Source organism: Ramlibacter sp. P4_H7 (genome assembly GCF_056400765.1).
Genome location: NZ_JBFUKP010000027.1, coordinates 1 through 49,520, shown reverse-complemented (window position 1 = coordinate 49,520; position 49,520 = coordinate 1). Strand labels below are relative to the sequence as shown.

General features: G+C 68.9%; 52 protein-coding genes. 22 read left to right on the top strand and 30 right to left on the bottom strand.

Going from position 1 to position 49,520, the window contains the following annotated elements; genetic code table 11:
* On the top strand, positions 1-3,166 hold a 3,166-nt coding region (locus AC1DSA_RS24435; protein WP_477893535.1), incomplete at its 5' end, for a hybrid sensor histidine kinase/response regulator.
* A gap of 30 nt (positions 3,167-3,196) precedes the next feature.
* Here the strand turns inward: AC1DSA_RS24435 and infA are convergent.
* From infA to gshA, 3 genes are all read right to left on the bottom strand, one after another.
* Positions 3,197-3,460, bottom strand: coding sequence for a translation initiation factor IF-1 (infA, locus tag AC1DSA_RS24430; protein WP_477893533.1), 264 nt, complete (start codon positions 3,458-3,460; stop codon positions 3,197-3,199).
* A 386-nt stretch (positions 3,461-3,846) separates the two neighbouring features.
* Complete coding sequence (locus AC1DSA_RS24425; RefSeq protein ID WP_477893531.1) at positions 3,847-4,434, bottom strand: hypothetical protein; 588 nt, start codon at positions 4,432-4,434, stop codon at positions 3,847-3,849.
* 121 nt (positions 4,435-4,555) lie between these two features.
* Entirely contained in the window at positions 4,556-6,109 is a 1,554-nt protein-coding gene (gene gshA, locus AC1DSA_RS24420) for a glutamate--cysteine ligase (RefSeq protein ID WP_477893529.1), read from the bottom strand.
* Positions 6,110-6,306: 197 nt separating this feature from the next.
* On the opposite strand from gshA, the gene AC1DSA_RS24415 reads away from it, so the two are divergent.
* Positions 6,307-6,624, top strand: a complete 318-nt coding sequence (locus tag AC1DSA_RS24415; RefSeq protein WP_477893527.1) for a hypothetical protein — start codon at positions 6,307-6,309, stop codon at positions 6,622-6,624.
* Positions 6,625-6,637: 13 nt separating this feature from the next.
* Complete coding sequence (locus AC1DSA_RS24410) at positions 6,638-7,111, top strand: SRPBCC family protein (RefSeq protein WP_477893525.1); 474 nt, start codon at positions 6,638-6,640, stop codon at positions 7,109-7,111.
* 4 nt (positions 7,112-7,115) lie between these two features.
* On the opposite strand, the gene AC1DSA_RS24405 is transcribed toward AC1DSA_RS24410, so the two are convergent.
* The 3 genes from AC1DSA_RS24405 to AC1DSA_RS24395 all read right to left on the bottom strand — a co-directional run bounded on the left by AC1DSA_RS24405 (position 7,116) and on the right by AC1DSA_RS24395 (position 10,122).
* A complete protein-coding gene (locus tag AC1DSA_RS24405) occupies positions 7,116-8,708 on the bottom strand; it encodes a 4-hydroxyphenylacetate 3-hydroxylase family protein (protein WP_477893523.1) in 1,593 nt (530 codons plus the stop codon).
* A gap of 63 nt (positions 8,709-8,771) precedes the next feature.
* A complete protein-coding gene (locus tag AC1DSA_RS24400) occupies positions 8,772-9,374 on the bottom strand; it encodes a YidB family protein (protein ID WP_477893521.1) in 603 nt (200 codons plus the stop codon).
* Between the two features lie 85 nt (positions 9,375-9,459).
* Complete coding sequence (locus AC1DSA_RS24395; RefSeq protein ID WP_477893519.1) at positions 9,460-10,122, bottom strand: alpha/beta hydrolase; 663 nt, start codon at positions 10,120-10,122, stop codon at positions 9,460-9,462.
* A 136-nt stretch (positions 10,123-10,258) separates the two neighbouring features.
* Between AC1DSA_RS24395 and AC1DSA_RS24390 the strand changes: the two genes are divergently transcribed.
* Complete coding sequence (locus AC1DSA_RS24390) at positions 10,259-10,642, top strand: HPF/RaiA family ribosome-associated protein (RefSeq protein ID WP_477893517.1); 384 nt, start codon at positions 10,259-10,261, stop codon at positions 10,640-10,642.
* Positions 10,643-10,697: 55 nt separating this feature from the next.
* On the opposite strand, the gene AC1DSA_RS24385 is transcribed toward AC1DSA_RS24390, so the two are convergent.
* Positions 10,698-11,750: a serine hydrolase domain-containing protein gene (locus AC1DSA_RS24385; protein ID WP_477893515.1), complete on the bottom strand. Its 1,053-nt coding sequence runs from the start codon at positions 11,748-11,750 to the stop codon at positions 10,698-10,700.
* Positions 11,751-11,792: 42 nt separating this feature from the next.
* Between AC1DSA_RS24385 and AC1DSA_RS24380 the strand changes: the two genes are divergently transcribed.
* From AC1DSA_RS24380 to AC1DSA_RS24370, 3 genes are all read left to right on the top strand, one after another.
* Entirely contained in the window at positions 11,793-12,662 is an 870-nt protein-coding gene (locus tag AC1DSA_RS24380) for an NUDIX hydrolase (protein ID WP_477893513.1), read from the top strand.
* A 363-nt stretch (positions 12,663-13,025) separates the two neighbouring features.
* Positions 13,026-13,169: a hypothetical protein gene (locus AC1DSA_RS24375; protein ID WP_477893511.1), complete on the top strand. Its 144-nt coding sequence runs from the start codon at positions 13,026-13,028 to the stop codon at positions 13,167-13,169.
* Between the two features lie 9 nt (positions 13,170-13,178).
* Positions 13,179-13,691: a DUF4864 domain-containing protein gene (locus AC1DSA_RS24370; protein WP_477893509.1), complete on the top strand. Its 513-nt coding sequence runs from the start codon at positions 13,179-13,181 to the stop codon at positions 13,689-13,691.
* 66 nt (positions 13,692-13,757) lie between these two features.
* On the opposite strand, the gene AC1DSA_RS24365 is transcribed toward AC1DSA_RS24370, so the two are convergent.
* The 5 genes from AC1DSA_RS24365 to AC1DSA_RS24345 form a co-directional block, all read right to left on the bottom strand.
* A complete protein-coding gene (locus tag AC1DSA_RS24365) occupies positions 13,758-14,105 on the bottom strand; it encodes a proteophosphoglycan ppg4 (RefSeq protein ID WP_477893507.1) in 348 nt (115 codons plus the stop codon).
* A 130-nt stretch (positions 14,106-14,235) separates the two neighbouring features.
* Positions 14,236-14,505, bottom strand: a complete 270-nt coding sequence (locus tag AC1DSA_RS24360; protein ID WP_477893505.1) for a hypothetical protein — start codon at positions 14,503-14,505, stop codon at positions 14,236-14,238.
* A 300-nt stretch (positions 14,506-14,805) separates the two neighbouring features.
* Positions 14,806-15,822, bottom strand: coding sequence for a hypothetical protein (locus tag AC1DSA_RS24355; protein WP_477893503.1), 1,017 nt, complete (start codon positions 15,820-15,822; stop codon positions 14,806-14,808).
* A gap of 100 nt (positions 15,823-15,922) precedes the next feature.
* Complete coding sequence (locus tag AC1DSA_RS24350; protein WP_477893501.1) at positions 15,923-16,093, bottom strand: hypothetical protein; 171 nt, start codon at positions 16,091-16,093, stop codon at positions 15,923-15,925.
* Between the two features lie 116 nt (positions 16,094-16,209).
* A complete protein-coding gene (locus AC1DSA_RS24345; RefSeq protein ID WP_477893499.1) occupies positions 16,210-17,127 on the bottom strand; it encodes a DUF808 domain-containing protein in 918 nt (305 codons plus the stop codon).
* Positions 17,128-17,168: 41 nt separating this feature from the next.
* Here AC1DSA_RS24345 and AC1DSA_RS24340 point away from each other — a divergent pair, with 41 nt between their 5' ends.
* Positions 17,169-17,447, top strand: a complete 279-nt coding sequence (locus AC1DSA_RS24340; RefSeq protein ID WP_477893497.1) for a 2Fe-2S iron-sulfur cluster-binding protein — start codon at positions 17,169-17,171, stop codon at positions 17,445-17,447.
* 9 nt (positions 17,448-17,456) lie between these two features.
* Here AC1DSA_RS24340 and AC1DSA_RS24335 read toward each other — a convergent pair whose 3' ends face one another.
* The gene (locus AC1DSA_RS24335; protein WP_477893495.1) at positions 17,457-17,645 is read right to left on the bottom strand and encodes a hypothetical protein; all 189 of its coding nucleotides are present in this window, start codon (positions 17,643-17,645) and stop codon (positions 17,457-17,459) included.
* Between the two features lie 117 nt (positions 17,646-17,762).
* Here AC1DSA_RS24335 and AC1DSA_RS24330 point away from each other — a divergent pair, with 117 nt between their 5' ends.
* The 3 genes from AC1DSA_RS24330 to AC1DSA_RS24320 are packed head-to-tail and all read left to right on the top strand — an operon-like array spanning position 17,763 to position 20,289.
* Entirely contained in the window at positions 17,763-18,527 is a 765-nt protein-coding gene (locus tag AC1DSA_RS24330) for a c-type cytochrome (RefSeq protein WP_477893493.1), read from the top strand.
* Complete coding sequence (locus AC1DSA_RS24325; RefSeq protein WP_477893491.1) at positions 18,524-19,801, top strand: c-type cytochrome; 1,278 nt, start codon at positions 18,524-18,526, stop codon at positions 19,799-19,801. The genes AC1DSA_RS24330 and AC1DSA_RS24325 overlap by 4 nt, the downstream gene beginning before the upstream one ends.
* 11 nt (positions 19,802-19,812) lie before the next feature.
* On the top strand, positions 19,813-20,289 hold the full coding sequence (locus AC1DSA_RS24320; RefSeq protein WP_477893489.1) for a protein-tyrosine phosphatase family protein: 477 nt from the start codon (positions 19,813-19,815) through the stop codon (positions 20,287-20,289).
* A gap of 6 nt (positions 20,290-20,295) precedes the next feature.
* Here the strand turns inward: AC1DSA_RS24320 and AC1DSA_RS24315 are convergent, their stop codons facing one another.
* The 8 genes from AC1DSA_RS24315 to AC1DSA_RS24280 form a co-directional block, all read right to left on the bottom strand.
* A complete protein-coding gene (locus AC1DSA_RS24315; protein WP_477893487.1) occupies positions 20,296-21,279 on the bottom strand; it encodes a response regulator in 984 nt (327 codons plus the stop codon).
* 14 nt (positions 21,280-21,293) lie between these two features.
* The gene (locus AC1DSA_RS24310) at positions 21,294-23,084 is read right to left on the bottom strand and encodes a sensor histidine kinase (RefSeq protein ID WP_477893485.1); all 1,791 of its coding nucleotides are present in this window, start codon (positions 23,082-23,084) and stop codon (positions 21,294-21,296) included.
* Between the two features lie 156 nt (positions 23,085-23,240).
* Positions 23,241-23,483 carry a F0F1 ATP synthase subunit C gene (gene atpE / locus AC1DSA_RS24305; protein WP_477893484.1) on the bottom strand — a complete coding sequence of 81 codons (243 nt, stop codon included), beginning with the start codon at positions 23,481-23,483 and terminating at the stop codon, positions 23,241-23,243.
* A 46-nt stretch (positions 23,484-23,529) separates the two neighbouring features.
* Positions 23,530-24,015 (bottom strand): 2-amino-4-hydroxy-6-hydroxymethyldihydropteridine diphosphokinase, encoded by a 486-nt coding sequence (gene folK / locus AC1DSA_RS24300; protein ID WP_477893483.1) that lies wholly within the window; start codon positions 24,013-24,015, stop codon positions 23,530-23,532.
* 10 nt (positions 24,016-24,025) lie between these two features.
* Positions 24,026-25,594 carry a polynucleotide adenylyltransferase PcnB gene (gene pcnB / locus AC1DSA_RS24295; RefSeq protein ID WP_477893482.1) on the bottom strand — a complete coding sequence of 523 codons (1,569 nt, stop codon included), beginning with the start codon at positions 25,592-25,594 and terminating at the stop codon, positions 24,026-24,028.
* On the bottom strand, positions 25,591-26,271 hold the full coding sequence (locus AC1DSA_RS24290) for an HAD family hydrolase (protein WP_477893481.1): 681 nt from the start codon (positions 26,269-26,271) through the stop codon (positions 25,591-25,593). Before AC1DSA_RS24290 ends, pcnB begins: the two co-directional genes overlap by 4 nt.
* A complete protein-coding gene (gene hda, locus AC1DSA_RS24285; protein ID WP_477893480.1) occupies positions 26,268-26,942 on the bottom strand; it encodes a DnaA regulatory inactivator Hda in 675 nt (224 codons plus the stop codon). The genes AC1DSA_RS24290 and hda overlap by 4 nt, the downstream gene beginning before the upstream one ends.
* A 10-nt stretch (positions 26,943-26,952) precedes the next feature.
* The gene (locus tag AC1DSA_RS24280; RefSeq protein ID WP_477893479.1) at positions 26,953-28,023 is read right to left on the bottom strand and encodes an AI-2E family transporter; all 1,071 of its coding nucleotides are present in this window, start codon (positions 28,021-28,023) and stop codon (positions 26,953-26,955) included.
* A gap of 94 nt (positions 28,024-28,117) precedes the next feature.
* Between AC1DSA_RS24280 and purM the strand changes: the two genes are divergently transcribed.
* The 3 genes from purM to AC1DSA_RS24265 all read left to right on the top strand — a co-directional run bounded on the left by purM (position 28,118) and on the right by AC1DSA_RS24265 (position 31,225).
* Complete coding sequence (gene purM / locus AC1DSA_RS24275; protein WP_477893478.1) at positions 28,118-29,152, top strand: phosphoribosylformylglycinamidine cyclo-ligase; 1,035 nt, start codon at positions 28,118-28,120, stop codon at positions 29,150-29,152.
* Between the two features lie 8 nt (positions 29,153-29,160).
* The gene (locus tag AC1DSA_RS24270) at positions 29,161-30,348 is read left to right on the top strand and encodes an MFS transporter (RefSeq protein WP_477893477.1); all 1,188 of its coding nucleotides are present in this window, start codon (positions 29,161-29,163) and stop codon (positions 30,346-30,348) included.
* Positions 30,349-30,469: 121 nt separating this feature from the next.
* On the top strand, positions 30,470-31,225 hold the full coding sequence (locus AC1DSA_RS24265; RefSeq protein ID WP_477893476.1) for a nucleotide-binding protein: 756 nt from the start codon (positions 30,470-30,472) through the stop codon (positions 31,223-31,225).
* Here AC1DSA_RS24265 and AC1DSA_RS24260 read toward each other — a convergent pair whose 3' ends face one another.
* Entirely contained in the window at positions 31,226-32,080 is an 855-nt protein-coding gene (locus tag AC1DSA_RS24260) for a SirB1 family protein (protein WP_477893475.1), read from the bottom strand.
* A 66-nt stretch (positions 32,081-32,146) separates the two neighbouring features.
* Positions 32,147-33,712: a murein biosynthesis integral membrane protein MurJ gene (murJ, locus tag AC1DSA_RS24255; RefSeq protein WP_477893474.1), complete on the bottom strand. Its 1,566-nt coding sequence runs from the start codon at positions 33,710-33,712 to the stop codon at positions 32,147-32,149.
* Positions 33,713-33,828: 116 nt separating this feature from the next.
* Between murJ and rpsT the strand changes: the two genes are divergently transcribed.
* Positions 33,829-34,131, top strand: coding sequence for a 30S ribosomal protein S20 (gene rpsT / locus AC1DSA_RS24250; protein ID WP_477893473.1), 303 nt, complete (start codon positions 33,829-33,831; stop codon positions 34,129-34,131).
* Between the two features lie 100 nt (positions 34,132-34,231).
* On the opposite strand, the gene AC1DSA_RS24245 is transcribed toward rpsT, so the two are convergent.
* Positions 34,232-34,552 (bottom strand): DUF3579 domain-containing protein, encoded by a 321-nt coding sequence (locus AC1DSA_RS24245; RefSeq protein ID WP_477893472.1) that lies wholly within the window; start codon positions 34,550-34,552, stop codon positions 34,232-34,234.
* A 275-nt stretch (positions 34,553-34,827) separates the two neighbouring features.
* Between AC1DSA_RS24245 and AC1DSA_RS24240 the strand changes: the two genes are divergently transcribed.
* Together AC1DSA_RS24240 and argF are read left to right on the top strand one after the other, a co-directional pair.
* Positions 34,828-36,021, top strand: a complete 1,194-nt coding sequence (locus AC1DSA_RS24240; protein ID WP_477893471.1) for an acetylornithine/succinylornithine family transaminase — start codon at positions 34,828-34,830, stop codon at positions 36,019-36,021.
* A gap of 4 nt (positions 36,022-36,025) precedes the next feature.
* Positions 36,026-36,946: an ornithine carbamoyltransferase gene (gene argF, locus AC1DSA_RS24235; RefSeq protein WP_477893470.1), complete on the top strand. Its 921-nt coding sequence runs from the start codon at positions 36,026-36,028 to the stop codon at positions 36,944-36,946.
* A 4-nt stretch (positions 36,947-36,950) separates the two neighbouring features.
* Here argF and AC1DSA_RS24230 read toward each other — a convergent pair whose 3' ends face one another.
* On the bottom strand, positions 36,951-37,355 hold the full coding sequence (locus AC1DSA_RS24230; RefSeq protein WP_477893469.1) for a hypothetical protein: 405 nt from the start codon (positions 37,353-37,355) through the stop codon (positions 36,951-36,953).
* 85 nt (positions 37,356-37,440) lie between these two features.
* Here AC1DSA_RS24230 and AC1DSA_RS24225 point away from each other — a divergent pair, with 85 nt between their 5' ends.
* The 4 genes from AC1DSA_RS24225 to kynA all read left to right on the top strand — a co-directional run bounded on the left by AC1DSA_RS24225 (position 37,441) and on the right by kynA (position 40,585).
* Positions 37,441-37,776: a YkgJ family cysteine cluster protein gene (locus AC1DSA_RS24225; RefSeq protein ID WP_477893468.1), complete on the top strand. Its 336-nt coding sequence runs from the start codon at positions 37,441-37,443 to the stop codon at positions 37,774-37,776.
* A gap of 72 nt (positions 37,777-37,848) precedes the next feature.
* Positions 37,849-38,478, top strand: a complete 630-nt coding sequence (gene kynB / locus AC1DSA_RS24220) for an arylformamidase (RefSeq protein WP_477893467.1) — start codon at positions 37,849-37,851, stop codon at positions 38,476-38,478.
* Entirely contained in the window at positions 38,475-39,737 is a 1,263-nt protein-coding gene (gene kynU / locus AC1DSA_RS24215) for a kynureninase (RefSeq protein WP_477893466.1), read from the top strand. The genes kynB and kynU overlap by 4 nt, the downstream gene beginning before the upstream one ends.
* A gap of 2 nt (positions 39,738-39,739) precedes the next feature.
* Entirely contained in the window at positions 39,740-40,585 is an 846-nt protein-coding gene (kynA, locus tag AC1DSA_RS24210) for a tryptophan 2,3-dioxygenase (protein WP_477893465.1), read from the top strand.
* A gap of 4 nt (positions 40,586-40,589) precedes the next feature.
* On the opposite strand, the gene AC1DSA_RS24205 is transcribed toward kynA, so the two are convergent.
* The 4 genes from AC1DSA_RS24205 to serC are packed head-to-tail and all read right to left on the bottom strand — an operon-like array spanning position 40,590 to position 46,982.
* Positions 40,590-41,768 carry an FAD-dependent oxidoreductase gene (locus tag AC1DSA_RS24205; RefSeq protein WP_477893464.1) on the bottom strand — a complete coding sequence of 393 codons (1,179 nt, stop codon included), beginning with the start codon at positions 41,766-41,768 and terminating at the stop codon, positions 40,590-40,592.
* Positions 41,765-44,656 (bottom strand): aconitate hydratase, encoded by a 2,892-nt coding sequence (locus AC1DSA_RS24200; protein ID WP_477893463.1) that lies wholly within the window; start codon positions 44,654-44,656, stop codon positions 41,765-41,767. Before AC1DSA_RS24200 ends, AC1DSA_RS24205 begins: the two co-directional genes overlap by 4 nt.
* A 60-nt stretch (positions 44,657-44,716) precedes the next feature.
* Positions 44,717-45,907 carry a phosphoglycerate dehydrogenase gene (locus AC1DSA_RS24195; RefSeq protein WP_477893462.1) on the bottom strand — a complete coding sequence of 397 codons (1,191 nt, stop codon included), beginning with the start codon at positions 45,905-45,907 and terminating at the stop codon, positions 44,717-44,719.
* Positions 45,900-46,982, bottom strand: coding sequence for a 3-phosphoserine/phosphohydroxythreonine transaminase (gene serC / locus AC1DSA_RS24190; RefSeq protein WP_477893461.1), 1,083 nt, complete (start codon positions 46,980-46,982; stop codon positions 45,900-45,902). The genes AC1DSA_RS24195 and serC overlap by 8 nt, the downstream gene beginning before the upstream one ends.
* A gap of 151 nt (positions 46,983-47,133) precedes the next feature.
* Between serC and AC1DSA_RS24185 the strand changes: the two genes are divergently transcribed.
* Complete coding sequence (locus AC1DSA_RS24185) at positions 47,134-47,958, top strand: helix-turn-helix domain-containing protein (RefSeq protein ID WP_477893460.1); 825 nt, start codon at positions 47,134-47,136, stop codon at positions 47,956-47,958.
* On the opposite strand, the gene sbmA is transcribed toward AC1DSA_RS24185, so the two are convergent.
* On the bottom strand, positions 47,959-48,975 hold the full coding sequence (gene sbmA / locus AC1DSA_RS24180; RefSeq protein WP_477893459.1) for a peptide antibiotic transporter SbmA: 1,017 nt from the start codon (positions 48,973-48,975) through the stop codon (positions 47,959-47,961).
* Positions 48,976-49,520: the final 545 nt, after the last annotated feature.

The following is a 49,520-nucleotide window of genomic DNA, read 5'->3' as shown; positions in this document are numbered from 1 at the left end:
TCCCCGCGGCGCGCCGGCCGCGGCACGCGGGCGCGGCGCCTGGCGCAGGCTGCTGGTGCTGGTCGCCGGCAGCCTGCTGGCGCTGACGGCCTTCGCATCGCACTCCGAGGCCGAAGCAGAAGGGGGCGTGCTCGACCTGATGGCGCCAGGCGCCACGAGCAACATCCATGCGCTACGCGGCGAATGGCGTTTCGCCTGGCAACGCTTCAGCGACCCCTTGGGCACCGAGACGCTGCCCGCGTTCGCAACGGTGCCCGGCTCCTGGAACGACATCAGCGCCGACGGCAAGCCGTCCGGGCCGGATGGCTTCGGCAGCTACAGCCTGGAAGTACGGTGCCCCGTGGGTGAGCGGCTGGCGCTGTCCGTTCCCGCGCAGCGCACCGCCATGCGCCTGTTCGTCAACGGCAAGCTCGCCGTGTCCCAGGGCGATCCCGGCGCTTCCGCAGCGGAGGCACGGCCGGCGATCGGCCGGCGCGCGGCGCTGACCGACCCCTTCGCGTGCCCTCTGCGAATCACGGTCCACGTGTCAAACTACTCGCACCGCTCGGGCGGCTTCGTGCGCGAACCCATGGTCGGTCCGATCGACGAACTCGCGCCCGTCTCCAAGCAGCGGCTCGCTCTCGACACCATCCTGCTGGGCGCCTACCTCGTCCTCGGTATCGCCCCGCTGTTCTTCTACCTGGCCCGCCGCAAACACAGGACGCCGGTGCTGTTCGGCCTGTTCTGCCTGGCGCAGGCCGTGTACGCCGACATGACCGGGGAACGCCTGCTGCTGCAGCTGAGCGGGGGCGAAACGGCCTGGGACCTGTACCTCAAGCTGGAATACGCCGCCTGGTTCTGCTCGATGGCGCTGTTCACGCTCCTGCTGGACACCATCTTCCCGCGGGCCATGCATGCCCGCGTGGTGCGCGCAGGCACGGCGGCCTGTGTCGTCGGCATCCTGGTGGTGGCGGTGACCCCGGCACGCGTGTTCAGCCACATCGTGTTCTTCGGCCAGGGCCTGGGCGTGGCGCTCGGGGTGTACATCACGTTCGCGATGGCCCGCGCGGCCTACCAGCGCCGCGACGACACGATGGTGGCCCTGGCGGGCATGGCCTTCCTGCTGCTGGCCGTGGTGACGAGCGTGCTGCAGTCCTATGCGGGAGTCACGCAGCCGGGCGTCACCGCCCTGGGCCTCTTCGGCTTCGTGCTGACGCCGGCGATCGTGCTGCTGCGGCGGACGGCGCGCGCGCTCAATGTGGAGGAGCAGCGCGGCGCAGAGCAGCGCGAGAAGATGGACCTGCTGGTCCGCGCCACCCACGCGGGCATCCTGGACTGGGACTACTCACGCAACCTCACGCGCTATTCGCCGCGGCTGCTGGAGATCATGGGCTATCCGCCGGACACCGACACCACGGGGTGGCGCCTGTTCTTCGAGCACGTCCATCCGGCCGACCGCGCGATCGTGCAGGACGCCTTCATGGGCCAACTGCGCGACCGATCGCTGCGCGGCGGGGAAACGCGGCACAACCCGCACGAGTACCGGCTGCAGCGCCGGGACGGCAGCCCGGTCTGGGTGCACGCGGAGGCGATCAGCCTGCGCGCCGACGACGGCCGCACGCTGCGCTACATCTGCTCCTTCCTCGACATCACCGACCATCGCGCAGTGGCCGAGGGCCTGCAGCGGCAGAACGCGGCGCTGGCGGAGAACACGCGGCTGCGCGAGGACGTGGAGCGCATGTCGCGGCACGACCTGAAAACGCCGCTGAACAGCATCATCGGCGTGGCCCGGCTGCTGCAGGAAGACGCCGGCATGGCCGCCGAGCACCGCAAGCTGCTGGCCATCGCGGAGCGCGCCGGCTACCGCATGCTGGAGATGGTCAACCTGTCGCTGGACCTCTCGCGCATGGAGCTGGGCACCTACGATTTCCGGCCGCAGGCCGTGAACCTCGTGGAGGTGATTTCGCGCGTGCTCGTCGACCTGCAGGGGCTCGCGCAGTCGGCCCAGGTCCGCTTGCGCGTGCAGCCGGAGCTTGGCGAACCGCTGTATGCGCGCGCCGAGGAACTCCTGTGCTACTCGATCCTCGGCAACCTGGTGAAGAACGCGATCGAAGCCACGCCGCAGGGCGGCACGGTGGACATCGCGCTGGAGCCCGGGGAGGCGCTGCGTGTCCGGGTGGGCAACCCGGGCCGGGTTCCGGACGGGCTGGCCCGCCGCTTCTTCGACAAGTACGTCACCGCCGGCAAGAACGGCGGCACGGGACTGGGCACCTACTCCGCGCGCATGATGGCGCGGGTGCAGGCCGGCGAACTGGAGATGCGCACCGGCGACGCGGGCACGGTGCTCACGCTCACCTTGCGGGCCCTGGATTCGGAACAGCCGCCGCCGGAACGCCACCCCGCCGAAGTGTTCGCGCCGCGGGTGGCGCTGGGCGCCGCGGACTTCGCGCCGCGCCGCCTGCTGCTGGTGGACGACGACGAATACAACCGCCTGCTGCTGATGCGCTTCCTGCCCACGCCCCCATTCACGGTGGACACGGCCGGCAATGGCCTGGCGGCGATCGAGGCAGCCGCCCGGCACTGGCCGGACATCGTGCTGATCGACCAGGAGATGCCCGTGATGAACGGCCTGGAAACCGTGGCCTGGCTGCGCCAGCGCGAACGGCGCGAAGGCCGGCCGGGCTGCCTCATCGTGATGATGTCCTCCAACGACGACGCGCATTCGATCCGGCGCGGCCTGGAGGCGGGCAGCAACCGCTACCTCACCAAGCCGTTCACGCGCGAAGCCTTGCTCGCGCTCCTGCGCGAACTCGATGGCGGCGCCGCGGCGACGCCGCAGCAGCTGCCTCTTGCCCCGGACGTGCCACGCCCCGGCGAACATCCGGTGCCCGCACGCCCCGACGCGCCGGTCACGGTGGATCCCGGCCTGCTGCAGGAGGTCCCGGCCTTCCTGGATTCGCGCCGCCGGATGGTCGAGGCCATGATGGCCGCGCTGGCAGGGGACAACCGCGTGCAGCTGCGGACCGTCGCGCACCGCGCGGCCGGCGGCCTGGCCCTGTTCGGGTTCCAGTGGGCGGCCTGGCAAAGCCGCGGGATCTCGGCGCGCGCGGCGGAAGGGGATGCGGGGACGCTGCGGGAAGACATCGAGCGGCTCCGCGAGCACCTGCAGTCGGTGCAGGTGGAATGAACAAGGGCGGCCGAAGCCGCCCTGCTGCCATCAACGGCGGCGGTGCTGCGGCGGCGCGCCGGTGGTGCCGCGGTTGGGCAGGTGGCGGAACATGATCCGCCCCTTGGTGAGGTCGTAGGGGGACAGTTCCAGGCTCACCAGATCCCCGGCGATGATGCGAATGTGGTTCTTGCGCATCTTGCCGCCGGTATAGGCCACCAGTTCGTGACCGTTGTCCAGGATCACGCGGTACCGCGAGTCCGGCAGGATTTCGGCCACGCGGCCGTTCATTTCGATCAGTTCTTCCTTCGCCATGCAGGTCCTTCTGGCACAACCGGCGCCCGCTTTCGCGGGCGGTTTCGCCGACCCTGTTCCGCAGGGCGGCGCCAACCGGTGGATACAAACCGGCCAAGCGGCCGGAGCCTGCAAACCGGGCTGTCACGTCGCCTGCGCTTCGCAGGGGGCGGGGTTTGCATTCGGGCCAGTGGCGCACCACGCACTCCAGCCCTACTCCGCGATTGTAAGCGGGCTTGCCGGTGGCCGCAGTTCGGGCGCGCTCAGGTCGAGCGCGATGCGAACCATTTGCTGCTTGAGCCATTGGCGCCGCCACTCGCATCCAACTACGGCAGGTGAAGTGCGGCGCTGTCTCCTGGAGGGACGATGCCTGAGCGGCGCGGCCTGCGAGCCGCCCAGGCACGGGCTCAGCGGCCCGACAGGCCGTTGATGCCGTCCACCACCATCATGGAGCCGACGGCGATCAGCAGGATGTCGCCGGCCACCTGGACGTACTTGTGGCCGACCGGCACCGGCGGCAGGCTGATGAGGACCTGGTGCGGCACCGGGTAGGTGACCACCGTGGTCGGCAAGGGTTGGCCGACCTGCCACTTCTTCGCCTGCCCCGGCGGCATGCAGCCGTTGTTCTTCTTGGCCAGCCCGGGCGGGCACGCCTTGCCGTTGTGGCCGGCCGATGCGTAGTACGTGTGCACCGCGTTGCGGTTGCCGTCGTCGAAATACGCTCCGGGCTTGGGTGACTTGCCAGCCGTGCTCGCACTCTTGCCGCCGCCCTCGCCGCCGGACTTGGCTTGCGACTTGCCACCCTTGCTGTTGCCGTTGCCCTTGCCATGTCCGGATCCACCGGACTCGTCGACCGCCTGCTTGGTCTCCCCACCGGCATTTCCGTTGCCCTTGCCGCCGCCGGCCCAGGGCGGCTGCGCGAGTGCAGGGGCGGCCGCGATGCTGCTCGCAAGCAGCAGGGCAAACAGGCGCGATCCGCGGTGCATCGTGTTCATGGCGTCTCCTTCTTCGATTGGGTCTTTCACCAACGGTGAGCGTCGGCCCACCGTTGACCTGACCCGTGTCGGAGAAGAAGCCGTTTACCGCATGAGACGACCGGACGGTCGCGCGCTGCGGTCAGACGGCGGCAAGCGCAGGCGCCACGGCGGCCTGCGTAAGGCCCAGGCGCTCCGGCGAGATGTACTGCTGGCGGTACTGCTCGAACGGCATCGTGTCCGCGGCCTCGACGGCGGCCTGGTCCGCCAGCGACTGCCTGGCGACGGTCTCCATGCGCGCGTGCAGTCCGCCGGTGTAGGGCAGCTTGAGCAGCTTGCTCTTGGTCAGTTCGGACTGCGCCAGCGTGAAGGCGGCGAAGCTGTTGTCCTGTTCGCGGGCCATCGCCGACAGCACGCGCGCCGAAGGCAGCATGTCGGGGTTGTCCAGCAACGCCTCGGCGGCCCGCAGGGCATCGCCGTAATCGGTGGTGTCGTGCACGGTGTCGAGCAAGGCCGCGATCGGAGCGCATTCGGCAACGATCTGCGCGCCCCACTCCGTGAGCTTGGCTTCGCGCCCGTCGCGCTCCAGCGCCAGCCCCGGCTGCCGCCCGAAGGCCGCGGTCCGGTGCTGGTTGCGGCCGAGCGCGGCGATCTCCTGCGGCGTGTCGTCCGGGCTGTCCGCCAGCAGGCAGTGCAGCAGGAAGATGTCGAGGAAGCGGATCGTCTGCGCCTTGATGCCGATCGGCACAAAGGGGTCGAGGTCCATCAGCCGCACCTCGACATACTCGACGCCGCGTTCGCGCAGCGCATGCAGCGGGCGCTCGCCGGGGCGGATCACGCGCTTGGGACGGATGGTGCCGTAGAACTCGTTCTCGATCTGCAGCAGCGTGGTGGCGAGCTGGTTGTACTCGCCGCCGGGATTCAGGATGCCGACCTTCTCGTACGCGGGGTACGGCTTGGTGAGCGCCTCGTGCAGCGACGCGGCGTAGCCTTCGAGGCTGTTGTAGCTCACGGCCAGGCTCGCCTGCGCATCGCTCTGGTAACCCAGGCGGCCCATGCGCAGCGACGTGCCGTAGGGCATGTACACGGTGCCCGGCGACAGCGTCTGCAGTTCGTGCTTGCGCCCCGCCACGAAGGTGGAGCACGCGGCCGGCGACGCGCCGAACAGGTACAGCAGCAGGAAGGCGTGCCGGCGGAAGTTGCGGATCAGGCCGAAGTACTCGGCGTCGCTGACGCCCGGCAGCGACCAGTTGTAGTGGATGCCCGAGATGGTCTGCATGCGCCGGCCGTAGCGGTGCGCGAGGCCCATGCGGTAGACGCTCTTGGCGCGGCCCACGTTGGACGAACCGTAGCGGCCGATCGGAATGTTTTCGTCCGCCGGCAGCTTGCAGGGCATGCTGCTGACCCACAGCATCTCGTCGCGCAGCGCGCGGTAGGTGAACTGGTGGACCTGCGTCAGTTCCTCCAGGCACTGTTCCACGCTGGCGTGCACGCCCGTGATGAGCTCCAGCTGGGACTCGCTGTAGTCGGTGGTGATGTTCGGATGCGTGAGGGCGGACCCCAGCGCGGCCGGATGCGGCGTCATCGCCAATGCGCCATCGGGAGCGGCCCGCAGGCTTTCCTTCTCGATGCCGCGGCGGATGCCTTGCAGCCGCGCGGGCGCCAGCGTGCTCAAGGCTTGTTGCAGGTTGCTCATGGGGATCTTGTCTCGCCCGGATCTCGTGGATTGCGTGCGAAGTTAACACCTTTGCGCAAAACCTGCTTGCGTGGGATCAAGCATGGTTTCGGCCTCCGTGCTAGAGCCAGCTCTCCAGGATGCACGGCCAGTTTAGGTTTCGCGGCCTAGGCCAGATCGGGACAATGACTCCATCCGAAATCACTGGAAATATCACCATGCAACACACCCAGTTCGCCAGCACCGCCCAGCAATTGGTCCAGGGCTTCGACACCCAGGCCCACCGCGCCATCGCCGGCTGGCGCACCGGCAGCGACCGCCTGGGCCAGGTCGCCCGCAAGCGCTGGGACCGCGCCTTCGCAGAGTCCCGCGCGCACCTGTCCGCAGAGACCCGCCGCAACGCCAGCCATTTCCGCGACGTGGTCGCGCGCAACTATGCGTTGGGTGTGGAACTGTCCGCCAGCGGCGCCGAACGCGCAGTCACCACCCTGGTGTCGGCGGCGCAGGCGGCCCTGGCTGGCAGAATGCCGCGCTAGGAGGACACCTGCCATGACCGTGAGCGTGCACATCGACCTGGGCTACGAGTTCGAGGTGAAGGCGAAGCACGACGCGGTGTTTGCCGTGCTCTCGGATGTTCCGAAATCGGTCTCGCACTTCCCCAAGGTGTCCAAGCTCACGGACCTCGGCGACGGCGTCTATCAGTGGGAGATGCAGAAGGTCGGCACCGCCCAGGTGAACATCCAGACCATCTACGCCAGCAAGTACGCGAGCGACGCGGCCAAGGGCACGGTCAAGTGGACCCCGGTCAAGGGCATAGGCAACGCTCTGGTCGGCGGCAGCTGGAAGATCGCCGACCACAAGGGCAAGTCCACCAAGGTCGTCCTGAAGATCGATGGCACGGTGGACGTGCCGGTGCCGGGCCTGATGAAGATGGTGGTGGAGCCCATCGTCGCCGGCGAATTCGAGAAGCTGGTCGAGAAGTACATCGCCAACCTCATCAAGACCTTCGGCGGCGAGGTCTGACCGCCTACTTGCGCGGCTGCGGCAGGTCCACCATCACGGGTTGACCCGGCGCGCTGCAGCCCATGTCGCAGCACTGGCCCGGCTGGCGGTTCTTCGTGATCGCGCGGTCCGCGTCGTGCAGCACACCGCGTTCCAGCGGCCGCTCCACCAGTTCCACCTTGGAACCCACCGGGTAGTGGCGCCAGATCTCCTGCTTCATCGCGGCCGGTGAACCGCCACCGTGCAGGCTGATCAGGCTGTACCAGCCGCCCTGGTAACCGGCGGTGAGGTCCTCGATGAAGCGCGCCGTCTGGATCCGCTTGTCGTACGGCACCTCGGGACTGGCCTGCAGCACGTCCGCCAGCTTCGCGCCGGTCTCCGGGTTGTGGTCCTCGTCGGGACCGGGCAGCGTCACGACCAGCCCGCCGCTCACGTAGTGCGCGATGCGGTGCATGTCATAGATCTGCGTGGCCAGCAGCAGCTTGCCGACGTTGGCGAACACCGGGTCCGGCATGAAGGTCTTGCTGTGCGCATCGGGCTTGCCGTACACGCTGGCGGCGACGCCGCAGGCGTAGAACCCTTCGGTGATCTTGATCAGTTCGACCATCTGTTCCCGCAGGTGCGACTCGGCGCCCGGGTCGAAGCCGTTGGCCTCGCACATGAGCGCTCCGGCGCCGATCAGCAGGTCGCCGAAGCCGGCACGCGCCGCGATGCAGGTCTGCCGATGGTGCGTGGCATAGCTGTAGGTGAGGTGGCCGCTGTGCTCCCACTCCCCGGCATAGAACACGCGATCCCAGGGAACGAACACCCGGTCGAACAGGCACACGCCGGTGCTCTGACCGTACTTGCGCGAGAACAGCGCCTCGCCATGTTCCACCTTCTCGCCGGGCCGGCCTGCGGGACGCGCGGCGATGGTGAGTCCGGGCGCATCCACCGGCACGGCGCAGCAGACGGCGAATTGCGCATCGGCTTCGCCCATGTTGCGACCGGGCATGACCAGCAGTTCGTGCATGTACGGCGCGCCGGTGACGATCGCCTTGGTCCCGGAGATCACGACGCCGCGGGCATTGCTTTCCACCACGTGCACGTAGGTGTCGGGATTGGCCTGCTCGTGCGGGCGGCGGCTGCGGTCGCCCTTGGCGTCCGTCATCGCCACGCCAAGGGTCAGGTCCTGGTCCTGCACGCGGTGCAGGTAATCGAGGAACCGTGCGGTGTGCTCGCCCGAACCCCTCGCGTCATCGATGCGCGCGGCCACCTGCCCGATCGCATTGAGCGCGTCGTGCGTCAGGTAGCGCTGGGCGCAGCCGGTCTCCTGGCAGACGAGGCGCACCGCCTCCAGCTTGTTCAGCAAGTCCGCGGCGCTGGTGTCGATGTGCACCAGCCGGTTCACGCGCTTGCCGCTCGGGTGCTGCACCGCCGTCATCAGCGGCGCGAGCTCCGGCTTGTGCGCGTAGTCGTAGGTCAGCGAGATGGCGTTGATGCCCGGCTGCAGCATGGGTTCATCCGCCACGGCCTCCACGCGCCGCCCGTCGATGAAGACGCGCGGGCGCAGGCGCCGCAGGGATTCGCGGTAGTCGTCGCCCGTCATGAGCGGGGCGGTGGCAGCCGGTGCATTCATGGCACGTCTCCTGGTGGATCGGCCATTGTGGCGACCGGCTGGCCGCCGCGCCATCCGGGTCGCTCAGGAGTGCGTCACGTCGCGCTGCTGGACGTCCTGGATTTCCTGCTCCAGCGCTTGCCGGCCGTCCTCCAGCACTTCGTCCGCGTGCTGGGGCAGCTGTCCTTCGGGAGTGAGCTTGTCCACCATCTCCGGCATGATTTCGGCGAAGGCCTGCGCGACTTCCTGCTCCGGCACGCCGAGGCGCTGCGCCATCTGCTGCAGTTCGCCCTGCCCCACGACCTGTTCCACGGCGCGCTCGTCGATGCCGTCGTTCTGGCCCGTGCTGATCCAGGACTGCGCCTGCGGCCCGAAGCCCTTCTGGCGGAAGCGGTCCAGCACGCCGCCCATGCCGCCGTTCTTCTGCACCCAGCGCATCGCCAGCGGCAACAGCATCACCAGCAGCGCCGTGCGGTTGGCATAGGGGCGACCGGCGCCGGGCACCTCGGTTGGTTGCGACTGGTTCCGGTTGCGCATCATGCCGGCCAGAACGCTGCCGAGCGCGATGCCGCCGAGGCCGCCGCCGATTCCGCCGAGGCCACCACCTCCCGGAATGCCACCCCGCCGGCGCATCGCCTGACCGAAAAGACCGCCGAGGACTTGCCCCAGCATGGGATTGTTCTGCATCGAAAGCTCCTGTTTTCCTTGGATGCCTTCGAGGGTACGGATGCAGCGCGGCAGCGGTGTAGTCCGTGGTCCAGAATTCGCGCGGTCAAGGCGCGGACAGCACCCGCAGCAGCCAGGCGTTGAATTCCTCCAGCTCCAGCGGGCTGACGGCGTGGCCCATGACGTACTCGTGCCACTCGACTGGATACCCCAGCGACTGCAGCGCATCCCGCGATGCTTCGCCGCGATCGAGGCTCAATACCTCGTCGTGCGTGCCATGCGCGAGGAAGATCGGTACGTCCCGGTTGGCGTCCGCATGCTCGGCAACGGTGCTCGCCAGCGGCAGGTAGCCGGACAAGCCGGCAATGCCGGCGAGCCGCTCGCCGTGCCGCAAGCCGGTGAACAGGGCGATCGCGCAGCCTTGCGAGAACCCCGCCAGCACGATGCGGTGGGCCGGGACGCCCCGCTCCTTCTCGCGCGCCAGGATCGCTTCCACCAGGGCCTGCGAGCGGCGCACGCCCGCTTCGTCCTGCGGACTGTCCTCGTCGAAGCCGAGGATGTCGTACCAGGCCCGCATGCGGTAGCCACCATTGATGCTCACCGGCATCACGGGTGCATGCGGGAAGATGAAGCGCACCGGTCCGATGCTGTCCAGCTGGAGCTCCTCGGCGATCGGAACGAAATCATTGCCATCGGCACCGAGGCCGTGGAGGATGATGAGGGTTGCGGTGGGCGCGTCCCCGGATTCCGCTTCGATCATGTCCAGCATGCTTTGCTCTCCTTGTCGCGCCCGAGCATAGCCTGCCTGCGGCGAGCCAGCGGCGTCCGACAAGAGCATGGACGGCGTCCGACTTGCCACCAGCCCGGCCGTCCGCAGCATGTGGGAGACGCAGAAAGGAAACCGAATGAAAGTGCAAGTCAACACCTCCAACGACATCGAGAACAAGGAAACCCTGGAACGCTGGGCCAGCGAATTCCTCAACGAGCAGCTGGCGCGCTTCAACCAGGACATCAGCAGCATCGAGGTGCAGATGACGGACGAGAACCACGCGGCCAAGGGCGGCGTGGACAAGCGCTGCATGCTGGAGGCGCGCGTGAATGGGCGGGCGCCGATCGCGGTGACCAATTACGGGGCCGACCAGAACCTGGCGTTCCGCGGCGCGGCCGACAAGCTGGCCAACGCGCTGGACCACGCGTTCGGCAAGCTCGATCGACGCGAGCACCGCGAGCGCGACACCATCCGTCGCGACCCCGAGGTCATCGACGACCTCGTTCCACCGCGGACTTGAGGACGCGGGTGCACGCAGCGCCCGCCTGCACGTTCAAGCTGCGGGCAGGCGCCCGCTACCGCAGCGCGCGCGCCACGCGGGTGACGAAGCCCGGGCTGTGCGCGGGATCGATCCAGCGCACCACCACCACCGCTTGGTGCGCCGGGTCGATCCAGACGTAGTGACCGCCGGCGCCGACCATGAACCAGCTTTCGCGTGAGGCATCGGCAAACATCGCCTTGTCGCGATTGAGCCAGGTGAGCCAGCCGTAGAACGGCGCGATCGCGCAGGGTTTCTGCATGCGGCGCACCCAGTCGCGCGGCAGCAGCGCAGCGCCGGCATGAATGCCCTCGTCGAGCAGCAACTGGCCGATGCGCGCCTGGTCGCGCGCGCTGATGGAGACGCCCCCGCCCCAATGCGTTCCGCCGGGCACGGACTGCATGCGCAGGCCGCCAACGTCCGCCCACGCATCGTCGTAGCCCTGCCACAGGAAATCGCGGCCGCCCCCCAGCGGGTCCAGCACTGCTTCCCGGAACACCTCCGGCAGCGGGCGGCCGAACAGGTGCAGCAGCGCCAGCGACAGCTGGTTGATGCGCACGTCGTTGTATTCCCAGTAGCTGCCCGGCCGCTGCAGGGGACGCAGGTCCCCCTTCTTGCCCTGCGGCGGCTTCGGATCGTGGGCCACGCGGCGATAGTGTTCGACCTGGTCCGGCATGCCGAAGCAGCTGCCCCGCCACTCGCTGGTCTGCTCCAGCATGTGCGCCCAGGTGATCTCGCGGTTGTGCGCATCGTCGAAGCCGATGCCGGGCAGGCGCTCCGCGATGCGCGCGTTGGCGTCGGGCAGCAGGCCGCGCGCGTGGGCGACCCCGGCGAGCAAAGCCAGGTAGGTCTTGGCAACGCTGTAGGTGAGGTCCGCACGGTCTGGCTCGCCCCAGGCCGCGACTTCCTCGCCGCGGAGGCGGATCACGCCGGACACGCCACCCCGGCTGTGCACCGGACCGCGCAGGCGGTTGAACGGCGGCGGGTCCGCCTGGTGCACGCCCCAGTGTGCAGGATCGCTCGCGGGGTCGCGTGGCCAGGGCACTTCGTGCGCCTGGGCATGGGCAATGGCTTCGCTGAAATCGGGCATGGACGGAGCATAAGCGGACGCCGCGTCTGCTAGCCTCGCGGCATGGAGCTGAACACCGTCCTCAACGAAGGCCCTGCCGCGCCCTCGGCCACCGTGGTGCTGCTGCGCGACGCGGCGGACGAGCTGGAGGTCTTCCTGCTGCGCCGCCATGGCCAGTCGGACGTGCTGGGCGGCGCCTACGTTTTCCCGGGCGGCAAGGTGGACCCCGAAGATGCGGAATGGGCGGATCGCCTGGACCGCAGCGCCCACGATCTGCATGCGGCGCTGGGTGAGCCGGAGCTGGCGCCGGAACAGGCCGCGGGGCTGTTCGTCACCGCGATCCGCGAAGTGTTCGAGGAGACCGGGCTGCTGTTCGCGGACGTGACGCCGGCGCAGGCGCGCGAGGCCTGGGCGGCGCTGCGAGAAGGACCCGGCTTCGACGAGCTGTTCGCTCCGCTGGGATTGCGCCTCCTTGCGGGCGCGCTGCATCCGTGGTCACGCTGGATCACGCCCACGCTCAGCAGCGTGGTCCGCAAGCGTTTCGACACGCGCTTCTTCGTCGCGGCCGTGCCGCCGGGCCAGGAGCCCACCCACGACGAGCACGAGGCCACCGAGAGTCTCTGGCTCACGCCGGGCGCGGCGCTGCGCCAGTACTGGGACGGCGGGATCGAACTCGCCCCGCCGCAGATCATGAGCCTCACGCACCTGGCGCGGCATCGCAGCGTCGCCAGCGTGTTCGCCGCCGCGGATGCGCGTCCGCCGCCCTGCATCCGGCCGGAACCACGCGACGCCGACGGCTTGCGCGTGCTGTGCTACCCCGGGGATCCCTGGCACTCGGAACGTGCGCAAGCGCTGCCCGGGCCAACCCGCCTGACCTGGCGCAACAAACGCTTCGAGCCTGACGCCGGGCTCGCGATCCTGCTCGGGGACTGAACCCCGGCCCGCGGCCCCACAGCCGCAGCCAACGACTGCCTACATCCGCTCGGGCCCGCCGCCTGCGGTTGCGGGACGGCGCGCAGACTCCAATTCATCAAAGCCCGCCGGCTCCCGCGTTACGACGACAGGTATCGGACTCACCGCTCCCGCAGGCGATCAGCGAGAACATTGTCCAGTGGCCCGGCGGCTTCCGACTTGCGGAGCGAAGCGGCGCCCCTGGACGCCGTCTTCCATTGGCGGCTCGGCCATTGCACGCGGGTCGAGGCTCCCACGCGGCGCGGCGTCCTTTGCCTACAGAGGCATGAGCACCCGGGTCCTACGCTGGCGGTCTACGTCACCCATCGTTCCCTGGAGCTTCGGATGAGTCCGCTGATGATGCGCTTCTTCACCCTCGCTGGCATCGCCCTGGCATCGGCCAGCATGCAACTGAAGGCGCGCGCGGACGCCGTGGCCCCGCCGCTGGCGAAGCCCGTCTGCATCGCGGCGCCCGCGGCGCGATCCTGAGGATTCTTCGTGCACCACCTCCCCATCCCCACCGAGCCCGACGAGTTTCGCCTGCATTCGCGATGGCACGACTGGCGCAACCGGGCTGCGGTCTGGGCCCTGCTGTTCTCCGCCGTGCTGATGGGTGCGGTGTACGCGTCCGACCCGCCCCAGGCCACGCCCAGCCGCGCGGCGGCCGCCGAGGTGGTGCAGCAGGTGGTGCAACAGCAGTTGCAGGCGCTGGCGGCCCAGGACGCGATGCAGGCCTTCGCGCTGGCCGATAACGACCTGCGCACGCAGTTCGGCACCGCCGACGCCTTCCTGGCGACCGTGCGCGACCAGTACCCCATGCTCATGCACCCGGCCAGCGTGCTGTTCCTGAAGCCGGAAACCGACGGCACGATCGCGATGCAGAAAGTGCGCATGAGTGACGAAGCTGGTTCGTCGTGGACACTGACCTACCTGCTGAACCGCCAGCAGGACAACCAGTGGCGCATCAGCGGCTGCCTGGTCACGCCGCAGGGCCGCCAGGTCATGACTTGAGCGACGCCCCAGGGAATGAAAAAAGGCCGCTCTCGCGGCCTTTTCCTTTGCGCATCGCGCCTCGCCTCAGTTGCGGTCGGCCTTGGTCGCCTTGGCCTTGGTGCCGGTCGTGGGCGTGTCCGTCGCCATCGGGGTGGAGCTGGTCGAGCCGGCCGTGTTGCCCGAGCTCGTCGTGCTGGAAGCGCCCGTGCTCCCCGCATTGGTCGCCGCGGCGCTGCCGGCGGTGGAGCCCTGCGCCGCAGCACCGGTTCCACCGCCGGGGGTGCCGGTCGTTCCCATGGGAGTGTTCTGCGTGCTGCGCTGGCCCGCGCCGACCGCTGGGTCCGTCGCCGGGGCCGGAGGCGTGCCCTGGGCAAAGGCAAGGCTGAAGGTGGCCGCGGCGACGGCGGCGGCGAGAATCTTGGGGGTGTTCATCGTGCAGGGCTCCTTGAAGGACATGGGATGTTGTGACCGGCGGGTCGCCGGTCCCCACAAGATAAGGAGCCCTCGCTGAGGCTGCGTCAGTTCCATGCGCGCGCCCGTGTCGGACGGACGCCGACACCCCTCAATGCTGGAGCGAGAACACGGCGCGCAACGGTCCCGCTTCAGGCATGACGTACACGACGCTGTGCGAGCGGCCGAGCACGCTTTGCACCACCTGTTCGTAGAACTGCACGGGCACGACGACGCAGCCCCAGGACACCCGCTTGCCCATCGGCTGGTCCGTGGCCAGCCGGGTCGAGCGCGCCTGGTACGCGAAGCCGGGACGCAGGCGGTGGATGGCGAACGCGCTCGCGTAGCACCCACGCCACGTGCTCGCCCTTGGCGTTCTCACCCGGTTGCGCATCGAAGCGGCCGGCCGGTGTCGTGCGTTCCTCGGGAGGTACGCTTCCCGTTTGCGCCCGGGCGCCGACACCGGGGACTGTGTGATCGCCCAGGGCGCTGCCGAGCAGAGCGGTGGAATGACCAGCGAGGCGCCCCGTCCCCGTGAAACACGTGGATATGCGCGGCCTGCTTGTCGACCACTGCGAACGGCCGGCCTTTCGCGTCCTTGCTGTCCAGCACCCAAATCCACCCGGCTGCGCGCGTCGGCCGAGGGACAGCCGCAAGACGCGCGGTGTAAAGATGAGCTGGTTCAGTTCGCCGGCTGGAGCGCGACCTTCTGCACGCCGCCGGCGGCCTGGACCGCAGCTTGCGCGCGCCTCGCGGCCGGATCCGGCTTCGCGAGGGCTTGTCGCTGCGCACGCTCCTTCTGGACGGCCGCGACCTGCGACGGATCCGTGACGTCATACGCACCGAACACCTGCTTCGGGCTCTTCACCTCGGGCAGGACGTACACGATGGCGCCGTACTTCTGCACCGTGGGACTCAGCACGCCCTCGTAGAAGCTGACCGGGAGGTTGATGCAGCCGAAGGAGATGCGGTTGTCGTCGGTGGTGAGCGTCGCCAGGCGCTCGAGCCGGCGCTCGCGCGCCACCAGCGGACGCACGCGGTGCATGGAGACCGCCGCGTCGTAGTCCACCCAAACGATGTCTTCGTTGTTGCTGTTCCTGCCCGGCTCGGCCACGAAGCGGCCGGCGGGCGTGGTCTTCTCCTCCGGCCGGACCGCCGACAGCGGTTTCTCGCCGATGCCGGGCGAACTGTCATCGCCGTGCGCGGAGCCCAGGAGGGCCGGTGCGCTGTCCTTCAGCGAACCGTCCGGTTGGAACACATAGACGCGGGCGTCCTTCTTGTCGACCAGGACGAAGGCGTGCTTCTTGTTGTCGTTGGTGGCGGCAACCCAGTTGGCGACCAGCCGCGCCGTGGGAGAAGGGTCCTCGCCCTTGAAGTCGGCGAGCCGGACCGAGGCCGCGGGCGCATTTTCGGGGGGTTCGGCGCCCTGGGCCACCGGCGGCGAGGGCTGTGTTTGCGGCTCGGCCTGGGGCGCGGTGGGAGGCGCTACCGGCGCGGGCAGTTGCGGCGGGGCGACCACCGGGGGCGCCGTCGCAACCCGCGCCGATTGCTGCGCCGCACGGTGCTTGGCCATGCGCAGCGGCGGCACGACCACCACCAGCACGGCGGCGCCGATCAGCACTCCCTTGCAAACGGCGTCGATGAAATCGGACCGCTCCGAGGGCGCTGTCCTGGGGTGTTCGGGTTGGTGTTCTTGCATCGGACTTCTCGCAGAGGAAGTCGCAGCTTAGGCAGCGGCCGCATCGCCCCGCGTGCGCCGAACGAGGCTCCGCTTGTAGGAGCCTGCCCGGCAAGGGGCGTCAGTTCGCCTCGGAAGCGCGCGCTTCCTGCGCCCAGCGTTCGATCTGCAAGGCGGGATACGCGCACTCACAACCGAGCGCATCGTCGAACTCGTCGGACGTGGCGGGCAGGGAAGCTTCCAGCCCCAGCGGGATGGCGGCGCTCGGCATGGACGGGTGCATTTCAGGCATGGCGGCTCTCCCTCTCGGTGAAGGGGCCATTGTTGAAGCGTGGTGCCGGGCTGCTTATCCGCCGTGCGCGCGAGGCAGCGTAGGAGCGCGCCTACGCCTGAGCTGGGACCCTCGCCTTACGCAGGAAGCGCGGTCTTTCCGCGCAGCTTGCGGACCATGGCGAACAGGGCGACAAGCACCGAGCCGGTGACGATGCCCACCAGCGCGTTCACCAGCATCCCGAGCGGGACGTGCCAGGAACCGGCATTCGCCAACGCTTCCTCCACCGCATGACGCAACGGCGGCAGGCCGTGTTCCAGGATGCTGCCGCCCACCAGGAACATCGCGGCCGTTCCGGCGATCGACAGCCCCCTCATCATCCAGGGGGCCGCGCGCAGGATGCCGTTGCCGATCGCGCGTGACGCGCTTCCGGTGCGGCGACTGAGAAGCAGTCCGAGGTCGTCCAGCTTGACGATCCCCGCGACGAGCCCGTAGACGCCCACGGTCATGGCCAGCGCGATGGCGACCATCACCAGGACGCGCGTCATGAAGTCCTGGCCGGCGACCGTGCCCAGCGCGATCACGATGATTTCCGCGGACAGGATGAAGTCGGTGCGGATGGCGCCGCGGATCTTGTCCTTCTCGAAGGCGCACATGTCGATCTTCTCGTCGACCATGGCATCTTTCAGCGCCTGCTCGTGGGCGGCATCCTCCTCCCGGCTGTGCAGGAGACGGTGCGCAAGCTTTTCTGCCGCCTCGAAACACAGGAAGGCGCCGCCCAGCATCAGCAGGGGCGTGACCGCCCAGGGCGCGACCGCGCTGATCGCCAGCGCCGCCGGCACCAGGATCGCCTTGTTGATGAACGAACCCTTGGCCACGGCCCACACCACCGGCAGCTCGCGCTCGGCTTTCACGCCGGAGACCTGCTGGGCGTTCAGCGCCAGATCGTCCCCGAGCACGCCGGCGGTCTTCGTCGCCGCGACCTTGGTGAGGACGGAGACATCGTCCAGCAGGGAGGCGATGTCATCGAGGAGAGCGAGGAGGCTGGACGCCATGGACGACTTCGTTGTGCTTGTGGGCTCATTATCATGAAGCCATGGATCAAGCGGGGCCGTTCCAGGTGCTGATGCGGCCCTCGGGCTTCATGTTTTTCGCGTCCGCCGAGCTGCCGCTGCTGCAATCCGCCGCCCAGGCCGGCCTGGCGCTGGCCAGTTCTTGCCGCAACGGCACTTGCCGTGCGTGCCTGCGCGCGTTGCACGCGGGCAAGGTGGAATACCGGATTCCCTGGCCCGGACTGCTGCCGGAGGAACGCGACGGCCGCTGGGTGCTGCCGTGCGTGGCCTACCCGGTGACGGACCTGGTGCTGGGCGACTGAGCGCCGACTTCAGTAATTGCCCGTGCGGTACGGGCTGCGCGGCACGTACTTGTGCTCTCCGTCGGGGATGGGCTCCGCCCTGGGGTCCGGCTGGTGCTGGACCGCATTGGTGCCCTCGCCTCCGGGCGGCAACCGGCGCCGGGACCGCGGCGACTCGGCCTGCGGCTTCGGCTTGCTCGAACGTCGGTAGAGGTTCATGGACCCACCATAGAAGTCGGGCCGCAGGGTCGCTGTAGGACGCCTGCCATGCGCATGTCCTCCGGCCGCCGACGGCCTGGAACGCGGGCCCGCGAAGGAATGGCATAGTCCCGCCCCATGCGTGGCCTGTTTCTCTGCTTCTTCCTCATCACGGGTGCCGCCACCGGATGGGCCGCCGTGCCCGGCTTCCAGGACACCATCGCGCAGCGCACGCTGGCCTGCACCGGTTGCCATGGCAAGGAGGGCCGCGCCGGCCCCGACGGCTACTACCCACGAATTGCGGGCAAGCCGGCCGGCTACCTGTACAACCAGCTGCTGCACTTTCGCGACGGCCGCCGCCACTATGGGTTGATGGCGGGCCTTCTGGAGACGCTGTCGGATCCCTACCTCGGCGAAATCGCCGAGCACTTCGCGGCGCTGGACCTGCCCTATCCCCCGCCGCAGGCGGCCACGGCGCCGGAGGAAGTGCTGCGGCGCGGGCGCGAAATCGCCATGCAGGGCGATCCCGAGCGGCGCGTACCTGCGTGCGCTGGCTGTCATGGCAAGGCCCTCACCGGCGTGACACCCAGTTTTCCCGGCCTGCTGGGCCTGCCGCGCGACTACCTCAATGCCCAGCTGGGCGCTTGGCGAACGGGGCAGCGGCGCGCGCTGGCGCCGGACTGCATGGCGGAGATCGCGCGCCGCCTGGCGCCCGAAGACCTGTCCGCGGTCACCGCCTGGCTGGCCGCCGAACCGCTGCCCGCCAACCCGAAACCGGTGTCCGCCGAAGTGCCCGTCGTCCCCAGGCCCAAGGGCCGCCGGGCGCCGCCGCCCGCCCCACCGGAGCCACCGCCGATGCGCTGCGGCGCCGCGCAGCTGCCCGCGCACGGAGCGACACGATGAGACGTTTGCTGCTGCTGTTGGCGGTGGCCCTGGCGGGCTTCGCCGCGCTGGTCTGGATGGTGAACTTCTGGGGCGCTCCCCGCATCCAGGATGCCGCGCCACGTTCGCCTCCTGCGCCGGATCAGGTGGCCCGCGGCGCCTACCTCGCACGCGCGGGCAACTGCATGCTGTGCCATACCGACCGCGGCGGCACGCCCTATGCGGGAGGCCGTCCGATCGAGACGCCTTTCGGCACCGTGTATGCGAGCAACCTCACGCCCGACGCCGAAACGGGGCTGGGCACCTGGTCGGCCGCGCACTTCCGTCGCGCACTGCACGAAGGGCGCTCGCGCGACGGCCACTTGCTGTACCCGGTCTTCCCGTACCCGCACACGACGCGCGTCACCGGCAGCGACACCGACGCGCTGTTCGAGTACCTGCGCAGCCTGCCGCCGGCCAACAAGCCGAACCGCCAGCACCGGCTGCGCTGGCCCTACAACACGCAGGCGGCACTCGCGGTGTGGCGGCTGCTGTACTTCCGGCCCGAGAAGTTCGTGGAGGACAGCACGCGGACACCGGAGTGGAACCGCGGCGCCTACCTCGTGCAGGGCCTCGGCCACTGCGGGGCCTGCCACACGACGCGCAATGCGCTGGGCGGCATGCGCGACGCGCTGGACCTGTCCGGCGGACTGATCCCCATGCAGAACTGGTACGCGCCCTCGCTGGCCGCCGCCAACGAGGCCGGCGTCGCCAGCTGGCCGGTGGAGGACATCGTGCGGCTGCTGTCCGCCGGCACGTCGCCGCGCGCGACCGTGGTCGGCCCGATGGCGGAAGTCGTGATGCACAGCACGCAGTACCTGGAACCCGGCGACCTCCGTGCGATGGCCGTCTACCTCAAAAGCCTGCCGCCGCAACCCAGCGACACCGATCCGCGCGAGGTGCCCAGCGCGTCGGCCACGGTGATGGAGCGAGGGGCCAAGCTGTACGGGGACCACTGCGCCGCCTGCCACGGGGACGAGGGCAAAGGCGTCTCCGGCGCCTACCCCGCGCTCGCCGGCAACCGCTCGGTGACCATGCCGGTGACGCAGAACCTGGTGCAGGTGGTGCTCAGGGGCGGCTTCCCGCCGGCCACGCGCGCGCATCCGCGCCCCTTCGGCATGCCGCCGTTCGCGACGACGCTGTCGGACGCCGACGTCGCCGCCGTCATCACCTACATCCGCGCTTCCTGGGGCAACCAGGCCGCACCGATCTCCGAGCTGTCCGTGGGCCAGCAGCGCGGCAGCGCGCGCCAGTAAAAGCGCACACCATGGCCTTGCGAAACCTGCGCCTTCCCGACGACGTGCCCGGCCGGGTGCTGCTGGGGCCCATGCCCGGCCGCTTCGAAACCTGGCTGGCGTTCCGTGAAGAAGCCCGGCGCGAAGCACTGCACGCCGTGGTGTGCCTGGCACCGCGGTCCGAACTCGCGGAGCTTTCGCCGGAATACCACGCGGCGCTGGCGCGCGGCGGCCTGCCGTTCCGATGGATGAACGTGCCGATGCGCAACTTCGGCCTGCCGGAGGATCCCGCGGGCTTTCGCCGCGACATCGCCGCCATCGCGCAGCAGGTGCGCGGCGGCGACGCCGTGCTGCTGCACTGCGCGGCAGGACTGGGCCGCACGGGGACGGCGGCAGCCTGCCTGCTCAAGGCGCTGGGCCTGGACGCGGGGGAAGCGCTGCAGCGCGTGCGGGACGCAGGATCGAATCCGCAGAACGCGGAGCAGTCCGGCCTGGTGCACTGGTTCTGAGCAGCCTCAGGCTGCGAACATCCGCCGCATCCTGTCGCCCAGTCGCTCGATGAAGGAGGCGCCGCCCAGGGCCAACCCGGCAGGGGTGCGATCCACTTCGCGTTGCACGTCCGCGAGCAGCTTGTCGCGCAGCGAGGGCGGCACCTTGTCGACCTGGTGGCGGCGCGCGTAGCCCGGTTCCTTCGCCAGCGCCTGGTGTTTGTGCACTGCCGAGGCCAGCATGATCCGCAGGAAATTCGGCTTCACCGGCTTGGGGATGAAGCGGTAGATCTGCCCCTGGTTGATCAGCTTCACGACAGTATCCACGTCACTGTCCTCGCTGATCACGATGGTGACGATTTCGGGGCGCGACTGCTTCAGCAGCTTCAACAAGGGGGTGGTGTCGACGCGGCCCAGCCGCGTTTCGCTGACCATCACCGCCACACGCCCGGCATCCAGCACGGCGATCGCGCCGGAGAGAGATTGAGCAGGGCACAACTGCGTGCCGGGCGAAGCCACCTGCTGCAGAACTTCCAGCAGGTGCGGATCCTGGTCGAGGACCAGGATCCGCTCGCCACAGGTGCTGGCCGCCTCCGCTTGCGCCGCGATCGGCACAGGCGGCGCAGGCTGCGTCCGGGCGATCAGCGCGGCTTCCCGCACAGTGCGGCTCAGTTCGTCGTTGGACCAGGGCTTGTGCACGAACCGGAACACCTCGCCCTCGTTGATGGACAGCAGGATGGCCTGCATGTCCGAATAGCCAGTCAGCAGGATGCGCATCGCGCGCGGCGCCAGCGCGCAGGCCTCGTGAAGGAACTCGGAGCCCATCATGCCGGGCATGCGCTGGTCGGAGACGATGACGTCGAAGTCGTGCTTGCGCAACATCTCCAGCGCCGTTGGCCCGTCGGGCGCCGTCATCACGTGGAACTCCTTGCGCAGCATCCAGTGCAGCGAGCGCAGGATGTTCGGTTCGTCGTCGACGCAAAGGACGGTTGCCATCTTCGTGGTGGTCATGGCGGTCATCGGCGTCACGCCGCCTCGGGCAGGTTGAGCGGCAGGAAGACGCTGAATGTGGTGCCTTCGCCGAGCCGCGTCCGGAACCGCACCTCGCCGCCATGCTGCTCGACGATGCTCTTCACGATCGGCAGTCCGAGACCGGTGCCTTCGCCCCGGGGCTTGGTGGTGAAGTAGGTCTCGAAGATGCGGGACTGGGCATGTTCCGGGATGCCCGTGCCTGTGTCCACCACATCCACGCGCACGCGATCGCCATCCAGCTTGCTGCGCACGGTCACCTGCCCGTGGCCGGGAATGGCCTGGGCGGCATTGTTGATGAGATTGAGGAACACCTGGTTGAGCTGCGAAGGATTGCACTCCACCAGCGGGAGTTCCCCGTATTCCTCCCTCACGTGCACGCGGTTCGGCATCGCGCTGCGGGCGATGTAGGTCACCGTGCGCAGTCCCTTGTTGAGGTCGAACTGCGTGATCTTGGCACGATCCAGCCGGGTGAAGTCCTGCAGGTTTTCCACCAGGTCGTGCATCTGGTCGATCCCCTGCAGCGTGTCGTCCAGCATCTCGGTCAGGGTCGCCACGTCGCCGCTGACGTCTTCCAGCGTCTCCAGTTGCGGCCGCCATCCCCGCACGTTGACCGTGACCGCGTCCCCCTCGCTCTTGCGCACGGCCTGGGCAAAGGCGTGCGCAACCTTGAGCGGCATCAGAAAGGACTTCAGCCCGTCGATCGCCATGCTGATGTTGCTGCGCGAGAAGGCGAGCGGCGTGTTGAGCTGGTGCGCCACGCCCGCCACCATCTGGCCGAGCGAGGCCATCTTTTCGGACTGCGTCAGCTGCTGGTAGTCGATCTCGCGCTGCCGCGCCTGCTGGACCAGGATCGACTCGGCGCGGCGCACCAGCGCGAAGAGTGCGAAGAACAGGATTGCCATCAGCACGCCGACGATCGCCAGGCCGCGCGCCGACATCGAGTCCACTACTTCGAGATTGCGAGCTGACACCTGCTGCATGCTGGCCTCGTTGCTGCGTGCCGTGGCCGTGATGGCGGCCGAGGTGGCCTTGACCCGTGCGAGCAGCGGCGTCACGTCCGAATACACCTCGAAGACCCCCACGACCTCCTGGCCGCCCCGCGCGTGCACCGGCAGGTAGCTGGAGATCAGGTCACGGTTCTCGACCACGCCCTCGAAGGCGCTGAACCTGTCGCGGTGGGTGAGTTCGCTGCGCGGTGTGCCCTTGCTGGCCCCCTGCCAGCCGGCGTTCCCGGCCTTGTCCTCGCCGATCTGCGCATGTTCGGAGGAGTAGGCCGTGATCCCCCGCGCGTCGAACACCTTGATCTTGAACACCGAGGTGTGGCGCATGGTGTCGAACACCTTCGCATCCAGTTCGAGGAAACCGGGCAGCGCCTGGATCGTGGTGCGAACCTGTCCGAAGCACGCCTTCCTCTCCTCGGGCATGGAGCTCCTGCCGTCGGCACCCTGGACGTCGGGAATGGCGCGGCACCCGTCCACCGGGACCGCCGCCACCCTCGCCACGAACGGGGCGAAGTCCTTCTCCCACAGGGAATTGGCGAACACCCGCGTGAGGTCGACGTTTCCGTTCTCGTGGGCCGCCAGCAGGTCTGCGCGCGCCGCGGCTTCCTGCTGCCGGGCGAACCGCTCCTGCACTTGGTTGACGAAGGCCAGTTCCTGCCTCTGCACCTGCTCGAAGAAGGATCCCTGCTGCCGCTCGAAATAGCCCAGCGCCGCGGCAACCGCGGCAAACAGGCCGATGCTCGCCAGCGTGAAATGGCGAACCAGTCGAAAGGGTTTGTCCACGGCCTGCTCCTCGATTTGCCCATGGTTGAGCAAGGCCTGTGCCAGATTATGAAAACGCACTTACACCTTGTAATGAGGCCTTTCATCTTATCGAACCCGGGAAAAAAGAGGCCAGGACGTTCCTGTCCGCAGGAATGCCGCCGGCCGCGCCGTGAACTATTTCGCGAACGGATTCGCGAACACGAACATCATTGCGACGCCCACGCCGATCAGGAAGTTGGCATCGATCAGGCCGGCCAGCAGGAACATCTTGGTCTGTAGCGGCTCCATCATCTCCGGCTGCCGCACCGCCCCGTCGATGAAGCGCCCGCCCATCGCGCCGATGCCCAGGCAGGCGCCGATGGCGCCCAGGCCGATGATGAGACCGCACGCGACGGCGATGAGACCGATGTCTGTCATGGTGACCTCCTTGTGTTGAACCTGCACCCATGGTGCCGGTCCACGGTCATGCCGGCGATGACGCAGGAGGTAATGGCGCGATGCGCTGCCCGGCCACGGCCCGCAGGTCGTCGGGGTGGACGCGTTCCGCCGCCAGCTCCGCCAGCGGCAGGAGCACGAAGGCCCGCTCACGCATGCGCGGATGCGGCACCGTCAGGGCTCCGCTGGCGATGCAAGCGTCGCCGTACAACAGCAGGTCAAGGTCCAGCGTGCGCGGCGCGTTGCGGTAGGGACGCTCGCGGCCGGCGGCCTGCTCCAGGGCCTGCAGCGCGCGCAGCAGTTCGGGCGCGGTGAGCCGCGTGCGGACTTCCGCCACTGCGTTGAAATAATCCGGACCGCCCGCGTCCACGGGAGCGCTGCGGTAGATCCGCGAGCTGCGCACGAGTTCGCTGTCCGCGAGCGTCGCCAGTCCCTGCAGGGCTTGCGCCAGTGCCCGCTGCGGATCGCCCAGGTTGGCGCCCAGGCCGATGAAGGCGGTCACCGGCTCGCGCATGGCGCCGCCTTCAGTCCGCGTCGGCTCCGGAAGAAGCCGGACGCTGGGCATCGCCGCCGCCCTGCCCCGCCGGCTTGCGACGGCGGCGGCGCCGCTTGCGCGGGGCGTCGCCGGACGCAGTCTCGCCATCCGCGGCTTCGGCGGGCGCGGACACCGGCGCCGGCTCGCGCTCGCCCTCCTGCGATTGCGGCTTCACGCGGCGAACGCGGGGCTGCTTGCGCTGCTCGTCGCGCAGCGCCGCCACCAGGTCCTCGCGCAGCGAGTCGCTGGCCTGGCTGAATTCCTGCCACCAGTCGGCGAGGACCACGTCGACCTCGCCAATGTCGGCGCGCAGGCGCATGAAGTCGAACGCGGCCCGGAAGCGCGGCTGCTCCACCATGCTGAAGGCGGTGTGGCCGGCGCGCTTCTCGAAGCGCGGCTGCATCATCCAGATCTCGCGCATGTCCGCGCCCAGCTTGCCGCGGCCGGAGATGTCGCCGATGCGGGACTCGAAGACCTCGTCGATCGCCTCCTGCAGCGCCGGGAAGGGATGCATGCGGCGCGCGAGGCGGCCCTGCCAGCCGTCGCGAACGTCGGACCACAGCACGCAGGCGAGCAGGAAGCTCGGCGCCACCGGCTTGTCCTCGCCGACGCGGCGGTCAGTGTCCTGCAGCGCGGCGCGCACGAAGGGCTGCTCGGCGCGCTCGACGATCAGGTCCAGCAGCGGGTAGATGCCCCGCGCCATGCCGAGGATCTTCAGCTGCTCGATCGTGGCCAGCGAATGGCCGGTCTGCAGCAGCTTGAGCATCTCGTCGAACAGCCGGCTTTGCGGCACCTCGGACAGCAGCGGCAGGCTGGGAATCAGCGGCGACTTCGTCTTGGACTCGAACTTGAAGCCCAGCGCCGCCAGCTTGGCCATGAAGCGGACGGCGCGGATGATCCGCACCGGGTCTTCGCGGTAGCGGGTGACCGGGTCGCCGATCATGCGCAGCAGGCGCTTCTTCGCGTCGGTGATGCCGCCGTGGTAGTCGACCACGATCCGACGCTCGGGGTCGTAGTACATCGCGTTGATGGTGAAGTCGCGGCGCGCCGCGTCCTCTTCCTGCGGACCCCAGACGTTGTCGCGCAGCACCCGGCCCGACGCGTCCACGGCGTGGTGCATGCCCGCCAGTTCGCTCTTGCTGGTGCGTTCGTTGCCGCTGACGGCCTCGGCCTGGGCGTTGTCCAGGTAGGCGCGGAAGGTGGAGACCTCGATCACCTCGTGCTCGCGGCCGCGGCCGAACACCACGTGCACGATGCGGAAGCGCCGGCCGATGATGAAGGCGCGCCGGAACAGGCTCTTCACCTGCTCCGGCGTGGCGTTGGTGGCGACGTCGAAGTCCTTGGGACGCAGGCCCAGCAGCAGGTCGCGCACCGCGCCGCCGACGATGTAGGCCTCGTGGCCGCCTTCCTTGAGCGTGTGCACCACGCTCAGCGCGCGTTCGTCCACCAGCGTGGGGTCGATCGCGTGCTGCTCGGGGCCGACCTCCTGGCGCTTGCCGAACTTCGGCTTGCGGCGGGTGGCGCCGGCGATGAGCGTGTCGATGAACTTCTTGATCATTTGGTAGGGAAGAGGTCGAGTATGCGCCAGCCGCGCTCGAGCGCGACCGTCCGCAGCCGCGGATCCGGATTGGTGGCGACGGGATGCTCCACGCGCTCGAGCAGCGGAAGGTCGTTCATCGAGTCGGAATAGAAGGTGGATTCCACATCAAGCCAGTCGAGACCGCGGGCGGCTAGCCACTGGCTCACGCGCACCACCTTGCCTTCGCGCATGGACGGCACGCCGGCGATCTCGCCCGTGATCCAGCCCGAGGCGTCGCGCTCCAGCTCCACGGCGATCAGCTCCGGCACGCCGAAAGCCGCGGCAATGGGTCGCGTGACCAGCTCGTTGGTGGCGGTGACGATGGCCACGGTGTCGCCGTGCTGCTGGTGGCCGCGCACCAAATCGAGTGCGGCGGGCCGCAGCGCCGGTTCGATCCACTCGCGCATGAAGCGCGCGTGCGCCTGCTCGTAGGCCGCAGGGCCGCGCGTGCGCAGCGCCTCGACGGCGAAGCGCACGTAGTCGTGCACGTCGAGCGTCCCGGCGATGTAGTGCTGGTAGAAGGCGTCGTTGCTTCGCTTGAACGCGACAGGATCGGTCCAGCCGATCTGCTGCGTGAATTCGCCCCAGGCGTAGTCCGAATCGATCGGCAGCAGCGTGTGGTCGAGGTCGAAGAGGGTGAGGCGCCGGCGGGTCACTCGTTCTCCAGCATCGACTTGATCAGGGGAATGGTGATGGCGCGCTGGGTCTGCAGCGCATAGGCATCCAGGTGTTCCAGCAGCTGCATGAGGCTGCCCAGGTCGCGCGAGAACCGGTGCAGGATGAAGTCCATCACCTCGTCGCTCAGGAACACGCCGCGCGCGTCCGCGGCCTGCCGGAGCACGGCCCGCCGGTCGGGCTCGCTCAGCACGTGCAGCTGGAACACGTGGCCCCAGCCGAGGCGGGTGCGCAGGTCTTCGCGCAGTTGCAGGTGGGTCGGTGGGGCCGCGCCCGCCGCGAGCACGCCGCGCTGCAGCGCCTGCGCCTGCACGAACCAGCTGAAAGCAGCGTGCTGCTGCACGGCGCTGTAGCGCTGCACGTCATCCATCAGCACCACGGCCCAGCGCTCGTCGAAGGCGGGCGGCTCGGCCATGGAGGGGTCCAGCCAGCCGGCGCTGGCGCCCTGCTCGCGCAGGCTCTCCTGCACCGCCAGCAGCAGGTGGGTCTTGCCGCTGCCCGGCGCGCCCCACAGGTAGGTCGGCACGGGCGAACGGGTGGGACTGCCCGCCCACAGCTGCAGGTGCTTCCAGGCCGCCTCGTTCGGCCCGGCGAGGAAGCTCGCCAGGCTGGGCGCCCGCGCCAGGCCGATGTCCAGGGGAAGCTGTTTCATGGAACGGGCCTCATCCCTGGTAGAGGCGGCTGGCGAAATAGCCGGTGCGCATGCGCCGGATCGCCACCAGCAGCACCGCGCTGGCCGGCAGTGCGATCAGCACGCCGACGAAGCCGAGCAGCTGGCCGAACGCCAGCAGCGCGAAGATCACCGCCAGCGGGTGCAGGCCGATGCGCTCGCCGACCAGGCGCGGCGTCAGGTAGAAGCCTTCGAACACCTGCCCGAGGCCGTACACCACGCCGACCATGACGAAGGCCTTGGCCGACGCGAACTCCAGCAGTCCGGCGAGCACGGCCAGCACCAGGCCGATGCCGAATCCGACGTAGGGCACGAACATCGCAAGCCCCGTGAACACGCCGATCGGCAACGCCAGTTCCAGCCCGAACAGGGCGAGCCCCGTGCTGTAGAACACCGCCATCGTCACCATCACCAGGATCTGGCCGCGCAGGTACTGGCCCAGCACCTGGTCGGCCTCCGAGGTGAAGGAGTCCACGCCGGGCCGCGCGCGCGGCGGGACCAGCTGGAGCACGCGGCGCACGAGGTCCTTCCAGTCGAGCAGCAGGTAGAACAGCGCGACCGGCACCAGCACCGCATTGCCGACCAGGGCCAGGGCCACGCTGCCGCCGATCTTCAGCGACGACCAGACCGAGCCGAAGCTGTCGCCCCAGTTGGACTGCAGGTACTCCACCAGCTGCTGGCGCAGGCTGGCGAGGTCCAGGGAGATGCGCAGGCCGAATTGCGCCAGCCAGGGAGAAATCGTGGCATGCAGCCGGTCGAACAACTGGGGAATCTGCTCGCGCATCAGCGGCACTTCCTTGGCGAGCACCGGCACGATCAGCAGCACGACGCACAGCACCGCCAGCATGAACAGCAGTTCCACCACGATGACAGCGAGCAGGCGCGGAATGCGGCCGTCGCCCAGCTCGTCCAGCCGGTCCACCAGCGGAGTGAGCGCATAAGCGAGCACGGAGGCGACCAGGAAAGGCGTCAGCACCGGGCCCAGCGCCCGCAGCAGCAACACCGCCAGGAGGGCGATCGCCGTCCAGGCCGCGGCCCGTTTCTGGGTAGGGGTGAATTGCATGCGCGGGGGGAAGGCCGGCCCTGCGGGGTTCCGGCAAGTAAAATCCAGCGCAAATTCTATCGGTCGGCGCTGATCGCCCCGGCTCCCCCACTGCATGAACGCTTCCCCCCTCTCGTACAAGGATGCCGGTGTCGACATCGATGCCGGCGATGCGCTGGTCGAACGCATCAAGCCGCTGGCCAGAAAAACCATGCGCGAAGGCGTGCTCGCGGGCATCGGCGGCTTCGGCGCGCTGTTCGAGGTCCCCAAGCGCTACAAGGAGCCGGTCTTGGTGAGCGGCACCGACGGCGTGGGCACCAAGCTGCGGCTGGCCTTCGAGTGGAACATGCACGACACGGTGGGCATCGACCTGGTGGCCATGAGCGTCAACGACGTGCTGGTGCAGGGCGCCGAGCCCCTGTTCTTCCTCGACTACTTCGCCTGCGGCAAGCTGGACGTGGACACCGCCGCCGCCGTGGTGGGCGGCATCGCCCGCGGCTGCGAGCTGTCCGGCTGCGCCCTGATCGGCGGCGAGACGGCGGAAATGCCGGGCATGTACCCGCCCGGCGAGTACGACCTGGCCGGCTTCGCCGTCGGCGCCGTCGAGAAATCGAAGATCCTGACCGGCCGCGACGTGCAGGCCGGCGACATCGTGCTGGGCCTCGCTTCCAGCGGCGTGCACTCCAACGGCTTCTCGCTGGTGCGCAAATGCATCGAGCGCGCGGGCGCGCAGCTGCCCGCCACGCTGGACGGACGTCCCTTCCGCGAGGTGGTGATGGAACCGACCCGCCTGTACGTGAAGCCGGTGCTCGCGGCCCTGGCCCAGCACGCGGGCATCAAGGCGCTGGCCCACATCACCGGCGGCGGCCTGCTGGAGAACATCCCGCGGGTGCTGCCCGACGGCCTGGCGGCGCACCTACGCGCCGGCAGCTGGCCGCGCACGGAGCTGTTCGCCTGGCTGCAGGCGACGGCGGCGATCGACGACCACGAGATGAACCGCACCTTCAACAACGGCATCGGCATGGTGGTGGTGGTGGCGCCGGGCCAGGCCGCCGCGGTCGCGCAGTCCCTGCGCGAGGCCGGCGAGTCGGTGCACGAGATCGGCCGCATCGCCCCGCGCGGCAACGGCGCGCCCGTCGAGGTGGCCTGACGCGGGCCATGGCGCCCGCACGCTCGCGGCTGCCCGCCGGCATCTGGGCCCTGGGCTTCGTCAGCCTGCTGATGGACGTCTCCTCGGAGATGATCCACAGCCTGCTGCCCGTCTTCCTGTCCACCGGCCTGGGCGCCAGCATGCTGGCCATCGGCCTGATCGAGGGCGCGGCCGAGGCCACCGCCCTCATCGTCAAGGTGTTCTCGGGCGCCTGGAGCGACTGGATGGGCCGGCGCAAGCCGCTGGCCGTGCTCGGGTACGGCCTGGGCGCTGCTTCCAAGCCCCTCTTCGCGCTGGCCACCACCACCGGCATGGTGCTGGCCGCCCGCCTCATCGACCGGGTCGGCAAGGGCATGCGGGGCGCGCCGCGGGACGCGCTGGTGGCCGACCTGGTGCACCCGGAGCAGCGCGGCGCGGCCTACGGACTGCGCCAGGCCCTGGACACCGTGGGCGCCTTCCTCGGGCCGCTGGTGGCGATCGGGCTGATGCTGCTGTGGGCCAATGATTTCCACGCGATCTTCTGGGTGGCGGTGATCCCCGGCGTGCTGTCGGTGGCGCTGCTCGCCATCGGCGTGAGCGAACCGGACAAGCCGGCGGGCGCCGTCCGCGTGAACCCCATCCGCCGCGACAACCTGCGCCAGCTGGCCACGCCCTACTGGTGGGTGGTCGGCATCGGCGCGCTGTTCACGCTGGCGCGCTTCAGCGAGGCCTTCCTGGTGCTGCGCGCGCAGGAGGGCGGGCTGGGCGTGGCCTGGGCGCCGCTGGTGCTGATCGCGATGAACGTCGTGTACTCCGTCGGCGCCTACCCCTTCGGCAAGCTGGCGGACCGCATGTCGCATCGCAAGCTGCTGGGCATCGGCCTGGTCGTGCTGGTGGCGGGCGACGTCCTGCTCGCCGCCTCCAACCACGGGGCGGTCCTGTGGGGCGGCATCGCGCTGTGGGGACTGCACATGGCGCTGACGCAGGGCCTGCTCGCGACGATGGTGGCGGACACCGCGCCGCCGTCGCTGCGCGGCACCGCGTTCGGCGTGTTCAACCTGGCGAGCGGGCTCGCGCTGCTGGTGGCCAGCGCGCTCGCGGGCCTGCTGTGGGACCGCCTGGGCGGCGCCAGCACCTTCATCGCCGGCGCCGCCATCAGCCTGCTGGCGCTCGCCGTGCTGGCCTGGAAAGCCCCCGCCGACACAGGCGGCAGCTAGCGGCGGACGGGCGGCGCGACGCGTTGCGTCGCTGCCAACCGCGACGCAGCAAAGGCCTCTGCGTCGCTGGACGGCTGCGGCGCCGCTACCGCACACTGGCTCCTCGCCCAAGGAGGGATCCATGCCAGTCGTCGCCGTCGTGAATCGCAAGGGAGGCAGCGGCAAGAGCACTTTTGCCGCGCACGTCGCGGCCTGGTGCGCGCGCCGCGGACTGTCGGTGATGCTGGGCGACATCGATCGCCAGCAGTCCAGCCGCGGCTGGCTGCGCCGTCGCGATCCCTCGCTGCCCGGCATCGCGCCGTGGACCATCGACCAGAAGAACGTTCTGCGCGTGCCGACCGGCATCACGCACGTCGTGCTGGACACCCCCGGCGGCCTGCACGGCTTCGAGCTGGCGCGCATCGTGATGTTCGCTGACGCGATCGTGCTGCCGGTGTGTCCTTCCCTGTTCGATCGCGAATCGGCGGCGCAGTGCCTGGCCGAACTGCACACGCTGCCGCGGGTCGCCAAGGGGCAGTGCCGCGTGGCCACGGTCGGCATGCGCGTCGATGGCCGCACCACGGCCGGGCCGATGCTGCGCGCGTGGGCCGAGGAACACAAGGTGCCGATGGCGGGCGTGCTGCGCGAAACGCAGCTCTATGTGAAGAGCCTGGAGCATGGCCTCACGCTGTTCGACCTGCCGCCCGAGAAGGTGGCGGCCGACCTGGCCCAGTGGCAGCCCATCCTGGACTGGCTCCACCCCGTGTTGATGCCGGTGGCGGTGGCGGAGAGCAAGCGGGAACCGGTGCTGCAGGTTCGGCGGACCACCGTGCTGGGCGGCCTTCCCCTCAACGAAGCGGGACGGGGAGCGTTGCTGGGCGGGCCCACGCCCGCCTGATCACTGCATCGCGCGACGCAGGTCGGCCACGCGGTCGGCGATGGCGTCGATGTCGAGCGCGTCCTGCGCGTGGACCAGGTAGGTCTCCAGGTCTTCCACCGCCAGCGCCGCGTGGCCCTGTTCCGCGTGCGCGATGCCGCGGTCGCGGTACTCGGCCCACGCATCGGGCAGCAGGATCAGCAGCCGGTTCTGGACCGCGATCAGGCGCTGCCAGTCCTCCTGGGCGCGATGGATCTCCTTGAGGTTGCGCAGCATGCGCGCCAGGATGTCGCGCGGCGGCGCCGCCTGCAGGTACAGCCCCAGCGGGACCTCGAATTCGTCGACCAGGCCGCTGCGCCGCTTGTAGGGCTCCAGGCGTTCGGACAGTTCCTCGCGCGACAGCGACTGGCCGGTGAAGGGGTCGATCACCACCTGGCCCTTCGGCAGGTTCACCTTCACCATGAAGTGTCCGGGGAAGCAGACGCCGCGCGCATGCAGCCCGATGCCCTGCGCGAGCTCGATCCACAGCACCGCCAGCGAGATCTGGATGCCGCGCCGCGTGCGCAACACCACGTTGAGGTAGCTGTTGTCCGGATCGCAGTAGTCGTTGACGTTGCCGCCGAAGCTGAGATCGCGGAAGAAGAACTGGTTGAGCGTGCGCAGCCTCTGCAGTGCCGCCGCGTCGGCGGGGATGCGCCGCTTCAGGCGTGCCAGCAGCTGGTCGACGTCGCCGAGCACCGTCTGCAGGTCGAGGTCGGGGTACTCGTCCTGCGCCACGCTGGCGGCGGCTTCGAGCAAGGGGAACTGTTCGTCGGTCTGCACCAGCGTCCGGAAGTACTCCAGCGCCGTTGGTGAGGTGAATTGGTACGACGACATGCGGTCGTTGTAATGGACGGGCAAGAGCGCGTCAAGCCGGTGCGGGTACGGCCGCCCCGTGTGTGCTCAGCGCGTGACAAACTGGCGCAGCTTCACGCCCGCGGCCATCAGCGCGCCGAAGTAGATGACGCCCGCGCCGGCAAGCGTCGCGGCCATCATGCCGATGCGTTTCCAGGGTTCGCCGCGCCATGCGGTCCAGGGAAAACTGTGCGCCGCCCAGGTCAGGAACACGCCCAGCAGGGCGGCTCCGGCAAACACCTGTAGTGCGAAGATGCCCCAGCCGGGCGCGGGCCGATAGCTTTTGCGGCGCAGCAATCCGACCAGCAGGGTGCCCGCGTTGACGAGAGCGCCCAGGCCGATCGACAGCGCCAGGCCCGCATGCTTGAAGAATGGCACGAGCGCGACGTTCAGCAGCTGCGTGATCACCAGCGCGACGATCGCGAACTTCATCGGCGTCTTCATGTCGTGGTTCGCGTAGTAGCCCGGGGCGAGCACCTTGATGGCGACCAGGCCCAGCAGGCCGGTGCCGTAGCCGGCCAGCGCGAAGGCGACCTGCCCGACGTCGCTGTCCTTGAACGCGCCGTAGTGGAACAGCGTCGCCACCAGCGGCGCCGCGAACACCAGCAACGCGACCGAGCTCGGGATGGCCAGCAGGACCACCAGGCGCAGTCCCCAATCCAGCAGGGCGGTGTAGCGCTCCGGGTCGTTGCCGGCGCGTGCCGCCGCCAGCTGCGGCATGAGGACCACACCCAGTGCGACGCCCAGCAGCGCGGTGGGAAACTCCATCAGGCGGTCCGCGTTGTTGAGCCAGCTGACGCTCCCCGAGGGCAGGTAGGACGCAATCTGCGTGTTGATGAGCAGGGAGATCTGGGCGACGCTGACGCCCAGCAGGGCCGGCAGCATCAGCCCCAGGATCTTGCGCGTGGACGGGTCCTTCCACGAGGCGCGCAGGGCTCCCACCGCAACGCCGACGCGTGGAAGCATGCCGATGCGGCGCAGGGCGGGGAACTGGATGGTCAGTTGCAGCACGCCCCCCAGCATCACGCCGATGCACTGCGAATAGATCGGCTCGATGCCCAGGCGCTGGAACCAGGGTGCCGCCAGCAGGATCGAGCCGATCAGCGTGAGGTTGAGGAGGACGGGGGACGCGGCCGGCACGGCGAAGCGCCTCCAGGTGTTGAGGATCCCGCCCGCCAGCGCCACCAGCGACATGAAGCCGATATAGGGAAACATGTAGCGCGTCATGAGCACGGCCGCGTCGTAGGCGTGCGGCGTCTTGCGCAATCCGCTGGCCAGGGCCCAGACCATCAACGGCGCGCCGACCACGCCCAGGATGCACAGGATGACCAGCGTCCACAGCAGCACCGTGGACACATGGTCGACCAGGCGCTTGGCGCCCTCCTCCCCCTCGGTGGTGCGCACGGCCGCCAGCACGGGCACGAAGGCCTGGCTGAAGGCGCCCTCGCCGAAGATGCGGCGGAACAGGTTGGGGATGCGGAAGGCGACGTAGAAGGCGTCGGTGAGTGCGCTGACCCCGAAGAAGGAGGCGAAAAGCACGTCCCGGACCAGGCCGGTCACGCGCGATGCGAGGGTCAGCACCGAGACGGTGGAGGCGGCTTTGAACAGGCTCACCGCTTCAAGTGTAGCCCTGCCGTTGCGGCCCTTGCCCCGCGCCGGGCGTAGGACAAGGCCGCGGGCTATAATTGCGGGCTTTGCTGGCATCATCCTCAGACATCTAAGGAACACACATGGCATCTGCCAAACCCAAGAAGAAGAACCCCCGCCTGGCATCCGGCCGCAAGCGCGCGCGCCAGGACGTCAAGCTGAACGCGGCGAACACCTCGCTGCGCTCCAAGTACCGTACCGCGGTGAAGAACGTCGAGAAGGCGGTCGCCGCGGGTGACAAGGCCAAGGCGACCGAACTGTTCGCCAAGGCGCAATCCGTCGTGGACACGGTGGCCGACAAGGGCATCTTCCACAAGAACAAGGCCGCCCGCGACAAGAGTCGCCTGTCGGCCAAGGTGAAGGCCCTCCAGGCCGCCGCCGCCTAAGACCCAGTCGGGTCAGCCCGCGGGCCGCAAGGCTCGCGCCGTTTGAACCGGGTGCGCTGCCAGCAAGCAAAAAGTGAAAAACCGCCTTCGGGCGGTTTTTTCATTTGGCCGACTTCTCGAACGGCCGGAACTGGTCCTCGGAGACCGTGAGGTCGTTGTCCTTGGCGAAGTTGATGACGAAGTCCCAGGCCATGGGCTCGTAGTCGCGCAGGTCGCGGTGGACGATGACGCACTTCACGCCCTCGATGACCGTGGGGATGCACCAGGGCGAATAGTTGAGGTGGCTGCCGGGCTGGGCGCCACCCGGCCGGAAGGAACTCATCACGCCGGCCAGCCGCTCGGCCCAGTCGCTCGGGCGGAAGGTACGCCCATCCCGGGTGATGCCCTGGATGAACACTTCTCTGGCGGTGCGGGAAACCATGGTGCGGATGCGCGCGCCGGGGCGGCCGTCGAGGCCTTGCTGCAGCGCACAAGTATTCTATCTTATATAAGAGTTGAGCCCCGCCATTGGACCCCGCCTGCCTGTCACCGGGCTGTCGAGAGGCATCGCTGTGATGCGGAATTCTCAAACAAAGCACGCAACACGTGTGCCTACAATCGCGATCCAACGGCTCACTTGTGCACCCCGGGAACCGTTTCACCGGGACCCCGCATCGTTGAGCCGCTTTCATTTGTGACACGGAACGAGGACCCCGAATGGCCCAGATCGAGGCGGCATCGCCCCACACCATGAACACCTATGGCCGGCTTCCCATCGCGCTGGAGCGAGGGGACGGCTGCTACGTGTGGGATGTGAACGGCAAGCGCTACCTCGACGCCCTCGCCGGGATCGCCGTGAACACCCTCGGCCACAACCACCCCAAGCTGGTGCCAGCCCTGCAGGACCAGGTGGCCCGGATCATCCACAGTTCCAACTACTACCACGTGCCCAACCAGGAAAAGCTGGCGGCCAGGCTGGCGGAATTGGCGGGGCTGACGAATGTGTTCTTCTGCTCCACCGGGCTGGAAGCCAACGAGGCGGCCATCAAGCTCGCGCGCAAGTTCGGCCACGACCGCGGCATCGAGCGCCCGGAGATCGTGGTGTACGAAAAGGCCTTCCATGGCCGCAGCATCGCCACGCTCTCCGCCACCGGCAACGAGAAGGTGCAGAAGGGCTTCGCGCCGCTGGTGGAGGGGTTCATCCGGGTGCCGATGAACGACATCGAGGCCCTGCGCAAGGCAACCGACGGCAACAAGAACGTGGTGGCCGTGTTCTTTGAAACCATCCAGGGCGAAGGCGGCATCAACCAGATGCGCATCGACTACCTGCAGAAGGTGCGCGAACTGTGCGACCAGAAGGACTGGCTGCTGATGATCGACGAGGTGCAGTGCGGCATGGGCCGGACCGGCAAGTGGTTCGCGCACCAGTGGGCCGGCATCGTCCCGGACGTGATGCCGCTGGCCAAGGGCCTGGGCTCGGGCGTGCCGGTCGGCGCGGTGGTGGCCGGTCCCAGGGCGGCCAACCTGTTCCAGCCGGGCAACCACGGCACCACCTTCGGCGGCAACCCGCTGGCCATGCGCGCGGGTGTGGAGACGCTGCGGATCATGGAAGAGGACGGACTGCTCGACAACGCGTCCCGCGTGGGCACGCACCTGAAGGGCGCGCTGGCGCGTGAACTGGGCGCGCTCAAGGGCGTGGTGGAGATCCGCGGCCAGGGCCTGATGCTGGGCGTGGAACTGGCGAAGCCCTGCGGCGCCCTCACCCAGCGGGCAGCCGACGCCGGCCTGCTGATCAGCGTCACCGCCGACACCGTGGTCCGCTTGCTGCCGCCGCTGATCATGACCGAGCAGCAGGCCGACGACGTGGTCGCCCTGCTCGCGCCGCTGGTGCGGGACTTCCTGTCGGAATAGCACCATGTCGATCCGGCATTTCCTGCAGTTCAGCGACTTCAGCACCGAGGAGCACGAGTGGATCTTCCAGCGTGCGGCGGTGATCAAGCGCAAGTTCAAGAAGTACGAGAAGTACCACCCGCTGGCGGACCGCACGCTGGCCATGATCTTCGAGAAGGCGTCCACGCGCACCCGCGTGAGCTTCGAGGCGGGCATGTACCAGCTGGGCGGCTCGGTGGTGCACCTCACCACCGGCGACAGCCAGCTGGGGCGCGCCGAACCGATCGAGGACAGCGCCAAGGTCATCAGCCGCATGGTGGACCTGGTGATGATCCGCACCTTCGGCCAGGACAAGATCGAGCGCTTCGCGGAGCACTCGCGCGTGCCCGTCATCAACGGCCTCACGAACGAGTTCCACCCGTGCCAGATCCTGGCCGACATCTTCACCTTCATCGAGCACCGCGGCTCGATCCAGGGCCGCGTCGTTGCCTGGGTGGGTGACGGCAACAACATGGCCAACACCTGGCTGCAGGCGGCGGAGCTGCTGGGCTTCACGCTGCACCTGAGCACTCCCACCGGCTACGAGGTCGACCAGGCGGTGGCGGGCCTGCGCAGCGGCGACAGCTACCGGGTCTTCAAGGACCCGATGGAGGCTTGCCGCGGTGCCGACCTGGTGACCACCGACGTCTGGACCAGCATGGGCTTCGAGGCCGAGAACGAGGAACGCCGCCGCGCCTTCGCCGACTGGTGCGTGGACACCGAAATGATGCGCGCCGCCAAGCCCGACGCGCTCTTCATGCACTGCCTGCCCGCGCACCGCGGCGAGGAAGTCGAAGCCGACGTGATCGACGGGCCGCAGTCGGTGGTCTGGGACGAGGCGGAGAACCGCATGCACGTGCAGAAGGCGCTCATGGAGTACCTCCTGCTCGGGCGGGTGGCGGACTGAAGCTTCAGTTCATGGGCGCCGGACCGTTGCCGTAGCGTCCACCTCCGGCCGGTGCGGCGACCTTACCCAGCTTGATCAGGCGCTGCTCGACGGCGAAGGCGGTGCGCCCGAGTTCCTGCGCGACTTGCCGGACCGGGATGCCGGCATCGAAGGCGGTTTCGAGCGCGGCATCTTCCTGGGCGGACCAGGCTTTCCCCGCATTCGGTGGCTGGCTGCGGCGCGCACGGGAAGGTTCCTCGCTGGGCGCCGGTGCGGCGCCCATGCCTTCGAGGGCGCGCGACACCACGTGCAACGCGCGGATCACCGGTGGCGCGTTGTAGGGACTGTCCTCCGGCATGGCCTCGCCGGTGATGGGATGGATGCCCTGCGCGAGGACATCGATAATCTGGCGCGCGATCTGCAGTTCCATGATTGCCTCCTGGGGAAGTGACGGTGGACTGTATTTGCATACAGCCCTGCCGAAACGCTCCCGCCATTGCTTGCGTTGACCTGCCATGCCACCGTCCGTCCCCGACCATCCCTGCCTGCTCTGCGGCGCCTGCTGCGCCGCCTTCCGCGTGGACTTCGCGGTCTACGAAATGGAAGACATGGGCGGGACCGTGCCGTGTGGCCTGGCGGTGGAGGTGACCGGCAGCACCATGCGGATGCGGGGCACGGACCACGTGCCCATCCGCTGCGCCGCGCTGACCGGCAAGGTGGGCGAGCGCGCCTCCTGCGGGATCTATGAGTGGCGCCCGAACCCCTGCCGCGAGCTGGAGCCGGGCAGCCATGGCTGCGAAAGGGCGCGGGCCCGCCACGGGATGCCGCCGCTGGATCCCGCGATGCTTTAAGCCTCAAGGATTTTTGCGCGCTGTTGGAACCAACCGACACCACGCGCGAAATCGCGGCGCACACTCCGCCGCATGCCACGCCTCTGGGACATCTCGCCGCCGGTGCAGCCCGGCGCGCCGGTCTTTCCGGGTGACACCCCGTACGCGCAGCAGTGGGCCGCGACCATCGCGCCCGGCTGCCCGGTGAATGTCAGCACGCTCACCCTGTCTCCACACGTGGGGGCGCACGCCGATGCGCCGCTGCACTACGACCCCCACGGCACCCCCGTCGGCGCGCTGGACCTGGAGCCCTACCTCGGACGCTGTCGCGTGGTGCATGCCATCGCCTGCGGTCCGCTGGTCACCTGGCAGCACATCGCGCATGCGATGCACGACGTGCCGCCGCGCGTGCTGGTCCGCACCTACGAGCGCGCGCCGGTCGACCGATGGGACCCGTTGCTGGCCGCGTTCGCGCCCGCCACCATCGAGCGGCTCGCCGACGCGGGCGTGCGCCTCGTCGGCATCGACACCGCCAGCATCGACCCGGCCGACAGCAAGACGCTGGACAGCCACCAGGTGGTCCGCCGTCGCGGCGTGCGCGTGCTGGAGAACCTGGTGCTCGACGCGGTGCCGGAAGGCGATTACGAGCTGATCGCCCTGCCCCTGAAACTCATGACCGCCGACGCCTCCCCGGTGCGCGCCGTGCTGAGGGAGCTCGCATGACGACCTTGCAGGACTGCCGCAAGCTGGACGCGCAGGATCCGCTGCGTGCGTTGCGCGACCTGTTCACCCTGCCCGACGGGGTGATCTACCTGGACGGCAACTCGCTCGGTCCGTTGCCGAAGGCGGCGCCGGAACGCATCGCCCGCGCCGTGCGCGAGGAATGGGGCGAGGGCCTGATCCGGTCCTGGAACACCGCCGGATGGTTCGAACTGCCGCGGCGCCTGGGCGACAGGATCGCGACGCTGGTGGGCGCCCGGCCGGCCGAACTGGTCTGCACCGACAGCACCTCGATCAACCTGTTCAAGGTGCTGAGCGCCGCCCTCTCGATGGCGGCCGCCGACGCGCCCGCCCGCCGCATCGTGGTCAGCGAGCGCAGCAACTTTCCCACCGACAACTACATCGCCGAAGCGCTCTGCCGCGAGCGGGGCTTCACCCTGCAGCTGCTCGACGCAGATCAGATTCCGTCGGCACTCGGCGACCGCACCGCGGTGCTGATGCTCACCCACGTGAACTACCGCACCGGCGCGATGCACGACATGCGGGCGGTGACCGCGGCGGCCCACGCGGCGGGCGCCATCGCAGTCTGGGACCTGGCGCACAGCGCCGGCGCCGTGGAGGTGGACCTGCACGCGGCGGACGCCGACTTCGCCGTGGGCTGCGGCTACAAGTACCTCAACGGCGGCCCCGGCGCTCCTGCCTTCGTCTGGGTGCACCCGCGCCACACGGACCGCTTCTGGCAACCGCTGGCCGGTTGGTGGAGCCACGCCGCGCCTTTTGCCTTCACACCCGGCTACCAGCCCGCTTCAGGCATCGCCCGCTACCAGTGCGGCACGCAGCCGATCCTGAGCATGACCGCCCTCGAATGCGGGCTCGACACCGTGCTGGCGGCCGCTCCCTTGGGCGGCATGGCGGCGTTGCGGCGCAAGTCGCTCGCGCTCACCGACCTGTTCATCGCCCTCGTGGAGGAACGTTGCGGCGGCCACGGACTGGGGCTCGCCACGCCGCGCGAGCACGCCTTGCGCGGCTCGCAGGTGTGCCTCACGCGCGAGACGGGCGCCTACGCGATCGTGCAGGCACTGATCGCGCGCGGCGTGATCGGCGACTTCCGGGCCGGCGCGCCCGACATCCTGCGTTTCGGCTTCACGCCGCTGTACCTGCGCTTCGAAGATGCCTGGCACGCGGTCGAGCACTTGCGCCAGGTGCTCGCCGAGGACGAGTGGCAGCGCCCCGAATTCCATCGCACCCAATCGGTGACCTGAACATGGACGCACGCAAGCCCGAGGACATCGTCGCGTCCGAGCAGCCGCAGCTGGATTTCAGCCGCGACATGAGCTATGGCGACTACCTGCAGCTCGATGCCATCCTGAACGCGCAGCAGCCGCGCTCGCCGGACCACAACGAGATGCTGTTCATCGTGCAGCACCAGACCAGCGAGCTCTGGATGAAGCTGATGCTGCACGAGCTGGGCGCGGCGACCGCCTGCATCGCCCGCGACGAGCTGCCGCCCGCCTTCAAGATGCTCGCGCGCGTCTCGCGCATCATGGAGCAGCTGGTGCACGCCTGGGATGTCCTGGCCACCATGACGCCACCGGAGTACAGCGCGATCCGGCCTTACCTCGCCACCTCCAGCGGCTTCCAGAGCTGGCAGTACCGTTGCATCGAGTTCCGGCTGGGCAACAAGAACGCGGCGATGCTCAAGCCCCACGAGCACCATGCCGAGCGGCTGGCGATCGTGCGCGCTGCCTACGAGGCACCTTCGCTGTACGACGAGGCACTGCGATTGTTGGCGCGCCGCGGCCTGGCCCTCCCCGCCTCGCACCTGGAGCGCGACTGGACGCAGCCCTACCAGGCCAGCAAGGAAGTGGAGCAGGCCTGGCTCTCCGTCTACCGAGAACCTGCCAGGCAATGGGACCTGTACCAGCTCGGCGAAGAGCTGACCGACCTGGAAGATGCCTTCCGGCTCTGGCGCTTCCGCCACGTCACGACCGTGGAGCGCGTGATCGGCTTCAAGCGCGGCACCGGCGGCACCGGCGGCGTGAGCTACCTGCGCAAGATGCTCGACGTGGTGCTGTTTCCGGAGATCTGGCAGCTGCGCACGGACCTGTGAGGCGCTAGCGGTACAGCCACGGCTGGTCCAGCAGCCTCGCACCCAGCGTCCGCAGCGCCGCATTGCGCGCCATGCGCAGGGGACCGGTCGCGTGGAAGATCGTTCCGTTGCGCTGCGAACGTTCCTGCACCTTGCCCACGCGTTCCCAGCGGTTGAGCGCATAGCGCCGCAAGGCCGTGGGCACGTCCGTGATGTCGTCGCTCACCATGGCCAGCACCCGCTGCAGCTCGCGGGCATCCTCGATCGCCATCCCCGCGCCCTGGGCGAGATACGGGCGCATGGGGTGCGCCGCGTCGCCGAGCAGCGCCAGGCGGCCGCGCGCCATCTGCTCGGGGGAGGCCACCGGGTCGCGCGCGTGCAGCACCCACAGGCGCCAGCCGGGCATGGACGCCACGCGCTCGCGCACCTCGGCGCAGACGGGGCCGAGCGCTGCATCGAGCTGCGCCTGCGAAGCCGCGTGGTCCCAATCGCGCGGGTCGCCGGGCTGCGTGCCCTCGACGACGCACACCACGTTGAGCCAGTCGCCGCCTCGCACGGGATAGCTCACCAGGTGCATGCGCGGCGCCAGCCACACCGTCACTTCGGCGCTGCGCAACCGCCCAGGCAGGTCCTGCTGCCGCACGATGCCGCGGTAGGCAAGATGGCCGCTGGCCCGGGGCGCGTCGCCGCCGGCGACTTCGTTGCGCAGCCTGCTCCAGACGCCGTCCGCGGCCACGAGGGCGTCGCCGTGCACGAGCTCCGCCGTCGGCGTGCGCACTGCGACGCCGTCGGCCTGCGGCTCCACGTTGGAGATGCGGCAGCCGGTGTGCAGGCGGGTTCCCGCCTCGCGCGCCGCTTCCAGCAGGGCCGCCTGCAGGTCGGCACGGTGGACAGTGAGATAGGGGGCGCCGTAGCGTTGCTCGCAGCTGGCACCGAGCTCCAGCAGGCCCAGTTCCGTGCCGTCGACCCCATCGCGCACGCGCAGGAGCGGCGGCCTGACCACCTGCTCGCCCAGCGGGCCCCGCAGCAAGTCCCACTCCCGCAGGATGCGACTGGTGTTGGGGCCCAGCTGGATGCCGGCGCCGACTTCGGAGAAGTGGTCCGCCTGTTCGAACAGGCGCGCTTCCCAGCGTGCCCGCCGCGCGGCCACGGCCGCCGCGAGGCCGCCGATGCCGCCTCCGGCGATCAGCAGCTCGCGGGTCACGCCTGCAGCAGCTGCCGCAGCACGTAGGGAAGGATGCCCCCGTGCTTGTAGTAGTCGACCTCGATCGGCGTGTCGATGCGCAGCACGAGCTTCACCTCCTGCCGGGAGCCGTCGGGCCGTCGGACCACCAGCGCCGCGCGGCTTTGCGGCCGCAGCTGCGGATCGGTCTCGATGTCGATCAGCTCCTCGCCGGTGAGGCCCAGCGACTGCCAGCTCATGTCGCCCTCGAACTGCAGCGGCAGCACCCCCATGCCCACGAGGTTGCTGCGGTGGATGCGCTCGAAGCTGCGCGCCACCACGGCCTTGATGCCCAGCAGCTGCGTGCCCTTGGCCGCCCAGTCGCGCGACGAGCCGGTGCCGTATTCCTCGCCGGCGAAGACCACCGTGGGACGCCCCTCCGCCATGTACTTCATGGCGGCGTCGTAGATGAACATCTGCTGGGCGTTGCCGCCGGCGTCGCGGTAGATCGTGAGGCCGCCCTCCTCGCGCGAGCCATCGGGACCCACGGGAAGCATCAGGTTCTTGATGCGCACGTTGGCGAAGGTGCCGCGCATCATCACCTCGTGGTTGCCGCGGCGCGAGCCGTAGCTGTTGAAGTCCGGCTTGAGCACGCCATGCTCCTGCAGCCAGCGCCCCGCGGGCGAGCTGTCCTTGATGGAGCCGGCCGGCGAGATGTGGTCGGTCGTGATCGAGTCGCCGAACAAGCCGATGATGCGGGCATCGCACACCGCCACCGCATGACCGGTGCCGATCGGCTGGCCGGCAGCGGCCTCGGGCGGCGAAAGGGTGAAGCCATCGAAGAACGGCGGCTCGGCGATGTAGGTGCTCTTGGGCCAGTTGTAGGTGTCGCCCGCGACGCCTTCGATGTCCTGCCACAGCGCCCCCGGGTCGGTCTTCACCTTGCCGTAGTTGGCGCGGAACGCCTTCGCGTTCATCGCGAACTTCATCAGCTTGTGCACCTCGTCGCTCGACGGCCAGATGTCGCCCAGCCAGACGTCCTTGCCGTCCGCGCCCTGCCCCACCGGCTCCGTCATCAGGTCCTTCAGCACCGTCCCGGCCAGCGCGTAGGCCACCACCAGCGGCGGGCTCGCGAGGAAGTTCGCCTTGATGTTCGGATGGATGCGCGCCTCGAAGTTGCGGTTGCCCGAAAGCACGGCGGCGCACACCAGGTCGCTCTGGCCGATCGCCTCGTTGATCTCCGGCGTCAGGTCGCCCGAGTTGCCGATGCAGGTCATGCAGCCGTAGCCGGCCAGCGTGAAGCCCAGCTGCTCCAGGTAGGGCAGCAGCTTGGCCTCGCGCAGGTACTCGGTGACGATGCGCGAGCCGGGCGACAGCGAGGTCTTGATGTGCGGCTTGACGCGCATCCCCTTCTCCACCGCCTTCTTCGCGAGCAGGCCCGCCGCAAGCAGCACGCCGGGGTTGGAGGTGTTGGTGCAGCTCGTGATCGCGGCGATCAGCACGTCGCCGTTGCCGATGGTGATGTCGCCCACCTCCACGTGCGGAATGGACATCGCGTGGGCGGACGGCGGCGTGGGCTTGTTGGCCTCCATCTCCTGCACGAAGCGCGGGGCCGCAAGCGGCGTCGGCGGATTGTCCGGCGGCACGTTCTCGCCGACCTTTTCGTTGCCCGGTCGCTGGACCAGGTGCCGCGTGTGCAGCAGGTCGGGCGACTGGTTGAAGCCGTTCTCGGCCACGGACTTGGAGAACAGCGACTGGAAGGTGCGGGCCACCTTGCCGATCTCGATGCGGTCCTGCGGACGCTTGGGACCGGACAGGCTGGGGGTCACCTGCCCGAGGTCCAGGCGCACGACGGATGAGTAATCCACCTCGCCCGGCATCGGCACGCCGAACATGCCCTGGGCCTTGAAATAGGCCTCGAGCAGCTTGACCTCTTCCTTGCTGCGCCCGGTCCCCTCGAAGTAGTCGATGGTGCGCTCGTCCACGGGGAAGAAGCCCATGGTCGCGCCGTACTCGGGCGCCATGTTGGCGATGGTGGCACGGTCCGGCACCGCCAGGCTGCGCGTGCCCTCGCCGAAGAACTCGACGAACTTGCCCACGACCTTGTGCTTGCGCAGGGTCTCGGTCACGGTGAGCACCAGGTCGGTGGCGGTGCAGCCTTCGCGCAGCTGGCCGGTGAGCTCGAAACCCACCACGTCCGGCGTCAGGAAATACACCGGCTGCCCGAGCATCGCGGCCTCGCCCTCGATGCCGCCGACGCCCCAGCCCACCACCCCGATGCCGTTGATCATCGTCGTGTGGCTGTCGGTGCCGACCAGCGAGTCGAAGTAGCACACGCCGTCGTCGCGCTGGTGCACGCCGCGCGCGAGGTACTCCAGGTTGATCTGGTGCACGATGCCGAATCCGGGGGGCACCACGCCGAAGGTCTTGAAGGCCTGCATGCCCCACTTCATGAACTGGTAGCGCTCACGGTTGCGCTGGAACTCCAGCTTCATGTTGAGGTCGATCGCGTCCTTCTGGCCATAGTGGTCCACCATGATCGAGTGGTCCACGACGAGGTCCACGGGAACCAGAGGTTCGATGCGGCCGACGTCCTTGCCCAGGCGGTGCGCGGCGCTGCGCATGGCGGCCAAGTCGGCCAGCAGGGGCACGCCGGTGAAATCCTGCAGCACGACGCGGGCGACGGTGAACGGGATCTCGGCCGTGCGCTCCGTGCCCGGTTGCCAGTTGGCGAGCTGCTCGACGTGCTCGGCTGTGACCTTCTTGCCGTCACAGTGGCGCAGCACGGATTCCAGCACGATGCGCAAAGACAGCGGCAGCCGTCCGATGTTGGGGTAGTGCTTGGCGAGCTCGGGCAGCGAGTAGAACCGGCCGGTGCGGCCGGTGCCGGCCTTGAAGCTCTGGAGGGTGTGGGCGAAGGCGTTCGTCATTCTCTCGACCTCTCGTTGTTGCTTTGCGTCATTGTGCCGCCAGAAGCAACGCGAGGGCCGCTAATCCGCCGTCGGAAGGTAACGGACGACGAGAACGCCCTCGATGGCGGCAATGGCGGCGAGGACCTGCGGATCCACGGCACTGTCGACGTCCACCAGCGTGTAGGCCATGTCGCCCCGCGACTTGTTGACCATGTTGTGGATGTTGAGCCCCGCGTGCGCCATCGCGGTGGAAATCTGGCCCAGCATGTTGGGCACGTTCGCGTTCGCGATGGCCACCCGCCAGGCCGTGCCCCGGCTCATGCTCACGTCCGGGAAATTCACCGCGTTGCGCACGTTGCCGTGCTCGAGGAAGTCGCGCAGCTGCTCCGCAACCATGATGGCGCAGTTCTCCTCGGCTTCGCGCGTCGACGCCCCCAGGTGGGGCAGCGCGATCACGCGGCCGTGCCGCAGCACGCCGGCATTGGGAAAATCGCAGACGTAGCAGCCCAGCTTGCCGGCATCCAGCGCCGCAATCGTGGCCGCATCGTCCACCACGCCTTCGCGCGAGAAGTTCAGCAACACGGCGTCGCTGCGCATGAGCGCGAGGTTTTCGCGGTTCACCAGGTGGCGCGTCGCCTTGACCAGGGGCACGTGCAGCGAGACCAGGTTCGCGTTCTTCAGCACGTCTTCCACGCTCGTCGCGCGCCGCACCTGCGACGACAGGCTCCATGCGGCCTCGACGGTGATCTCCGGATCGAAGCCCAGCACCTGCATGCCCAGCTTGATGGCGGCGTCCGCGACCAGCGCGCCCACCTTGCCCAGCCCGATCACGCCCAGGGTCTGGCCCGCGAGCTCGAAGCCGGCGAACGCCTTCTTGCCTTCCTCGACGGCGCGTTCCAGGTGCGGCAGCCGCGGGTCCAGCCCGTCGACGAAGCGTTGCGCCGCGCCCAGGTTGCGCGCGGCCATCAGCATGCCGGCCAGCACCAGTTCCTTCACCGCGTTGGCGTTGCCGCCGGGGGCATTGAAGACCGGGACGCCGCGCGCGCTCAGCGCGGCCACCGGGATGTTGTTGATGCCGGCGCCGGCGCGGGCCACGGCGCGCACCGAGGCCGGGATGTCCATCGCGTGGAGGTCCGCCGAGCGGACCAGGATCGCATCGGGCTCGGCGATGTCCTTGCCCGTGCGGTAACGGGGCGCGGGCAAGCGCTCGAGACCAGACTTCGAGATCTGGTTGAGGACCAGCACCCCGAAGGCGGACCCGTTAGCCATGTTGCCGCTCGAAATCCTTCATGTACTGCACGAGCGCCTGCACCCCTTCGATGGGCATGGCGTTGTAGATCGAAGCACGCATCCCGCCGACCGAGCGGTGGCCCTTGAGCTGGACCATCCCGCGCTGCTGGGCGCCTTTGAGGAAGGCGTCGTCCAGCGCTGCATCCTTGAGCCAGAAGGGCACGTTCATCAGTGACCGGTCTTCCCGCGCAATCGGGTTGCGGTAGAAGGCCGTCGTGTCCAGGAAGTCATACAGCACGGCCGCCTTCTCGGCGTTGTGCTGCGCCATGGCCTGCATCCCGCCCAGCGCCTTCACGTGCTTGAGCACCAGCCCGGCGATGTAGATCGCATAGGTGGGCGGCGTGTTGTACATCGAGTCCGCTTCGGCCTGCGTCTTGTAGTTGAAGGCCGAGGGCGTCACTGTCAGGGCGTGGCCCAGCAAGTCCTTGCGCACCACGACGATCGTGAGGCCGGAGGGGCCGATGTTCTTCTGAGCGCCGGCGTAGATGAGGCCGTACTTGCTGACGTCGATCGGGCGCGACAGCACGTCGGACGACATGTCGGCCACCAGCGGAACCGAGCCGGTGTCCGGCGTCCAGTGGAACTGCACGCCGCCGATCGTCTCGTTGGAGCAGATGTGGACGTACGACGCGTCCGGGTCCAGCTTCCACTCGGACTGCTTCGGAATCGCGGTGAACTTGGATGCCTCGCCCGTCGCGGCGACGGTGATGCTGCCGTAGATCTTGGCCTCCTTGTAGGACTTCTTGGACCAGTCGCCGGTGAGCACGTAATCCGCCCGCCCCTTCGCGCCGATCAGGTTCAGCGGCACGATCGCGTTCTCGCCAATCGCGCCACCCTGCATGAACAGCACCTGGTAGTTGGCGGGAATGCCCATCAACTCCTTGAGCAGATCCTCCGCCTCGGCGTGGATGGACATGAACTCCTTGCCGCGGTGGCTCATCTCCATGACCGACATGCCGGAGCCGTGCCAGTCCAGCATTTCCTCGGCCGCCTTGCGCAGGACGGGCTCGGGAAGGGTGGCGGGACCGGGGCTGAAATTGAAAACGCGGGTCATGGGCTCTCTGGACGCTGAAGCAAGGCAGGGCGCGGGTGCGCCGCGACCCGCCAGCATACAAGATGACCAAGACCCGGCCGGCGCACGGGCCGTGCCGGCATGACCTGCGAGGTCATGGAAGCGCGGACGCGGCCGTTCTACCATCGCGGCCATGGACCTCGCCCTCGCCACGCCCGCTCCCGCCGCCTCGCAGGTGCGCCCCTTCGGCGAACACCTGCGCGCATGGCGCTTGCGCCGGCGGATGAGCCAGCTCGACCTGGCCGGCGAAGCCGACATCTCCACCCGCCACCTGAGCTTCGTCGAAACCGGCCGCTCGGTGCCCAGCCGGGAGATGGTGCTGCGCCTGGCCGAGCGGCTCGACGTCCCGCTGCGCGAGCGCAATGCCCTGCTGGTCGCCGCCGGCTATGCGCCGATGTACCGCGAACGCCCGCTCGACCATCCGGCGCTGGCGGCCGCCAGGGACGCCGTGCAGCTGATCCTGGACAGCCACGAGCCCTACCCTGCGCTGGCGATCGACCGCTACTGGAACCTGGTCGCGCACAACGCGCTGGTGCCGCACCTGCTGGCTGGCATCCCCGCATCCCTCATGCGGCCTCCGGTGAACGTGCTGCGCCTGAGCCTCCACCCCGAGGGTCTTGCCCCGCGGATCGTCAACATCGGCCAATGGCGGCACCACCTGTTCGAGCGGCTGCGCCAGCAGATCCAGGCGACCGGGGATACGAAGTTGCAGGCGCTGGAGCAGGAGCTGCGCTCCTATCCGGCGCCGCCCGACGGCGACGCGACGCGGCTCTCGGGCGAAGTGCTGGGCATCGTGGTGCCCCTGCGCTTTCGCACGCCGGCCGGCGTGATCAACCTGATCAGCACCACGACGGTCTTCGGGTCGCCCGTCGATGTGACGCTGCAGGAGCTGGCGCTGGAGACCTTCTTCCCCGCCGATGCGTTCACCGGCGAGGTGCTGCGCCAGCTGGCGGCCTGATCACGGGTTCAACGGCACCAGTCCGTCGTCCGGTGGCGCGGCATCCGGCTCGTGGATGCGGCTCTCGAAGGCGCGCAAGCGCTTGTACACGGAGATCAGTTCCACGATCGTGCTCCAGCTGAGCACGAGGTACTGGAAGGACTCGGTCACCTTGTCGAAGGCGCGCGAGATCTGCTGCATCACACCCAGTGTGATCACGCCGGCGGCCACCGTGGGGCCGATCGCGATCAGGGGCACCAGCACGCTGACCTGCAGGTACGACCACTTCACCACGTCGAAGTAGAGGTAGTGGAAGAACAGGCGGAAGTAGTTGCGGCGCACGTGCTGGAACAGGGCCGTGGCCACCGGCGGGGCAGCGCGCGAGGGATCGTCCTCACCGTAGACCAGTTCCTTACGGTAGGCCGCCTCGACCCGCTGGTTCTGGAATTCCAGGCCCGGCAGCAGGATGCCGGTGAACGCCAGCACCACGGTGCCGAACAGCGCCCATCCGATCGACACCCACACCAGCGAATGCGGGATCGACCCGATGATGGGGATCTCCGTGATCTTGTCCGACAGCGCCCACAGGATGGGCAGGAACGCGGCCAGCGTCATCAGGCTGCGCATCAGCTCGACGCCCAGTCCTTCCATGATGCGGGCGAAGCGCATGGTGTCCTCCTGCACCCGCTGCGCCGAGCCTTCGACCACGCGCAGCTTCTGCCAGTGCTGCATGTAGTAGTCGTTCATCGCCTGCCGCCAGCGGAACACGTAGTGCTTGATGAAGAAGTCCAGCAGCACCGCCACCGTGACGTAGACCATCGCGATGCTGATGAAGGTGGCCAGCTGCTGCCAGTAGGACGACAGCGTGATGCTCTTGGGCTTGGACAAGGCGTTCTGCACGAGGTCGTAGAAGGTCCCGAACCACTCGTTGATCTGCACGTCCAGCTGCACGCGGTACCAGGTGGCGAACAGGATCAGCGCGGTGCCGAGCAGCGACCACGGCATCCAGCGACGGTTCAGGAAGAAGGAACGGAACATGAAGTGCTAAACCCTTGCGACGTGGTGGCGCATGCTAACGGGTCTGTCGCCGGACCGGGTGCGCTCCGATTTCCATAGCTGCAGAGCCAGCATTCGGGCCGCTGCGCCAGATGCATCGTGCAACCTAAGTTGTGCCTCGTTGTCCTTCAAGGTGTATCGGCTGTTGCGGACAGACGCCCGCGCCGGGTCCGTACGAACGCCACGCCCTGTTCCCGCGACCATCGATTTGCTTCACCTACAGCCTGGCTCGCCAGCAACCGCAGGTGGAAGGGTCAGGGACCGACCGGTTGCGTGCGTCACGGGTCGGAACACAAGCAGTCAACAAAACTCGTCAGGAGATATTTCGATGAAATCGAACATGGGAGCGGTGAAGCTCAGCCTGCTGTCCGCAGCGCTGGTCAGTGCACTCAGCCTCGGATTGGCCCAGGCCGCGGGCGCCGGTGGCGGCGGCGGTGGGGGTGCAGGCGCAGGCGCTGGCGCCGGAGCGGGCGGTGCTGGCGGCGGCGGCGGTGCTGGCGGCGGCGGCGGCGCGGGTGGTGGTGGCG

Coding starts and splice junctions, on each gene's coding strand:
- AC1DSA_RS24415 (WP_477893527.1), top strand. CDS start 6,307: ATGCAACACACCCAGTTCGCCAGCACCGCCCAGCAATTGGTCCAGGGC.
- AC1DSA_RS24245 (WP_477893472.1), bottom strand. CDS start 34,552: ATGGTTTCCCGCACCGCCAGAGAAGTGTTCATCCAGGGCATCACCCGG.
- purM (WP_477893478.1), top strand. CDS start 28,118: ATGAACGCTTCCCCCCTCTCGTACAAGGATGCCGGTGTCGACATCGAT.
- AC1DSA_RS24265 (WP_477893476.1), top strand. CDS start 30,470: ATGCCAGTCGTCGCCGTCGTGAATCGCAAGGGAGGCAGCGGCAAGAGC.
- AC1DSA_RS24410 (WP_477893525.1), top strand. CDS start 6,638: ATGACCGTGAGCGTGCACATCGACCTGGGCTACGAGTTCGAGGTGAAG.
- kynB (WP_477893467.1), top strand. CDS start 37,849: ATGCCACGCCTCTGGGACATCTCGCCGCCGGTGCAGCCCGGCGCGCCG.
- kynU (WP_477893466.1), top strand. CDS start 38,475: ATGACGACCTTGCAGGACTGCCGCAAGCTGGACGCGCAGGATCCGCTG.
- serC (WP_477893461.1), bottom strand. CDS start 46,982: ATGACCCGCGTTTTCAATTTCAGCCCCGGTCCCGCCACCCTTCCCGAG.
- AC1DSA_RS24390 (WP_477893517.1), top strand. CDS start 10,259: ATGAAAGTGCAAGTCAACACCTCCAACGACATCGAGAACAAGGAAACC.
- AC1DSA_RS24230 (WP_477893469.1), bottom strand. CDS start 37,355: ATGGAACTGCAGATCGCGCGCCAGATTATCGATGTCCTCGCGCAGGGC.
- hda (WP_477893480.1), bottom strand. CDS start 26,942: ATGAAACAGCTTCCCCTGGACATCGGCCTGGCGCGGGCGCCCAGCCTG.
- AC1DSA_RS24380 (WP_477893513.1), top strand. CDS start 11,793: ATGGAGCTGAACACCGTCCTCAACGAAGGCCCTGCCGCGCCCTCGGCC.
- AC1DSA_RS24345 (WP_477893499.1), bottom strand. CDS start 17,127: ATGGCGTCCAGCCTCCTCGCTCTCCTCGATGACATCGCCTCCCTGCTG.
- AC1DSA_RS24365 (WP_477893507.1), bottom strand. CDS start 14,105: ATGAACACCCCCAAGATTCTCGCCGCCGCCGTCGCCGCGGCCACCTTC.
- AC1DSA_RS24385 (WP_477893515.1), bottom strand. CDS start 11,750: ATGCCCGATTTCAGCGAAGCCATTGCCCATGCCCAGGCGCACGAAGTG.
- pcnB (WP_477893482.1), bottom strand. CDS start 25,594: ATGATCAAGAAGTTCATCGACACGCTCATCGCCGGCGCCACCCGCCGC.
- AC1DSA_RS24330 (WP_477893493.1), top strand. CDS start 17,763: ATGCGTGGCCTGTTTCTCTGCTTCTTCCTCATCACGGGTGCCGCCACC.
- infA (WP_477893533.1), bottom strand. CDS start 3,460: ATGGCGAAGGAAGAACTGATCGAAATGAACGGCCGCGTGGCCGAAATC.
- AC1DSA_RS24270 (WP_477893477.1), top strand. CDS start 29,161: ATGGCGCCCGCACGCTCGCGGCTGCCCGCCGGCATCTGGGCCCTGGGC.
- AC1DSA_RS24280 (WP_477893479.1), bottom strand. CDS start 28,023: ATGCAATTCACCCCTACCCAGAAACGGGCCGCGGCCTGGACGGCGATC.
- AC1DSA_RS24405 (WP_477893523.1), bottom strand. CDS start 8,708: ATGAATGCACCGGCTGCCACCGCCCCGCTCATGACGGGCGACGACTAC.
- AC1DSA_RS24260 (WP_477893475.1), bottom strand. CDS start 32,080: ATGTCGTCGTACCAATTCACCTCACCAACGGCGCTGGAGTACTTCCGG.
- atpE (WP_477893484.1), bottom strand. CDS start 23,483: ATGACAGACATCGGTCTCATCGCCGTCGCGTGCGGTCTCATCATCGGC.
- AC1DSA_RS24335 (WP_477893495.1), bottom strand. CDS start 17,645: ATGAACCTCTACCGACGTTCGAGCAAGCCGAAGCCGCAGGCCGAGTCG.
- AC1DSA_RS24425 (WP_477893531.1), bottom strand. CDS start 4,434: ATGAACACGATGCACCGCGGATCGCGCCTGTTTGCCCTGCTGCTTGCG.
- AC1DSA_RS24325 (WP_477893491.1), top strand. CDS start 18,524: ATGAGACGTTTGCTGCTGCTGTTGGCGGTGGCCCTGGCGGGCTTCGCC.
- AC1DSA_RS24395 (WP_477893519.1), bottom strand. CDS start 10,122: ATGCTGGACATGATCGAAGCGGAATCCGGGGACGCGCCCACCGCAACC.
- kynA (WP_477893465.1), top strand. CDS start 39,740: ATGGACGCACGCAAGCCCGAGGACATCGTCGCGTCCGAGCAGCCGCAG.
- AC1DSA_RS24185 (WP_477893460.1), top strand. CDS start 47,134: ATGGACCTCGCCCTCGCCACGCCCGCTCCCGCCGCCTCGCAGGTGCGC.
- AC1DSA_RS24195 (WP_477893462.1), bottom strand. CDS start 45,907: ATGGCTAACGGGTCCGCCTTCGGGGTGCTGGTCCTCAACCAGATCTCG.
- AC1DSA_RS24225 (WP_477893468.1), top strand. CDS start 37,441: ATGCCACCGTCCGTCCCCGACCATCCCTGCCTGCTCTGCGGCGCCTGC.
- AC1DSA_RS24240 (WP_477893471.1), top strand. CDS start 34,828: ATGGCCCAGATCGAGGCGGCATCGCCCCACACCATGAACACCTATGGC.
- AC1DSA_RS24375 (WP_477893511.1), top strand. CDS start 13,026: ATGAGTCCGCTGATGATGCGCTTCTTCACCCTCGCTGGCATCGCCCTG.
- rpsT (WP_477893473.1), top strand. CDS start 33,829: ATGGCATCTGCCAAACCCAAGAAGAAGAACCCCCGCCTGGCATCCGGC.
- sbmA (WP_477893459.1), bottom strand. CDS start 48,975: ATGTTCCGTTCCTTCTTCCTGAACCGTCGCTGGATGCCGTGGTCGCTG.
- folK (WP_477893483.1), bottom strand. CDS start 24,015: ATGCGCGAGCCGGTGACCGCCTTCATCGGCCTGGGCGCCAACCTGGGC.
- gshA (WP_477893529.1), bottom strand. CDS start 6,109: ATGAGCAACCTGCAACAAGCCTTGAGCACGCTGGCGCCCGCGCGGCTG.
- argF (WP_477893470.1), top strand. CDS start 36,026: ATGTCGATCCGGCATTTCCTGCAGTTCAGCGACTTCAGCACCGAGGAG.
- AC1DSA_RS24200 (WP_477893463.1), bottom strand. CDS start 44,656: ATGACGAACGCCTTCGCCCACACCCTCCAGAGCTTCAAGGCCGGCACC.
- AC1DSA_RS24320 (WP_477893489.1), top strand. CDS start 19,813: ATGGCCTTGCGAAACCTGCGCCTTCCCGACGACGTGCCCGGCCGGGTG.
- AC1DSA_RS24355 (WP_477893503.1), bottom strand. CDS start 15,822: ATGCAAGAACACCAACCCGAACACCCCAGGACAGCGCCCTCGGAGCGG.
- AC1DSA_RS24350 (WP_477893501.1), bottom strand. CDS start 16,093: ATGCCTGAAATGCACCCGTCCATGCCGAGCGCCGCCATCCCGCTGGGG.
- AC1DSA_RS24340 (WP_477893497.1), top strand. CDS start 17,169: ATGGATCAAGCGGGGCCGTTCCAGGTGCTGATGCGGCCCTCGGGCTTC.
- AC1DSA_RS24400 (WP_477893521.1), bottom strand. CDS start 9,374: ATGCAGAACAATCCCATGCTGGGGCAAGTCCTCGGCGGTCTTTTCGGT.
- AC1DSA_RS24315 (WP_477893487.1), bottom strand. CDS start 21,279: ATGACCACCACGAAGATGGCAACCGTCCTTTGCGTCGACGACGAACCG.